The organism is Flavobacterium wongokense, assembly GCF_021608265.1.
GTDB classification, from domain to species: Bacteria; Bacteroidota; Bacteroidia; order Flavobacteriales; family Flavobacteriaceae; genus Flavobacterium; species Flavobacterium wongokense.
Map to the genome: position 1 here is coordinate 1 of NZ_JAKIHP010000002.1, position 57,671 is coordinate 57,671.

Consider the following 57,671-nt stretch of genomic DNA (forward strand, 5'->3'; position numbering starts at 1 on the left):
CTGGGGATTGAGCGGACAGAACGGAGCGAGGATTTACATCTTTGACCGTTATGGCAAACTGCTCAAACAGATCAGTGCCAACGGACCGGGATGGGATGGAACGTTTAACGGACACCTGTTGCCTGCAGATGATTACTGGTTTACGGTTGACTTCATTGAACCAACCACAGCACTGCCGTCAACCTTTAAGGCACACTTTACACTGAAGCGATAAAGAGAGCCACAAAGTGGCAAAGTTTATAAAAAAAGCCCTGACTCAGTCAGGGCTTTTTTATTGATGCCTTTTATATTTTACATAATCCACTATCTATGCTTTATCTATGCTTTATCTATGAAGTATCTATAGAGCAGCTCACGTGTCCTTAGCCCCGATAGGAGCGGCATCCTTTTTTAGGACTGGCCGAAACGAAGTGAAGGCACATCCTAAAAAAGATATAGCGGATAGCGGGACGATTAGTGGAAAGGAAGGCAAGTGGCTGCTTCTAATAAAAAAAATCATTCAAGTACAGGAGAGTTGCTGCGCCCAGCTCTGTTATTCCAAAACTGCAAATGCAATTTGCTACCTTTTAGAGGCAGACATATTAAAATGAGAAAATCAGATCAAGCGAGCTTGTCTGATTTTCTCATTTTAATACGCAAACTGCGCTTGATGTGGAGTCGGGGAGAGTCGAACTCCCGTCCAAACAAGCAACTAAAATGCTTTCTACACGTTTAGTCCCTGATTAGGTTTTCGACATCAGGTTATGCCAAAGACAGCGACCCAATGCTTAGCTCTATGAGTGTCAGAAAGGATTCAGAACATTACCTTTCCTAGGTTTACTTTTACGGTTCCCCAAAACCAGACGCCATAAACCAAGGCTTCTGAGGAGAATCCAGCTTCTCGTCCTTGACGAGACTAGGCAAATCGTACTAAACTTCGGATTAAGCAGCTAAAGCGTAATTATTTTCGCCGTTTATAAGTTCGTGTCTTTGGATTTACGAGCAAAAGGCACAATGCTCGACGTGCTTACAATTCAATTCGACTTGCTGTCAAAACCAGTCGACCCCAAATGGATTTTTGAGTTAACAAAAATTGTTCTGCAAAAGTAATTGATTAAATCAGAATTTACCAAGCAACCAATAAATAATTATAAAAATTATAATCATTGAAAGGCAGCCACCTCCCAATTTTTTTGCCGTGAAACCAGCAATGAGTGTTTTAAAGAATCCGTTCATGATGTTTAGTATTGGTTAGATTTATAAAAAAATTAAGGCTCGACATTTTGATCCTTGTCGTCCAGTTGTAAATCGATCGTTGGTTTCCCGTTATCAAAATTGGCATCGTTTGTAGAAACCTCGTCGTGGTCTTTGTAGCGATGGTCGCGGGTATTATCCCTAATGTTATCGGGATTTCGCTGATTGGAATTTTGATAGTCTTTCTGTCCGTCGTGTTGGTGGCCCGAATTTCCTTTTCCGGAAGCACCGTTGTTAAGTGTTGCCATAATATGATGTTTGTTTTTATTCCGCTGCGCTCCATACAGTTCGGCTCGCCTCGAGTTCCCAAAGTTAGAAATGGAAACACTGTTTTGTATTACGCAATTATGTGAAAATGTTATAAGATATAAATAAAGAAAGCCCTTGAAAAAGGGCTTTTGAAGTTTTTGTAATTGTGTAGCTATCCTAAAGTAAATTCAGGATTATAGATTAATCCAATGACATTGTCCCAAGGATCTTTGAGTGTGGCAAAACAATTTCGCCACCAACATTCTGCGGGTTTTCGAAAGCGGTAGCGCCTAAACTCAAAAAGAAATCAAAGGTTTCCTGAACATTATCCACACCCCAATAACTTACCACAGCATCTGAACGGTTTAACGGAGTTTCTCCTTCGGGGTGCAACCCCAATTCGTAACCACCAATATTGAAACCAACATAAAACGGCTGGTCAAAATAAGGCTGGGTTTGAAATGCCTTTGCGTACCATTCCTTTGCTTTTGGAATGTCGTTGACTTTGTAGATTGTGGTTCGAAGACCATGAATTTGATTTTTCATAGCTTAATATTTACCATTCAATAATTCTCCTCCAATAGCTGACTTAGCTTCAATGCCGAGCTTTTTCATCATTTCGTAAGTGGTGCAGACTGCGGCCGAAGTTACCGGAATTCCGGTTTCTGCCTGAATCAAATCGACGGCTTCCAGTGACGGCATCTGTACGCAGGCTGAGACTACCAGGACGTCAATATCAGTTAGGTCTAAACGCTTATAAATTTCCAAGAGGTTCATAGGGTTTTGAGCGGCAACTTCAAGGTTGTCCGGAATTTCGAGCGCAATGCTTTCCTTGACTTTTATTCCCTGATGTTCTATATAATCGACAACCATGTCGGTTAACGGGCGCATATAAGGTGTTATAATCGAAATTTGTTTGGCACCTAAAACCTTCAAACCATTTATCAATGCTCCGGCTGAAGTGACAATTGGTGTTGGAAAATCATTGGCAACGGTTTCCTGGTGCAGGTTTACTTCCGACACGCAATGATACCCTCGTCCCATACTCATAATCGCAACCAGGCACGCATAACCCATCACATCAACATGTGCATCCGATAACTCCTGTGCGCATTTGAGGCTCATCGCATCCATGGCTTCGAGTTCTTCCTTGGTTACTTTTTTCATCCTCATTCGGCTGCTGTGAAACGTAAAACGTTCGGGCAGGATTGTTTCCCTGGAGCGGAAAATTGCAGGAATTTCGGTTTCCATGGTTACGTTTGATGATGGCACGATTTGGCCTATTCTGTATTTCTTCATTTTGTTGCAATTAGTATTAAGTCAGTTGTGTCTTGTTGGTTGTGAAGGTATTTTTTTCGCTGAATATCGATTATCTTAAAACCATTATTCTCAAGCGTCTCAGTAAGATAATCGGCCTGATGGAAATTTTGATACATGGCATCACCGGTACTTCCTGTTTTAAATCCCGATTTGGAATTATCGTCTTCCATCGTACTTAGGTATAGAACACCATTTGGATTCAGGATATGCTTTGAATCTTCAATAAATTGGATGGCTTCCTTTTTCGAAAGATAGGGTAGTCCAAATCCACACATCACAGCATCAAAAGTGGTGTCCAGATTTTCAATATCCCTAAAATCAAGTAATTGAAAATCGGCAGTTGGGTTGTTTATTTTTCCTAATTCAATCATATTCGGAGCCAAATCGGTTGCCAGGATTTTAAAATCGGGACGCTTTTCCAAAAGGTATTTGGTGATATTCCCCGGTCCACATGCCAATTCTAAAATGCTTGGATTTTCCTTTTTGATGCTTTGGCAAAATGTATCAAATGAATCGTGGTACAACGATACATCCATAAACCTCTCCTGATATGCATGGGCAAGTTTGTTGAAAACGTTAACTGCGATTTTGGTCTGATCCATTTTTATTTTAAATCCCTTACTGTATTTGTTATGGTTCCAATTCCTTCCACGGTTGCTTCGATTACGTCGCCATCATACAGCCATTCCTGAGGGTCACGGCCGGCACCAACACCCGAAGGAGTTCCGGTTGCGATGATGTCGCCGGCTTCCAAAGTGAAAACCGTACTCAAATCCTCAATCAAATCGTTGATGTTGAACAATAGGAATTTTGTATTTGCATTTTGCTTTTCAACGCCGTTTACCTTTAAGGATAAATTCAGGTTGTGTGGATTTTCAATTTCGTCTTTAGTAACCAAAATAGGTCCCATTGGTGCAAAAGTATCCTGTCCTTTGGAAACAATCCATTGCCCTTCACGACGACAGTCACGTGCCGAAACATCATTAATCACGGTGTATCCAAAAACATAATCCATAGCATCGGCTTTGGAAACGTATTTCCCTTTTTTGCCAATCACCACAGCCAATTCGACTTCCCAATCCAACTGCGAAGTTAGTTTGGTGTTTTTAATGATATCGGTATTAGTTGCTGTAACCGTTGTTGGTGGTTTTGAAAAAATGATGGGCTTTTGCGGTAGTTTTCCGGTTGTATCTAAAGTACGAGCGCTTTCGGCAACGTGTTCTGTATAATTCAGGCCAATACCGATAATGTTTTTCCTTGGTTTTGGAATAGGGGCACAGAAGGTAACTTCGCTTATTTCATAAGCGATTTCCTTTAAAAATGCTGGCTCTGTATCGGCAACCATATCATTAAGCTCTTCTACCAATTCATAACCCATGTCAATTAGTTCCAACATCGAAGAAGGCAATGGGAAGTTTGATATTTCCCCAAAATCCTCCATATCGATTACCTGGTTATTGTGGATGAATCCTAAGCGTGGTTCTGAATTTTCAGTAGTGTAAGTAAGTAATTTCATTTTTTATATATGTCAGATTCTGTTTTCTAAAGTTGGTGGCCGTTGTTCTCAGTATATTCCCTTCCCTGGAACAATCCAAGGCTTTCGATTACCGGTAAATCATTAAAGCTGAACAAACAGGCATCTTCGGTATCTGAAGCATTGTGATGTTCGTGCCAAGCCCAGGAAGGAACACAGAAAATATCACGTTCTTTCCAATCAAAGCGTTGCCCGTTGATGATGGAGTAACCACTTCCTTTGGCACATTGATATACAAATGAACCTGTATGTTTGTGCGCTTTTCCTTTGAAGCCGCCAGGCAGTAACTGGATTGACGCTCCCATGGTCTGCATTACATGACCGCCTGTCATTGGGTTGGTGTACTTCATTAGGATTCCGTCAAAAGCATTTGGCTGGTTTACTTTGGCAGCTTCCAATAAAGCCGGATAGACTTTTTTCCAGGAATATTTGAATAAAGGTGAATAGGGTTTATCCCAAACCACATCTGCCGGAACCAATCCATTTCCGTCAAACGATAATGGCAAATGATTTACAGGTGAGATGTGCGCCTGTTTGCCATCATAAACGGCATAATCATTAGCTTCCAAAGCATTGACCAATGGAATATCCAAGCCATCCTGCCAAATACAGGTTTTACCGCCTTCTTCAACACCGTGCTCATGCCAGGTGGAATTGGGAGTAATCACAAAGTCATTGACTTCAAGCATAATTTTATTCCCATCCACTACGGTATAACCTTTATCGCCTTCCATGATAAAACGAAGTGCCGAAGCTTTGTGACGGTGTGCCGAAGTGCTTTCGCCCGGACGTGTAACCTGGATTCCTGTGTACAACCATCCGACTGCCGCCGAAACGTCTTTTCGTTTGTCGTTTACCAGATAAACCACTCTTCGTCCTGCCTGTTCGGGAGTCACCAATTCGGATGACTTCAGAACCAGACTTCGTAAATCTTCATATTTCCATAGCATCGGAACGGAATTGCTTCGTGGTTCCCAAGGTTCAATATCATTGGCAACGGTCCATAAGGCACCAGCTCCAAGGGTTTCGAGTTCTTTATAGTAAGCCAGTAATTCAGGTGAATCCTGAACACGTGCTCTACCAATCTGATCGTCTGAATGGTTCTCGTTCATCTTATTTTTTATTAAATTCTTCGTGATTGTCTATGAATGTAATTTTTCTTGTTGGAGCGGTATTTACCCGCAAATCAAAAATATCAAAGCGGTTGTAATGCCCAAGAATGTCATGCATCTGTTTGGGCTGGATGCATTTTTCCAAATCGATATCAGCATAAACAATCCCTTCATCGTCAATTAAGGGTTCGCCAACTACAGCGCCATTTGGCCCAATGATTCCTGAGAAAGCCGAGTTTTTACGCGTTAGTAATTCTTCAACATTAGGAACATCATCTTTCAAAGCTTCCATGATCTCTTTTGAAATTGTGGAGCAGGAAACGATTGTAAACAGCTTCCCTTCGAATGAATGCGCCGCTGCTCTAATCTTAATCGCTTCAGCCATATTGTAATCGGGTGGAGCTACCGGAAGTGAAATATAATTGGCAATATGGATTAATTCGCCCTGCGACAGCAACGTAAAACGAGCCAAGGTGTTGGTGTTTTCGCCACAGGCCAAAGTTCCGATTGGTCCAATTTCGGTATCGTAAACTTTTAGGGATGAACCATCACCTGAAGTCCACGTTAATTTTTCTGCCCAGGTTGGGACTAATTTTCGGTGTTTTCCAATAAGTTTTCCATTATTGTCAATGATGAGATTGGTATTGTAGATTTCGCCATAACTATCACCGCGTTCGTTGATTCCGATAACAATATGGCAATTATGGTTTTTTGCTGCTTCGTATAATGGTTTCATTGCATCATCATCTACTTTCACCGAAGATTTATACAACTGCTCATACCATTTGCTTCCCTGAACCGGCGTCATAATCCAGTTCCAATAAGGATAACCGGCAACAAATACTTCGGGAAACGCCACGAGATTGGCACCATTTGCAGTAGCTTCCTTTACAAAAGAAACCGCTTTTTCAATTGTTTTTTCAACATTGAGGAAAGCTGGTGATGTTTGTACGGCTGCAGCCTTGAATTTTTTGAATTCCACTTTATTAGAGTTATGAGTTATGATTTATGAACTTAGATATTTTTTCTTTCATATAGTCGTTGAAAGGCTCGGCTTTGATGTTATTCCGGTCTTCGGCAATAGCGACATTTACTAAGGCCACTTCGCCTTCAAGGCAGGTTTTGCCGTTTTCATCCTCAAAGCGGAAACCGCAATTCACCGAAGCTCCGCCGAGGTTGATGACCCAGAGTTTTTTGGTTAAGGTTTCTCCCAAACGCGCTGCTTTTTTGAACTGTACTTTCAAATCTACTGTCGGAATTCCGTTGGTTTCATGGATTTTGGAAAAAGGGCGTTCTAAGGCTTCCTCAAACCAATCTTCGACCAAATCGTTGAGCATTTCGAGGAAACGCGGATAGAAAACAATTCCCGCATAATCAACATGCTTGAAACGGATTTTTTCTGTTTTTACGAAAGGTTGGTTCATGATTATTCTTTTATGAATTTTGATTGGTATTTATTTGCTCCTGAAAATGCCTGTATAAAATACATGCCAATCGATAAGTTTCCAATATCGATCTGATTGATTCTTTCGGTTTGTGTGATAATAATTTTGCCTGTCAAATCTGTGATAATGCATTTATCCATAATAGCATTGTCGGGTGACTCAAATTTGATAATATCCTTACCCGGATTTGGATAGATTGCCAATTGATAAGGGTTAAATTCATTCATTGATAAACTGTCTGCTGATAATTTTGCTACAAACGCATCAGCCCCGCCACCATGAAAACCAGGGAAAGTTGTACTTGTGACAATATTACCGGATAGTATATAACCATTATCATTTGTCTGGTCCAAATAATGGGCATAAGTATAGGCATCGCTTCTGCCTACTGATTTTTGCCAAAGGATATTTCCGTTTTGAGCATTAAGCTTAACTACCCATATATCGCCCATCCCATTAAAATCGGCGACATCGCCGGTAGCTGATGAAACTGAAGTAGAAAAAACGTAATTGCCATCGTTCGCCTGCATAATATTTCCAAATTGAACAGATGCGCCATTATTGCCATAAGTCCTTGCCCATAATACCGTTCCTGCAGCGTCTAATTTTAGTATGCCGTTATATCCATTTCCATTGCTGGGAAAAGGAGCTGTGTGGTTTGCGCTGCCCAGAATTATATACTCACCGCTGGAAGTAGTATTTATTTTGTAGCCTTCGCTACCGCCCTGCATTATTCTTTGCCACTGAATCGTACCTGTACTACTAATTTTAACTACCCACATATTGGTGTAGGTATTTGATGCCTGAAGACCCAACAAGTCTCCATCTGTTGATTTAGAGCCTCCTGTAAAAACATAACCGCCATCGGCCGATAGGGTTATAGATCTTCCATAATCATAATTGGAACCTCCATAGGTTTTTTGCCATTCTATGATTCCGGTGGCACTCAATTTTACAACCCAGGCGTCATTGTAGGTTCCATGTAACCCAGAAACATCAAAATTATTACTTATTGTACTTCCAATTACAATATAACCGCCGTCTGGAGTCTGCTTAATGTCTCTGGCTACTTCATTTAAAGAACCGCCCAGGGCTTTCTGCCATTCAAGATTCCCTGTGCTTGAGATTTTTATGACCCAAAAATCTTCTCTGTAATCATTACTATGAACTCCGGTAACATCGCCATCGTTTGGATAAGTAGCATATCCTGCTATAATATATCCTCCGTCAGTGGTTTGGGCAATACTATATATTTCTTCATCGCCCGTTCCTCCAAAGGTCTTTTGCCACTGTATCGTTCCGTCTGCGGCTAGCTTTACTACCCAAAAATCTTCAATAGTTCCGTGTAACCCCGAGACTTGTCCATCATTGGAAAAAGTATAGGCTCCAACAATATAACCTCCGTCAGAAGTATGCTTTATACATCGTGCTTCATCCGCTTTTGACCCGCCAAAGTATTTTTGCCATTCTAATGTAGGTGCCTGTGCGAAGCAATTAATGGAAAATAATAATAATAGAATTTTTTTCATTGGATTAGATTAGAATTTAGATGTGCTGGCTTTCTTCCAAAAGTACAAAAAATCCTTTGGAACGCTCTCTTCATTCAGCAAACTTCCTTTGACCAATTCGGGATAAATTTCGGAAAATGTCCTAACCTGAGTGCGGTCAATTCGTGTGCTCACGACATCGCGGGTAACATCATCTGGATGTGCCAAACCGGCTGAAGCCATCAAATCCATGGCGCTTTTTACCGTTTCTTTCTGGAAACGTGCTACACGGATGCTTTTTTCTTCGGGAACGAGGCCTTTCATCAAATGGGGATCCTGTGTTGCCACTCCGGTTGGACAGGTATTCGCATGGCATTCCAACGCCTGGATGCAGCCTAAAGCAAACATCATTCCGCGTGCCGAATTGCATAAGTCGGCGCCAATTGATAGGTTTTTGATGATGTCAAAACCTGTGATGACCTTTCCGCTGCAGATGATTTTGATTTGGTCTTTGATTCCGAAACCGTTTAATGCATCATAAACAAACGCCAAAGCTTCACGCAAAGGCATTCCAACGTGGTCTGAATATTCCTGTGGTGCTGCTCCGGTTCCGCCTTCGCCACCGTCGACCGTTATAAAATCCAAATAGGTATTGGTTGCTATCATTGCTTTGCAGATGGACAGGAATTCCGATTTGTTTCCGATGCAGATTTTCATTCCAATAGGTTTTCCGCCTGAGCCTTTGCGCAGTAATTTTACAAAATCCATTAGTTCCAATGGTGTTGTGAATGCGGAATGGGTAGGAGGAGAGACCACGTCTTTCCCTTTTGAAACCAAACGTATTGCTGCGATTTCATCGGTTACTTTTTCTTTGGGTAGGATTCCGCCATGGCCTGGTTTAGCGCCTTGGGAAAATTTGATTTCTATCATTTTTACGTTGGGCAAAATTGCTCTTTCCACAAAGGCGTCATAATTAAATGTCCCATCTTCATTGCGGCAGCTGAAATAACCGGTTCCAATATTCCAAACGACATCGCCACCCTGCAAATGATACGGAGACAATCCGCCTTCGCCGGTATTATGGTAGAATTTTCCCATTTTGGCTCCGTTGTTTAAAGCCAGTATGGCATTTTTGCTCAATGAACCAAAACTCATGGCGCTGATGTTGAACAAACTCGCCTCATAGGGTTTGTCGCATTGCGAAGAACCAATCCGTACGCGTGGATTATCATTTACATTTGAAAAGGAAATAGCCCTAATGCTGTGGTTTATCCATTCATAACCTTCGTCATACACATTGAGCTGCGTCCCGAATGGCATGGTGTCGTTTTCCTTTTTGCTTCGTTGGTAGACCAGGCTTCGCTGTAAACGGTTGAATGGTTTGCCATCGGTATCCGTTTCGACAAAATACTGACGGATTTCAGGGCCTATGGATTCCAACAAATAACGCATCCTGCCCAAAAGCGGGAAGTTCCTGCGGATGCTTTTTTTGGATTGGAACATATCATACAATCCCATGGCAATTAGTGGAATTATAATCAATAATAAGAAACTGAATTTCAAATTGACATACATCAGCATGCCGATTATGGCGAGTGATGTTATTGCAAAAAGGACAAATGCTTTTCTCATGATTTTAATTTGAATCGTTGTATTTTTCCCGTTTCCGTTTTGGGTAAAGCTTCGGTAAAATAAATAACCCTAGGGTATTTATATGGAGCTGCTACTTCCTTGAACCAGTGTTGTATATGGTTTTTCATGTTGTCTGTGGCTTTACCTTTTTCTTTCAGTACAATGTGCGCACAAACGAGCATTCCACGTTCCTCATCAGGTAAGCCGACTACCGCGCATTCCAATATATCTTCGTGTGTTAAAAGTACGCTTTCTACTTCAATCGCAGCGATATTGTAACCCGAAGAAATGATCATATCGTCACCACGGGCGACAAACCAAAAATGACCCTCTTTATCCTGACGGAAAATATCACCGGTAATGTTCCAGCCGTTTTCAACATATTCTTTCTGCTTTTCAATGCGGTTTAAATATTTACAGCCGGTCACACCACGGACAGCCAATCTTCCCGGTTCGTTTGTTGGGACATCATTTCCGTTTTTGTCAATGATTTTGGCTTCGTAACCTGTGACTGCAACTCCGGTTGCGCCAGGTTTCATGTTTTCAGTATTGGATGAAATGAAAATGTGGAGCATTTCTGTCGAACCAATCCCGTCAATAATTTTCAAACCTGTGGCGTCGTACCAATCCTGCCAAACCTTTAACGGTAGGGTTTCTCCGGCTGAGACACATTTGCGTAAGCTGGAAACATCAAACTCCTTTACTTTGGAGGTTATCACGCGCCAGGCTGTTGGTGCAGTAAAGCAAATCGTGATTTTATGCTCCTGGATTGCCTGTAAAAGCATATCCGGTGTTGGTTTTTCTATCAAAAAGGTGGAAGCGCCAAAATACATTGGAAACAAAACCAATCCGCCCAAACCAAAGGTAAAACCTAATGGCGGGCTTCCGGTAAAAATATCTTTTTGTGTTGGTTGTAATGAATAAGGGGGAAATGCTTCGCAAATGTTCAGGATGTCTTTGTGGTAATGCGAGGTCATTTTTGGCAAACCGGTTGTTCCTGAGGTAAAGCCAATTAAAGCAATCGAATCTGATTTTGAATGATAATTGGTAAACGTTTTTGGCTTCGACTGCATTAAGGTTTCCAATTCATCATAAAAAGAAATCCTTTTAATGAACTCCGATTTTACGAGATTCATTTCATCCTGCAATCCTTTTTCACATAAGGCATGAGAGATTTCGGCACAGTCAATTATAGTGGTTAATTCCTTTGAGCGAAGTAAGGGCATTGTGGCTACTACAATTCCGCCGGCCTTTAAAATGGCAAACCAACAGGCAACCATCATCGGATTATTAGCGGAACGAATCAATACGCGGTTTCCCGATTGCAATCCCAAATCATCAACCAAAACATGTGCAAGCTGATTGGCTTTTTCGTATAAATCATTGTAAGTCCATACTGTTTCAAAAGTCCGGATGCAGGGATTACTGCCTCGTCCTTCCTTAATGTGATTATCAAGCAAAGCATCGACACAATTCAGCATTTCAGGATGGGTGAACTGAGGCAAATCCAGAAAAACATAATCGGGCTGTAAGTCAGATGCGGGTAAATGTTCGTGCGCGAAATTGTCGGTGTAATGTTTCATGATTTCTTATTACTCTTCGGTTTCAATGCTTTTTTCATGCCTTCGGTTTGTTTTCTTTCGGATGCCTTTAGCGGATATAAATGGGAGATTCCCATTTTGTATTGATTAGGGATGTCATTGGTTTCAAACTGCTCATAAGCCTGCGCGTTGCGGACAAAATTCGCGTCGAGCAATAATGGCCTGCCCAATGCCACTAAATCGGCTCTTCCGTTTAGGATTATGGTATTGATTTGATCAATGTCCTGGATGTAGCCTGTCGTAATGGTTGGGATATGGACTGTATTGCGTACCAAATCAGAAAAAGGCGTCTGCCACATCCTTCCTGTTTGAGGCTTTTGTCCAGCGACGGTATTTCCTGTGGAAACGTTTATAATGTCGGCACCAGCATTTTTAAAAGCAGCTGCAATCGATAGGACATCATCTTCAGAAATTCCGTTTTCTGCCCAATCTGATGCTGAAATACGGACTGAAATTGGTTTCTCTTTTGGGAAAGCATTTCTCATTTCATTAAAAACGCGCAATGGAAATTTCAATCTGTTTTCGATTCTTCCGCCAAATTCGTCTGTTCGGATATTGGTTAAGGGCGATAAAAAGGAAGCCAGTAAAAATCCATGATGCGCTTGTAATTCAATCATATCGAAACCAGCATCATGGGCATTTTTTGCAGCCTGGACAAACTGGTTTGTGATCAAATCCATATCGGCTAAATCCATTTCTTTTGGAACCGCAAAAATTTCATTAAACGCTATTGGCGAAGCTGAAATCAATTCCCATGGGTTTTGCATCGCTTCGGTTTCCCAAGGTCTTTTTGCTGCTCCTTTTCTTCCGGAATGTCCCAATTGGATTCCGATTTTTGTTTGTGTATTTTTATGGATAAAATCCGTTATAGATTTCCATTTAAGTATTTGTTCCTGAGTGTAAATGCCTGTGCAACCTAAAGTGATTCGGCCTGTTTCGGAAACGGCAGTCATCTCGGCTATAATTAGCCCAACACCACCAGTTGCACGGCTTCCGTAATGTACCAAATGCCAGTCGTTGACCACTCCGTTTTCGGCGGAATATTGCCCCATTGCAGACATAACTATTCGGTTTGATAAAGTCATATTGCGTAAGCTAAATTGTGTAAATGCCGCCGAAGTTGAATTTTGAATTTTAAATTTTGAATTTTGAATTTCCAAAAACTCGTTCAGGACTTTATCCGTAAACGATTTATCACGTAGGCGCAGGTTTTCATAAGTTACTTTTTTGGCTCTAGTCATGCAACCGAAAGCAAACTGATAAAAGGAATGTTGGTTGTTCCGGTCCATGTTTTCAAACCAATCTAATGAAACCAAAGCAGCATGCTGAATCATTTCAACCGTATTCCGGCGTGTTTTGTCATATTGCTCAAAAGCTGCGGGAACATTTGTTGGATTTGCAATTACTGCATCTGACAAACCAATGGCTGAATCCATTGCCAGTTTTGTTCCCGAACCAATGGAGAAATGCGCTGTGGCTTTGGCATCGCCTAATAGAACAATATTGTTGTGATACCATTTTTCGTTGGTTATATGCGGGAATTGGCGCCAATGCGATTTGTTTGAAATCAGTCCGTGGCCATCCAATTCTTCCTTGAATATTCCGGAAATTTTGGCAATGGTATCTTCTTCGTTAGTGACTTCAAATCCGTGTTTCTGCCAGGTTTCGTCGCTGCATTCAAAAATCCAGGTACTCATTCCCGGTTGGTATTGATAGGTGTGGGCCACAATCAATCCGTGAGGAGTAGTTCGAAAAAAATAGGTAAAAGCGTCTAACGGTTTTGTAGAACCCAGCCAGACGAAGCGGTTTTTCTTTAGTGAAATTTTGGTTCCAAAATCGGATGCATATTGATTTCTTATGGTGCTTGCAATTCCGTCACAGGCCACGATGATGTCTGAATCCTTAAACTGACTGACATCTTCAATGTTTTGTTCAAAATGAAGATTGACACCTTCTTCCGTGCATCGTTGCTGGAGTAGCTGCAATAATTTTTTTCGGGAACAGCCACAGAATCCGTTTCCTGCGATGCTTACAGTTTGTCCGTCACGCGCAATGATGATGTCGTCCCAATAGGCAAAATTGCTTCGGATTAGTTCGTACGATTTTAAATCACGCGAAAGGAATTCGCCCAAAGTTTCATCCGAAAACACAACGCCAAATCCGAAACTATCATCGGCCTTGTTGCGTTCGTAGACATCAATCTGGCAATTGGGCATTGCTTTTTTGGTGAGTATTGAAAAGTATAATCCGCCAGGGCCACCGCCAATTACTGATATTCGCATAATTATTTTTTCATAAAATCAAAGGAACCTTTTCTGAGGTTGATTCCAAATTCGATATAGGCTTTAAGGCACGACAGGAAATTGGACCAGCCAAAGGAATTACCGGACAGCCATTTGAGTCCGGCTTCATTGTTCTCCATGCTTTTTTCAGAGATTTTTACCAAGGTAAAATTATCGCCAACGGTAGAAAGTCTTATTTCAACCAAGAGGTCTTTTCCGCTGTTTTCCCAATAGAAGGAAATTAGGCTTTGTTCGGCCTTGACCACTTTTACCGGAACTTCCATGTCAAATTCGGGGAATTTCCAGACAAGGTTTTTGCCTTCTTCCATTCTGCCGGTACTTTGTGAGATGAAATAATTGCACATTTTTTCCGGGTTGGCAATGGCTTCAAAAACTTCGTTGATTGGTTTTGAAATCTGCATTGCAACATTTATTTCTAATACATCCGTTTTCATATTAGTTTCTTTTTACAGAGAAAAGCTCTCCAATTTTTGCATAATGCGATCCTGCCAATCGGGAAACTGGCCTGTAATTTTCGAGATTGATTTTGTAATTGTCCAATAAAACATTTTCATCAAAATGCATCATTACAATACGGCCAATCACTACGCAAGCGCCACCATGTTTGTGTCCTTCCAGGAAATAGTGATGTACCAGTTCGCATTCGAGTGTGATTGGACTTTCCTTTACACGCATGGGTTTTACTTTCTGCGACGCGATGGGAGTGACTCCGGCCAATTCAAATTCGTCTATATCGGAATGAACTGCCTGCGCAGTCATATTCATTTGTTCGACCAACTCTTCGGTAACCATATTCACTACAAATTGTTTGGTAGCCAGTACATTGTTGAGCGTATCCTTGTTGGAATCGTTTCCTCTTCCTGTTGAAAACATTACGTGTGGCGGATCATCGCCAACAGCATTGAAATAGGAGAAAGGGGCAAGATTGTTAATTCCGTTTTCACTGACACTTGAAATCCAGCCAATGGGCCTTGGGATGATTGTGCCTGTTAAGAGTTTGTAAACGGCAGTATGTTCTAATTCGTTTGGGTCAAATTGCATGTTATTCCTTTATTTTGGAGCGCTCCATACAGCTGGGCAGCGCCTCTTGTGTTCGGTACACAAAATAACAAAAAAAAGCCGAATTATTATACTGATTTATTTAGCCCAGATAAAGAAATTCCTTGTCCGTTGGATTAAAGTTTTCCCAGTCAATCGATAATACATAATTGATGGCTTTTCTGAGTGCACCCACAGATGCTGGTTTGCGAATATAAAGATTGGCTCCCATTTTTTTACACAATTCAATATCTGCCGGATTGCTTGAGGTTGTAAAAATCACTACAGGAACATTTTCAATGTTGGCTGATGCTTTGATTTCACGCAGGACATCAAAACCCGACTTGACGGGCATGTTCAGGTCAAGGAAAATAACAGAGGCGCGTGGTGGCGGATTGTGAAGGGATTTTAGTAGTTTATCTCCTTCTTCAAACAGGCAAACGGGTTTGTCTATTTCCAATAGTGCTTCCTTAAAAAAATCCAGGTCATCTACATCGTCATCGGCATAAAAAATCGAAGTTAGTTGCTGTTCTTCCATTATGCAAAATTCGCAGTTAATTGTGGTTATAAGTGGTGAAGATACGCATTAAATAGCCATTAATCGCATTTCGTAAGGTTTAATTTTTGGTTTTCTTTAACAGTTGCTTATTTACCGCCATTTATCGGGATATAAATATTAAATGTGGCACCTTGTCCTAATGCACCTTTTGCGGTTATGACGCCGTTGTGGTTGTCCACAATTTTCTTTACGATGGCCAAACCGATTCCGGTTCCCTGATAGACTTCCTTACCATGTAGGCGTTGAAATACCTCAAAGATTTTATCGCTGTATTGTTGTTCAAATCCGATTCCGTTATCGGAGAAGGTGATGTGGCAGTATTTTGTTTTTGGATCAAGTTTGTCATTATCGGTGTCTTTGCCTTTAACAATTTCCCCTTTAATGGTAATGTGCGGAGGTACATTTTCGCGGGAGAATTTTAAGGAATTGCTCGCCAGGTTGAACATTAACTGATGGAACTGGAAAGGAATGATTTCGGCTTCGCCCAATTTGCCAATTTCAATCGTTCCGTTCTTCAGCTGCAATTCTTCTTTCAGGTCTTCCTTCACCTCCTCAACAATGTCATTAAGATTTGTTTTCTTGAGTTTTACTTCCTGTGTATTGGTGCGCGAATAGGCAAGCAGGTCGTTGATTAAGGTCTGCATCCTTTTGGCAGCATTCTGCATCCGCTTGAATTTATCTTTTGCATTTTCGGATAAATTTTCAGATTCCCTTTCTGCAATCTGATCGGCAAAGGTTTGTATTTTTCGCAGTGGTTCCTGTAAATCATGGCTGGAAATATAAGCAAAGGATTGCAATTCTTTGTTCATCTTTTCGAGTTCACGATTTTTCTGTTCCAAGATTTCGGAATTGAGTTTTATTTTGTCGTCTGCCTCTTTTTTGAATGTGAGGTCGTGTGTCATTTTGGAATAACCGATAATTTCACCTGATTCATTATGGACAGCGGTGATAACCACATTTGCCCAAAATCGGGTGCCATCTTTTCTAACACGCCAACCTTCATGAACATACCTTCCGTATTTTGCAGCATGGTTTAAAACGTATTGTGGAAGGTTTGATTTTTGGTCTTCCGGGGTATAGAAATTTGAAAAACTCTTTCCAACAATTTCGTCAGCTTTATAGCCTTTGATTTTTTCGGCTCCTTTGTTCCAGTTTTCTACAATTCCTTCATTATTCAGATACAATATGGCATAATCCTGGACTTCTTCAACCATCAAATGATAACGTTCTTCACTTTGTTTAAGCGTTTCATTAAGGTTATTAAGCTCTTTGGTTCGTTCGTTAACCTGCTTCTCAAGTTCTTGTGTGAATTCTTTCTGATCCTGGATATCGGTACTTGTTCCAACCCACATCTGGATTTCACCATTCTCACCCTTCTGAGGAATGGCACGGCTCAATTGCCAACGATAGATTCCGTCAAAGCGGCGGAAACGATGCTGGTAAAGAAAGTCCTTGCCTGTAACAATCGATTCCATCCACAATCTTATATTCTCATCCCTGTCATCAGGATGCACGATGTCCAGCCATCCTTTTTCATAAATTTGTTTTAAGGACATGCCTGAATAATCCAAAACGGACTGGTTGAAATAATTCAGGTTTCCTTCAATATCTGCCGTCCAGATGTGCTGTGGCATGGAGTCGGCAAGAAGCCTGAATTTCTGCTCATTTTTTACCAATAGTAATTGGGCGTCTCGTTCCTTTGTGATATCCCGAATGGTTCCGACCATTTTTATAGGTTGGTTTTCTTCATCGTAAAAAACCTTTCCTCTTCCTTCCATCCAATGAATGGATTTGTCATCCCAGATCAAACGGGCTTCGTAATTGAGTATGCCTGTTGCAAGTGCAGTAGCAAGTGCCTTATTACGATTTTCCAGATCGTCAGGATGAAGGTATTTTATCAGCTGCTCATGGGTGAGTTTTTTGTATTCCTTTGAACCGCTGATAATTTCCAGATATCTTTGGGAATATATTGCTTCGTGGGTTTTAAGATTCAACTCCCAGGTTCCTAATTCACTGGCTTCAATAACGATATTGAGCCTTTCCTCATTGCGCTCTATTTTTTTGCGCGACTGTACTTTTTCGGTTACTTCGGTAACTGTAACGATAATCCCCGAAATGCTTCCATCATCTTCTTTCAAAGGGTGGTAAAGGAAATCGAAATAAAAGGTGCCAAGCTGTTCGTTACGCACAAGCGGTATAGGAACCTCATAACCATGATACGCAACGCCTGTTTCCCGTACTCCATCCAATAAATGTTGGACGGTTTCTTTTACTTCGGGTAATGAATCAAACAAGGGTTTATGCAAAAAGGTTTCTTCCTTTCGGTCAACAAGCTGCAGGTAAGCGTCATTAGCCATTTCAACCACATAATCCTTTCCTCTTAAAATGGTAATTCCCACAGGTGCCTGTTTTACGGTATTCCTAAAACGCGCATCGCTTTCTTCGATTTTTTTGCGCGATGCTACTTTTTCTGTGACATCAGTAACCGTCACGATCATTCCGGAAATGGAACCATCATCCTCTTTTAACGGATGGTATACAAAGTCGAAGTTGCAAAACTCCAATCGGTTATTCCTTTTAAGCGGCACGGTTACTTCGTATCCATGAAAAGGTTCACCAGTATCCATAACATGATCCATAAGGCTCAGGGTACTTTCCTTTGCTTCCGGAATAGAGTCAAATAAGGGCAGTCCAACAAATTCACTTTCGTTAAAATCAACAATTTGCATATAGGCATCGTTGACCATTTCTACCACATAATCTTTTCCGCGTAAGATAATGATGCCAACGGGCGCTTGCTTTACCGTGTTTCGGAAACGCGTGTCTCCTTCCTCTATTTTTTGTTTGGCCAGATTTAGTTCGGTTAGGTCAACTCCCGTATTCATTACGCCGTAAATATTCCCCGAAAGGTCATAAAGTGGCGTAAAATCGTAATTGAAATAATAAGTGCCTTTTTTCCCATTGACAATAAGTTCCAATGGCGTGTTTTGGGTATGGAATGCTTTTCCAGTAGAATATACTTCCTTTATCTGTTCAAATACCGATTGCCCTGCAAGTTCAGGAAGGATTTCAGTAAAAGTTTTGCCGATAACGTCGTTTCCTTTTCCCCAAATATCAATAATGGCCTGATTCGCCAATTCCACCCGCATTTCTTCACCTGTATATACCGCTATGGCAAAAGGAGCGTTTTCTACCAGAGCACGTACTTTTTGTTCTGTTTCCTCCAATTTGGTACGATCGATAACCTGTTTGGTGACATCGGCTGCAGAAGCTACAATTCCTGTAATCTCACCATTAGCTTCGCGTAATGGCTCGTATACAAAATTAAGGTAAGTGTTTTCCAGTTTTCCGGTTCGGGGCAACGAAACGAGGCGCTCATTGGCTTCAAATTTTTCTCCCGTCGCATAAACGCTTTCCAGTAATACTTCGAAACCCTGCTCTCTTGCTTCAGGTAATCCTTCAAAAAGAGGTTTATTCAGTACATCAGCTTCGTCCTTACCCCATATCTGAAGCATCAGGTTATTGGCAATCTCAACAACGAAGTCTTTGCCTTTTAAAATACACATCGCCAACGGTGCCTGCCTGATATTATTATAGAATCTTTGGTTGCTTTCACTAAGATGGTTAAGCAAATTTACCTTTTCGGTAGTTTCATTGCAGGTGACAAACACTCCGGCGGGTTTCCCCGATTCGTCATTTACTGGGCTGTAACTGAAGGTCCAGTAAACATCTTCCATCTTCCCATTGCGGTAAATAGGAAGGAGCAAATCTTCAAACCAACTTGCTTCTCCTTTTTCCAGCGCGTTATCAATTAGCGGTTTGATATCTTTCCAGATTTCCTTCCAGAAATCTTCACCGCGCCCTCCCAATATATCGGGATGCTTTCCATTATTGCCAAGGCTTGGGCGATACCCATCGTTATAGAAGCATATCAGTTCCTGCCCCCAAAAAAGGAACATCGGGAATTTTGAATTAAGTAGGATACTGAGTGTTATACGTAAACTCTGTGGCCAGGTCTCAGGATTTCCAAGCGGATTTTTACTCCAGTCCTTTTCACGCATTAGCTGCCCCATTTCACCTCCTCCAGCAAGAAATTGTAAATCAGAATTGGTAATTTTTGGCATCATTAAAAAATTGTTAGGATTACGAAGTTAAGGAAATTATTTTGTTTTAACACAGGTTAATATATTACAGCAGGCGAATATAGGCTTCCATCAGAAGAATATTAGCTGCCATCAGGAGAATATTAACGGAATGTTTATATTTACACTACAAAAAATATTGAATCAACCATGAGCTACTACAAAATACTCAATTTAGAGCATTATTTTAAAATGTATAAAAAGTCAATCCGTGAGCCCAGAAAGTTTTGGGATAAGATTGCAGAAGAAAATTTCACCTGGTATCAAAAATGGGAAAAGGTGTTTGAGGTAAATTTCCAGGAAGCCAGCTTTAAATGGTTTATTGATGCCAAAGTCAATATTACCAAGAATTGCATTGACAGGCATTTGGCAAGAAGAGGCGATAAAACCGCTATCATTTTCGAACCTAACAATCCGAATGAAGACGCAATCCATATAACGTATAACCAACTTTACGATAAAGTTGCCCGCATGGCCAACGTACTTCGTGAGCAAGGTGTGAAAAAAGGGGACAGGGTTTGCATTTACCTCCCAATGATTCCCGAATTGGCAATTGCGACTTTGGCCTGCGCCCGAATTGGTGCTGTGCATTCGGTAGTGTTTGCCGGGTTTTCAGCTACGGCTGTTGGAGCGCGTATCAATGACTGCGAATGTAAAATGGTCATTACCTCTGACGGAAGTTATCGTGGTGATAAGACTATAGATTTAAAGGGAATTGTTGATGAGGCTTTGGAAAAAACTCCTTGTGTTGAAAAAGTATTGGTAGTCAAACGAACCAATACCAATGTTTCGATGAAGGAAGGACGTGACATTTGGCTACAGCCGTTGCTTGATGCTGCGATTCCGAATAATGTTGCCGAGATTATGGATGCTGAAGACCCGTTATTTATTTTGTATACTTCGGGTTCAACAGGTAAGCCAAAAGGAATGGTGCATTCTACAGCGGGTTATATGGTTTATACTGCCTATACTTTTAAGAATGTTTTTGCGTATGAAGAGAATGATATTTTTTGGTGTACAGCCGACATTGGCTGGATAACCGGACACTCTTATATTTTATACGGACCTTTATTAAATGGAGCAACAACTGTAATCTTTGAAGGTGTTCCATCTTACCCAGATTACAGCCGTTTTTGGGAAGTAATCGAAAAGCACAATATCACACAATTTTATACAGCGCCAACAGCAATCAGGGCTTTAGCAAAAGAAAGCCTGGATTATGTGCAGCGTTTTCCATTGAGTTCATTGAAAGTCATTGGCTCAGTGGGAGAACCTATAAACGAAGAGGCATGGCATTGGTATAACGACCATGTAGGAGGAAAGCGATGCCCATTGGTAGATACCTGGTGGCAGACCGAAACTGGTGGAATCATGATTTCGCCTATTCCATTTGTAACGCCAACAAAACCAACGTATGCTTCACTTCCGTTACCCGGAATCCAACCTGTTTTGATGGATGAACTACGCAATGAAATAGAAGGAAACCAGGTTACCGGAAGTTTGTGCATTAAGTTTCCATGGCCGGCTATAGCAAGAACCATTTGGGGAGACCATCAGCGTTATAAGGAAACTTATTTTACAGCATTCCCCGGCAAATATTTTACCGGTGACGGCGCTTTGCGCGATGAAGTGGGTTATTACCGAATTACAGGAAGGGTAGACGATGTCATTATCGTTTCGGGGCATAATTTGGGAACCGCGCCTATTGAGGATTCCATAAATGAACATCCGGCGATTGCTGAAAGTGCCATTGTTGGTTTTCCGCATGATATCAAAGGAAATGCTTTGTATGGTTTTATCATTTTGAAGGAAATAGGAGAGAGCAGGGATAAGGATAATCTGGCCAAGGAAATCAATCAATTAATTTCAGACCAAATCGGCCCAATAGCAAAACTGGATAAAATCCAATTTGTATCGAATCTGCCAAAAACACGGTCAGGTAAGATCATGCGTAGGATTTTAAGAAAGATTGCCGAAGGCGACTTTAGTAATTTTGGGGATACATCAACTTTACTCAATCCCGAAATTGTGGATGAAATCAAAAACGGAAAAATATAAACAAATAAAAAACCCGAATCATTGATTCGGGTTTTTTGCAGCACTAAAAAACTAAGTTTATAGGTTTATCGCAATCGATCCACAGATTTTACGAGATCTTCGTCCTTTTTGATGGCTTTGTTGGCCAAAACCAAAAATACGATAGAAAAAATAGGTAAGAACATCCCAACACCTTTCTCAGAAATAGCTGTTTCTCCAGATGCGGTTAGTGTTCGATACACAAATAATCCTAATAAAATTAAATTCAATATTATATTCAATCTGCCCATGACAAATTGTTGTTGTCTTTTTGTATGTGATAGGATGCTTAAAAAGGTCAAAGTATTACTCAGTCCTAATAGTATAACATATACCATTTCAGCCATAAAATAAAAAGGTTTTCCTGCCGCATCTTTCCATAATGGAAATACGAATGGCAAAACCAAGGTTGTAATAAGGCAAAGAATCAGATAATAAGTTTGTGGTCTAAACATCTTTTTTGAATAATCTGACGCAAAAATAAAGTTTCTTTTTAAAAAAATACTATTGCATGATAAAATTTTATTTGTATTATTGCAGTACAAATCCGCACGAACTTCATCAATCGGATTTTTCCAAGCATTGAATCTACCCTCATTTTCTCTGAATTCCCAATTAAAATCACTTACGATATAAATACTATTTATGTTTGATATTTCTGCCCTTAAAGAAATGAAGCTTGCTGAGCTTCAGGAAATTGCCAAATTAGCCCAAACCATAAAAGTCACGGGCGCCAAAAAAGATACGTTGATTGCCCAGATTTTGGAACACCAAAATAAAACTGCTGAAGCTGACAGCCCAACCCGAGGCGAAGCCGAACTGAGCGAAGCTAAAACATCAACTGAAAAAACAGCAGAAACTAAAGTTAAGCGGGCACGAATTGCTCCTGAAACCAAAAAGCCAGCCGAATCACCACAAAATGATTTGTTTACTTCAGATGTTGTGGCTGAACCAGCTGAAGAGAAACCCGCTTTTCAAAACAAGAATGCAAAGTTCAAAAAACCCTTCGATAAAAAGAAGAACAACGAGCCAACTATAGTTCCTGAAGAATCCGAAGCCACAGAAAGTGATATAATAGAAGCTCCGGTTAGCGAAGAAGAAACCAATTCTACTCCGCAGAACGGCAATCAGGAACAAAAACACAAGCATCAGAATGGCAATGCCAACAATAACAATCCAAATTTTAAAGGAAAAAAACAAAACAATTTCAGGGATTCTGATTTTGAGTTTGACGGAATCATAGAAAGCGAAGGCGTTCTGGAAATGATGCCCGATGGTTATGGATTCCTGCGTTCTTCCGATTATAATTATCTGGCTTCGCCTGATGATATTTACCTATCGACATCCCAAATCCGTTTGTTTGGGTTAAAAACCGGAGATACCGTGAAAGGTGTGGTTCGCCCGCCAAAAGAAGGAGAAAAATTCTTTCCATTGGTAAAAGTATTAAAGATAAACGGACATGACCCGCAAGTGGTTCGTGACCGTGTTTCATTCGAGCATTTAACTCCGATATTCCCTCAGGAAAAATTCAATATAGCCGATAAGCAGGCAAGCGTTTCTACACGAGTAATCGATTTGTTCTCTCCAATCGGAAAAGGGCAACGTGGAATGATTGTGGCGCAGCCAAAAACTGGTAAAACAATGTTGCTAAAAGACATTGCCAACGCCATTGCTGCCAATCATCCTGAAGTTTACCTGATTGTGTTGCTAATTGATGAGCGTCCGGAAGAGGTTACCGACATGCAGCGTTCGGTTCGAGGTGAAGTTATTGCTTCAACATTCGACCGTGAACCATCAGAGCATGTGAAAATTGCCAATATCGTTTTGGAGAAATCAAAACGTTTGGTAGAATGCGGGCACGATGTAGTGGTTTTATTGGATTCGATTACACGTTTGGCAAGAGCTTACAATACGGTTCAGCCTGCATCCGGGAAAGTGCTTTCGGGTGGAGTTGATGCCAACGCACTGCAAAAACCAAAACGTTTCTTTGGAGCGGCACGTAATGTAGAAAACGGTGGTTCATTAAGTATCATTGCAACTGCATTAACAGAAACAGGTTCGAAAATGGACGAAGTTATCTTTGAGGAATTCAAAGGAACCGGTAATATGGAATTGCAGTTGGATAGAAAAATTGCCAACCGTAGAATCTTCCCTGCTATCGATTTGACTTCTTCAAGCACGCGTCGTGACGATTTATTATTGGAACCAAGCACGTTGCAAAGAATGTGGATACTGCGTAAATTCCTTGCCGATATGAATCCGGTTGAATCGATGGATACGATAAACGACAAAATCAAGAAAACCCGAAACAACGAGGAATTCCTCATTTCGATGAATGACTAAAATTGCAAACCCCAACTGAAAGGTTGGGTTTTTTTTTATGCGAAAATGTCATCTTGTCATATTGAGTCAGCCCAAAACTGACAATTTATAACAATTCTTCCGTTGGCATAGTAGTTGCCATTTCCGAAACCGTACAACACAAAAGTACTATTCACTCGTAGAGGAATAATCAAAAAAACAAAACCTAAAAGGAGATAAAAAAATGGGAAAAATAATTGGAATTGACTTAGGAACGACGAATTCCTGCGTAGCCGTAATGGAAGGACAGGAAGCAGTAGTTATCCCTAATTCAGAAGGAAAAAGAACAACACCATCCATCATCGCATTCGTTGAAGGAGGTGAAATTAAAGTTGGTGACCCTGCAAAAAGACAAGCGGTAACAAATCCAACAAAAACAGTTGGTTCTATCAAACGTTTTATGGGGCACACTTTTGCTGAAACTCAGAATGAAGCAAAAAAAATACCTTACAATGTGGTAAAAGGAGACAACAATACACCACGTGTTGATATTGATGGTCGTTTGTATACACCACAGGAATTGTCAGCAATGACACTTCAAAAAATGAAAAAAACAGCTGAAGACTATTTAGGCCAAACAGTTACCGAAGCAGTTATTACTGTTCCGGCATACTTTAATGATGCGCAACGCCAGGCTACAAAAGAAGCTGGTGAAATTGCCGGACTTAAAGTAATGAGAATCATCAACGAGCCAACTGCTGCGGCATTAGCTTACGGATTGGACAAAAAAGGACACGATCAAAAAATCGCAGTATACGATTTAGGTGGAGGTACTTTTGATATTTCCATCCTTGAATTAGGAGACGGGGTTTTCGAAGTATTGTCTACAAATGGTGATACACACTTAGGTGGAGATGACTTTGACCAAACCATCATCGATTGGTTGGCAGACGAATTCAAAGCTGAAGAAGGAATTGACTTGAGATTAGATCCAATGTCATTGCAAAGAATTAAGGAAGCTGCTGAAAAAGCGAAAATCGAATTGTCATCTTCTGCAGAAACAGAAATCAATTTGCCTTACGTTACCGCTACAGCTTCAGGACCAAAACACTTGGTAAAAAAATTAACAAGAGCTAAATTTGAGCAATTGTCTGATGCATTGGTAAAACGTTCAATGGAACCAGTTGCCAAAGCTTTGAAAGATGCAGGTTTATCTACTTCTGATATTGACGAAATCATCTTGGTTGGTGGTTCTACAAGAATGCCAAGAATTGCTGATGAAGTTGAAAAATTCTTTGGTAAAAAAGCATCAAAAGGAGTAAACCCTGATGAGGTTGTAGCGATTGGAGCTGCAATCCAGGGTGGAGTTTTATCAGGAGATGTAAAAGATGTATTGTTGTTAGACGTTACGCCTTTATCACTTGGTATCGAAACTATGGGTAATGTGATGACTAAATTAATTGAGTCCAACACAACCATCCCAACCAAAAAGTCACAAGTATTCTCAACTGCTGCGGATAACCAGCCAAGTGTTGAAATCCACGTATTGCAGGGAGAAAGGACAATGGCTGCGGATAACAAAACCATCGGACGTTTCCACTTAGACGGAATCCCGCCAGCACCAAGAGGTGTTCCTCAAATTGAAGTTACTTTTGATATCGATGCGAATGGTATCATCAAAGTTTCGGCTACAGATAAAGGAACAGGAAAATCGCATGACATCCGTATCGAAGCTTCATCTGGTTTAACAGCTGAAGAAATCGAAAGAATGAAAAAAGATGCTGAGATGAATGCAGATGCAGATAGAATTGCAAGAGAAAAAGCAGAAAAATTGAACGAAGCTGACAGTATGATTTTCCAAACGGAAAGTCAATTGAAGGAAATCGGAGAAAAATTATCTGACGACCATAAAGTGGCTATCGAATCAGCATTGACTGAATTGAAAGCGGCACACCAGGCTCAGGATTTGGATGCTATCCAAAAAGGCCTTGACAGTGTAAACGCAGCATGGAAAACAGCTACTGAAGCAATGTATGCACAAGGCGAAGCTGGTCAGGCACAGGATGCACAGCCACAAGCAGAAAACTCTGGAGATAATACACAAGATGTAGAATTCGAAGAAGTAAAGTAATTTAAAAGGTATTAAATTATTATAGAAACCGGGTAAGCAATTATCCGGTTTTTTATTTAACAGTTGCGGAATAAATTATTTTGTACATTGGCAAACTGTTTAATCGAATTATTACTTGTTATGAAAAAAATATTTTTGTTTTTATGTGTTGGCTTGTTGACTGTTAATGGTTTTGGCCAAAAAAAGAAAGCTGGTGCAAAAAAAACGGCTACAACTGTAGCGGCATTACCTAAACTTGACAACTTACAGGTTGAGGTAAAAAACGGTAAGTTTCAGATTATTGTTAGCGAAAAAGGGAAAACCAATGATATGCTTGTGGTTAAGGATGTTGATGCCGGGTTCGCTCCGAAAGACTGCAAACTAAGTTCGTTTATCGCAAGTGGCGTTAAATTGTATTTGCTTACATGGACAGAATTAAGCGTGACTAAATCAACAAATAAAACAGAAGAGAAAACCACTATCTATTCGGTGATTTATGAATTGACGTCTAAAAAACAAGTGTATTCCAATTACCAGTTGACAAATCACATTACCGAAGTAGTATCTTTGGGTGGTACAGCTGCAACAGAAACCCAGGAAAAGATGAGGCGTGAAGGATTTGAGTTTATACTAAATCCCGACGGTTCTGTAACCCAGAAAGGAAAGAACCAGCAAATGACATTTGTATACGATAAGGACAAAATGGAGTTTAAGAAGAAATAAAAAAATCCTCTCAGCAATGAGAGGATTTTTTTTATGATAATTAGTTTTTCTTTTTTTTCTTTGATGGAACGACATACCCCAGATAAATAAGTTCTTTATCCTTAGAAGTCGCTTCCTTTAAAACAATTTTCTTTTGTTTATTGGATTGACTGGCTTTGAATTCAAAATTATCGTAACCAACATATGTAACAACAATAACGTCGTCAATTTTGGCTTTAATTGTAAATACCCCATCAAAATCAGTTTGCACATGCACATCAGTACCTTTTACGGAAACAGTCGCGCCAGGAAGCTGTCCACTTTTATCTGAAACAATTCCGGAAACCTCAATTTCAGGATTAGTTGCAACTTCTCCTTGTTTGATAGGTGCAGCTGGTTTGCCAACAATCTTTCTGTCTGTTTGTTCCGTTTTTATAGGCTCTCCCTGAGCTGTGGCTTCATGAGTTCCCAATCCAAGAAAACTAATGATTGCTGAGGATGCTGCCATCCAAATGGAATTTTTCCTTTCGGGTTTTATTAAATCACGATTAAGCTGGGTTTCCATGAACCGACCGCAAAGATTTTCATTTTGCTGGAAGGCTGTTACAATTTCCCGGTCGGAAGATTTTGTAAAATCGAAAACTTTCTTTTGACAGGAATTGCAGAATCTACCTTTGTCTTCAGGTGTCATGCCTTCCCAGTTTTCATGGCAGGGCTTCGGTATGGAGATGTTGATTTTGGTCATGGTAATAGTCGTTTCTTGTAAAGAGGTTTATTTTGACCAAAAGGTTGGAAGCGAATGAAAAAATTATTCGCTTACTTTAATCTCAAACGTTTTATCCCAGTTTTTACCGGTCACAAAAATCGTGTTCGTTTTTTTGTTGTAAGCGATTCCGTTTAAGACATCTGCAGCTTTATTGGTTATTTTGGCTTTTAATGCAGTCAAATCCAATACACCTTCAACAGCTCCGGTTTGTGGGTTGATTATCGCAATGGCATCTTTCTGCCAAATGTTGCCATAGATTTTTCCGTTAATCCATTCGAGTTCATTAACGGCTTGTATCTTACTGTCGTTAGTGTAAACATTTACATAATCAACCAGTTTTTGTGTTTCGGGATCCATGGTCCAGATTTTCTCCGTTCCGTCGGATTGATAAATGTTTTTACCATCGTTTGTCATTCCCCAACCTTCAATTGGCTTGTCAAATTTAAAGTCCTTGATTTTCTTCAACGTATTGGCATCATAAACAAAACCGGTAGCACTTTGCCAGGTTAGCTGGTAGATTTTTCCATTAATAACTGTTATCCCTTCTCCAAAATACTGCTGGTCGATGTCCACTTTCTTGTAAGCCTTGCCGGTTTTATAATCGATTTTGGCAAAATAGGATTTCCCGTTCTGCCCGGTGCTTTCCATCAAAGTGTCACGGAAGAATTCAAAACCTTCCGTAAAGGCATTGATATCGTGGTCATACGTATTGACGATGGTATATTTGAATAATTTTGGTACAATCCCCGAAGCAACTTCAACCCTGGTTTTGGTAGAAACGGTATCGCCTTCAAAATAAACCAAAGCTTTTACATTTTGATACCCCAATTTTTTTCCAGATAAATCCAAAGTAAATTTGCCGTTACCCTTTACCGAAGAAATTCTCTTGTCATTTACAAAATAGGCAATGCTGTCGATTGTTTTGTTTTTATTGTTGACCAAAGTAAAATCTACCTTGTCGGTAGCCTGGTACATTGGTTTTAAATTGTTTTCATCAAAGCTGAAGTATTTTTCTCTTTCGCTTTGGCTGTCCTGGCAGCTCACAATAATTAGTGCTAATAAAATGGTAATTAATGGGTTACGAAGTTTCATTTTTTGTAATTAATTTTTCACTCACAAATATATTTATATTGCTCTTAAATTCTTGCAAAAAAATAAAAAGATTGTATCTTTGCACCGGCAAGTCCTACACGACCAGCTCCTACAAAATCCTCCAGGATGGGAACATAGCAAAGGTATGTGGTTGTAGCGGTGCGATGTAGGTCGCTTGCCATTTTTTCAAAAACACGTCCCGAAGTTCTCGGGATTTTTTATTTTTACAGCATATGGTTTTATCATGGCAAATAGTACGATTTCAACTCAAGGAAACCTTTGCCATTGCCTATGGAAATTACAACCATCGGGAAGCCTTGATCATTACCCTTGAAAAAAATGGTTTTAAAGGTTATGGCGAATGTACTTCAATTGATTACTACCACATCAGCCTTTCCGATTTTGAGCAGATTTTGACTAAGATTAAAACGAAGATTGAAAGTAAAAAAATACTTCATCCCGCTGATTTTTATGGTTTTCTTTTAGAATTGGATTTGCCAAGCTTCCTTCGTTCGGCTTTGGATTGCGCCTATTGGGATTTGTTTGGCAAACTGGAAAGGAAGAGTTTTTTAGAATTAAACAATATCAATTATAAAAGTCTTCCGGATTCCTCAATTACGATTAGCGTGGATACGGTTCAAAATCAAATCAGGAAAATCAATCAGTCTAAGTGGTCGAAATTCAAAGTCAAGTGCAACCATTTTGACAAAAATGACATTTCCACATTATTGGAATTGGATAAAAACCTGGCATTGGATTCCAATGGAAGTTTCACAAAGGAGAACTGCCTTTGGCTGCAGGAAAATGAATTGGTTTCAAAATTCGCCTATCTCGAACAGCCAATGAAACCCGGAGTTGATAATTATGAAATTTTAAATTCTGATCAATCTGCCAATTGGATGGCAGATGAGGATTGCCAGGATGTTTCTGTTTTAAAGGATTTGAATCAGCATTATAGGAGTGTTAACATTAAACTGGTCAAATGTGGTGGATTGACTCCGGCCATAGAAATGATTGTTGTTGCCAAAGAGCTGGGTTATAAAATTATGATTGGCTGCATGACTGAATCAACTATTGGGATTTCAGCCGGAGCTGTATTGGCGCCGTTTTGCAATTTTGCCGATTTGGATGGAGCCAATTTGATTGCGAATGACATTGCCAAAGGAAGCGAAATCGTCAATGGTAAAATCCATTTGAGTCAAAATCATGGTTTGGGCATCAAAATAAACTAATTACCTTTATCATTAAATATAAAAACATGAGCAAAGTAGTATTAATAACAGGCGGTTCTTCGGGTATTGGAAAAGCGATTGGAGAATATTTATTCCACAAAGGTTTTACCGTTTATGGAACCAGCCGAAACCCGGAGAAGGTTGCCAATTCGATATTCCCTTTAATCGCTTTGGATGTGCGAAGTGTTGAGAGCATTCAGCAAGCGGTTGAAAAAGTAATTTCGATTTCTAAGCGGATTGATGTTGTGATTAATAATGCCGGAGTTGGAATTACCGGACCAATTGAGGAAACCCCAACTGATGAGATGCGGAATAATTTTGAGACTAATTTTTTCGGTCCAATTGAAGTCATCAAGGCGGCTTTGCCACAAATGCGCGAACAAAAATCGGGTTTAATAATTAACATTACTTCGATAGCAGGGTATATGGGTCTGCCGTATCGTGGAATTTATTCGGCCTCAAAAGGCGCATTGGAATTGGTTACCGAAGCAATAAGCATTGAGGTAAAACCATTCGGAATCAACGTTGTCAATATCGCACCGGGAGAATTTGCCACTGAAATTGCTTCGCGTCGTTACCATGCGCCCATTAATGAAGACTCGGTTTATAAAACGGCTTATGAAAATACGTTGGGAATGATGAATTCGCACATGCATAGTGGCGACAATCCAGATGATTTGGCTGCAGTGGTTTTTCAGATCATTAATAACAAGAATCCAAAACTACATTATAAGGAAGGTGCATTCATGCAGAAATTCTCGATTGTTTTAAAACGGATTCTGCCCGACAGGATTTACGAAAGCATGCTGATGAATCATTATAAGCTCGAAAAGTAGCAAAGTTGCAGAGTCGCAAAGTAGCAAAGTAAAAAAACTCTGGAACTTTGCGACTTTGCCACTTTGAAACTTAAAAATATTGTACTTTTGCACCGAGTTTGCGTTAGGGATAGAGGCAGGCACCCTGTGCAGCCGAAAGCCCGACCCGTTTGAAGAACGGGGAACGCCCACATTTTGAACACAACTTTTTTAAAATAAATTTTATGAAATTTTTTATTGACACTGCCAATTTAAATGAAATTAAGGAAGCTCAGGACATGGGTGTTCTTGACGGAGTAACAACAAATCCTTCGTTGATGGCAAAAGAAGGAATCACTGGGAAAAACAACATTTTGAAACACTATGTTGACATTTGCAACATTGTAGATGGAGACGTAAGTGCCGAAGTTATTGCCATTGATTATGACGGAATGATTAAGGAAGGTGAGGAGTTGGCCGATTTGCATCCGCAGATTGTGGTAAAGCTGCCAATGACCAAAGAGGGTGTAAAAGCCTGTAAATATTTCTCTGATAAAGGAGTGAAAACGAATGTGACTTTGGTATTCTCTGCAGGCCAGGCCATTTTGGCTGCAAAAGCGGGCGCAACTTATGTTTCGCCGTTCTTAGGAAGGCTGGATGATATTTCAACTGATGGTTTGGCCTTGATTCAGGAGATCCGTGAAATTTATGATAATTATGCCTTTGAAACAGAAATCCTTGCGGCTTCAATCCGTCACACGATGCACGTTGTAAATTGCGCCAAAATTGGAGCTGATGTAATGACCGGACCATTATCCTCTATCACAGGATTGTTGAAACACCCTTTAACAGACCTTGGTTTGGCTCAGTTCTTAGCAGATTATGCTAAAGGAAACAAATAATAGATTTAATCTAAAATGAAAAAGGCTTTCAATTTTGAAAGCCTTTTTTTATGTCCGTTACCTAAACTTATTTTAGGTTGTTTTCAAACTGTGAGTCAAAGATGTTGACGAAGGCATTTTTGATTAGGCCTTTATCGCCAAGGATAATCGTTCTATGGATTTTGTTGATTGCCCATTTGTTTTTGAGGTTTTCAAAATCGGAACAATGTAGTTCGGTAATGCCGTCAAATTTATATTTCTGGAGTGTTTTAATCCAATCTTCACCGCTGTCATTAATGTTTACGGCCACAAAATTGTATTGTGGGTATTTCGATTTTAATTCCATTACCTTTTTATGGACCGCTTCAAAATGGGATTTGGCATTTACCGTCCAGAAGAAAAATATGGTGTTTGGCTTGGTAACATTTGTTGAAGATACTGTAGTTCCTGTTGCATCAACCAAACTCACTTCAGGAAGTTCATAACCCACTTTCAGCATCTGTATGGCATTGCAGATGGTTGTAATCTCGTTCTTTTTACTCTTATCGGTTGAAAGCCTTTTATAGGTTTGTAAGAACTTATTGTTATTGGCCATATTTTGGTCTTCAAGCAAATAAGTGAAAGCAATGTTGTTGAGTATATTGTTCTTAACCGTTTTATCTTTAATCAAAGTATCGGCAATGGTCATTTTGTTGATGTTGGTCTTCAGTGCCAAATCGGTTTCAGAAAAATGGTTGTGGTAGTTGATGGTTCCCATATTGTTCAGCATGTGTGATAAATACATCACATACGGAGCATAACTGGAAAGTTCTACATTATTGAAATCAATCTTTTTGCGGTAGTCGTAATAATCGCCCGGAAGTTTTTCAATCATATCTTCACCGGTCCTTATTTTATGAACGAGTGGATACAATTCCTTTTTCGAATAATAGTTAAAATCCAAGGAAGCTTTTGCAAAAACATCAAAGTCTTCGCTCCATTTTATTTCTGCTTTTCTAGTATTATAAAAACGGGTTTCTTTGGCATAGGTTGAATCTATTTCCTTTGAAAAGTCTTCGAAATTGTCATCAAAAAATTCGAACATTTTGTATTTGTCCTTCTCATTTTTCAGAAACATTTCCATCAGGAAATTGTTCTTTTCTTCGCCACGCCCACAAAAAACAACAGATTCGTCAAAATCCTTGGAGTTCACACGCACCATAATACTGTCGTTTTTATCAAAGTAAACATATTGGTATTCTGGTTCGTGCTTAAAGCTGTAAAGTCCCGGTGCCAGCGAATCAAACTGAATGAAGAAACGGTTGTTTTTGTCCAGCTTGAGAGTGTCAATCACTTCATTATCCTTGCAGAAAAGTACGTAAGGATTGTTGGGATTAACAATTTCCCCTCCAAAATAAGCAACATACTCGCAGCCTTTGAATTCGTTTTTACACGAACTAAAAAGTACGATTATGGGAATAAGGAAACCTAAAACTTTTATATTGTGAATCTTGTGCATTAATTTGAGACTAGTAAACAAAATTAATCTGATACTTTTGATTTTACTGTTAATCTATAGTTAAAGTTAAACTGCGGTAAATATGCTGTTTTCTCATTAATTACACAACATTTTTTTAACTAAAATATGCTTTATTTTAACTACTTTTGCACCGAAATTTAATAAACACAATTCATGTTAACTGTAAATAATTTATCAGTCCAGTTTGGTAAAAGAATATTATTCGATGAAGTAAATACGACCTTTACACAAGGAAACTGCTATGGTGTGATTGGTGCTAATGGCGCAGGGAAATCAACTTTTTTGAAAATCCTGGCTGGCGATATTGATCCAACATCAGGAAGGGTTTTCCTGGAACCTGGAAAACGTATGTCGGTTTTAAATCAAAATCACAACATGTTTGATGAGCATACGGTTCTGGAAACAGTGATGATGGGTAATAAGGTTTTGTTTGCCGTAAAATCGGAAATGGATGCTTTGTATGCCGATTATGATGATGCCAATGCGGATAGGATAGGGGAATTGCAGGTGCAGTTTGAGGAAATGAATGGTTGGAATGCCGAATCCGATGCAGGTGCAATGTTATCAAACCTAGGAATTGGTTCCGATATGCATTATACCCTGATGGGAGAAATGGAAGGAAAGCTTAAGGTTCGTGTGCTTTTGGCGCAGGCGCTTTTTGGTAACCCTGATGTTTTGGTAATGGATGAGCCTACGAACGACCTGGATTTTGAAACGATTTCCTGGTTGGAGAATTTCCTGGCGAATTATGAAAATACCGTAATCGTAGTTTCGCACGACCGTCACTTTTTGGACGCAGTTTGTACGCATATTTCTGATATCGATTTTTCCAAAATCAATCATTACTCAGGAAACTACACATTTTGGTATGAATCAAGCCAATTAGCCGCAAGACAGAAAGCCCAGCAAAACAAAAAAGCTGAGGAAAAGAAAGCCGAACTTGAAGAATTCATCCGTCGTTTTAGTGCCAACGTTGCTAAATCGAAACAGGCTACTTCGCGTAAAAAAATGATTGACAAATTGAATTTAGAGGAAATCAAGCCTTCGAGCCGTAGATATCCTGCCATTATATTTGATGTTGAAAGGGAAGCAGGAGACCAAATCCTTCATGTGCAAAATTTGGCAGCCTCTGTTGATGGAGAAGTATTGTTCAAAAATGTCGATCTGAATATGGCGAAAGGCGATAAGGTTGTTGTCTTTTCTAAGGATTCGCGTGCTACGACAGCTTTCTACGAAATCCTTAACGGAAATCAAAAAGCGGATGCTGGAACCTTTGATTGGGGAATTACCACTACACAATCCTATTTGCCAAATGATAACAGTTCGTTTTTTACCGATGGCAACCTAAATCTTGTAGATTGGTTACGCCAGTTTGTAAAAACGGAAGAAGAGCGTGACGAAGTATATGTTCGTGGTTTCCTTGGGAAAATGATTTTCTCTGGTGAAGAAGCTTTGAAAAAGTGTACCGTTTTATCTGGAGGAGAAAAAGTGCGTTGCATGCTGTCGCGAATGATGATGATACGTGCCAATGTCTTAATGCTTGACGAACCAACAAACCACTTGGATTTGGAATCGATTACAGCGTTCAACAATTCATTAAAGAATTTTAAAGGTTCGGTATTGTTTACGACGCATGACCATGAGTTTGCGCAAACTGTTGCCAACAGGGTTCTGGAAATTACTCCAAATGGTGTGATTGACCGTTACATGACATTTGACGAATATCTTGAAGACGAAAAGGTCCAGGAATTGAGAAAGAAAATGTATAATTAACAAAAAAAAACTCCCGCTATTTGGCGGGAGTTTTTATTAAGGATTTATAAGTTCTACTTCGTATTTACCGGGTTTCAGGATTTCGAAGGTAAAGTAACATTGGACAATGTTTCCACTTTTGTTGACTGTAAAACTGACTTCACAATTAACCGGTAAGTTGTAATTGGTTATTGATAAACTTTTACCCTGAGGCATCATCTGTCCCGAAGTGGGAACGATCTTGAAACTGCTGGGAACGTATTTCATTCCTCCTTTTATTACCGAAAAAGTAATGCCTTCTGAATTATCGTCTACTTTTTTAATGGAATAACTTTCAATTCCGGATATGTTTGAAACAATATAAAGCTCTGCAGGGTCTGTGATGCCGACATAATCACCATTTACCCAATAGCCTTTTTGTGTCATTGCATTCCCGGCTAAAGAAAAATTAAAAACCCCCTTGCCATTTTTCAGTCCTTTGCTGAAATACCCCGAAAAAGTATTCCCGTTTTTATAGGTGTATTTTCCTTTGCCATCGGGTAAGCCATTTTTGAATTCACCGCTGTAAGTATCCTCACCCTTTGCGGTTCCCTTTCCATGGGCAAGGCCGTTTTTAATATCGCCTTTATAGCTTTTTGAAATTTCACTCATTAAAACACTTGTGGAATCTATTTGTTGAGCGAATAGTTGTGTTGTCGTAAGCAATACAATGCTCATTAACAACCAGTATTTTTTAGCCATTATTTTAATCCTTTTGAATTTGTTTCAAAAATAGCAAAATCCATGACTATATTCCTAAATATAAAAAAACTCCCAAGTGTAAGCTCGGGAGTCATGATTTTAAATAATTAGTTTTTGAGAAGTTTAATATTTTGTAATTTTTCGCCTGCAGTAATCTTTATCAGATAAGTTCCTTTAACCAATTGTGACACATTTAATTGATGTTGATTTGCTGGTGAAGTCAGTGTTTCCGAATTAATCAATCTTCCCTGTATATCGAACAATTCAATATTTTGAATTGGAGTTTGGTTTGTTTCTATGGTTACAAAATCATTTGCCGGATTTGGATAGAGTTTGGCTGAGTCGGCATTTAGGGTTATTTCCTCATTATCCAGCGTCCTGCAATTATTGACTGAGCTTGGAAAAAGCACATAATCAGCGGTGTTGCCAATTCCCAGAAGAAAACCAAAATTAAGTCCCCATGACCAATTAGCACCAGCAGTTGTCATGGCGAAAGTATTGTGTGAGCCCACGGCAACGCTCATCCAATTGGTACCCGAACCTACCTGGATTGGAGATAATACGCCAACAAAATTATCCCTAGTTCCATTCCCAATTTGCCCGGCATTGTTCAAACCCCATTCCCAAATGGTTCCATCAGACCTCAGGGCTACATTATGACCAACTCCTGTTGCAACTTTAGTAAAAGTACCCGCAATTGCAATTTGAGTCCATGTATTTTTATCTACTGTTGTACCGTCTCCCAATTGTCCAATTGTATTTACACCGGTTGACCATAAAGTGCCATCTGTTTTTACGGCAATGCTGTGGGCATTACCACCTGAAATTTGTGCCCAGTTGGTACCTGTTCCAATCTGTGTTGGGACAATTTTATCAACATTGGTACCATCTCCTAAACTTCCATAGGCATTAAATCCCCATCCCCATAAAGAGCCATTGGTTTTGATGCCAAAGGAATGATAATAGCCTTGGTAGATATTCTGCCAGTCGTTGGCAGTTCCAATCTGCGTAGGAACCAGTCGGTCGATTAAGGTTCCGTCACCGATATTCCCATCGGCATTTTGTCCCCATCCCCAAAGCGTTCCGTTTGTTTTTATAGCCATTGAATGAAATCTTCCTGTAGTAACCATTCTCCAATCGCTGTCTGTTCCTATCTGTGTTGGAACTGTAATCTCGTTTCGAGTGCCATTGCCTAAAAAACCAAGATGGTTTTCTCCCCAGGCCCATAATGTACCGTCACTTTTTATAGCTAATGTCCAATAATCGCCCACGGCTACCTGTGCCCAGTCTGAATCGGTTCCAACCTGTATCGGATTAGTACTCGCTGTTGTTGTTCCGTTTCCTAGCTGATGGTTGGAGTTTCCTCCCCATATCCATAAGGTATGGTCAGCCCGTAATGCAACGCTATGAATCCTGCCGCCTTTCATTTCCATCCAGCAAGGTTGTGCAATGCCGAATTGGGTTAAAAAAAGAAAGGCAAATGTTAAGTAGGTGAAGTTTGTTTTCATGATGTTTTTTGTTTATAACTACTAGTAACAAAAACTTAAAAAGGTTGCTCTGACTATGACAAAAAAAAACTCCCAAGTGTGAAACTTGGGAGTTTTAAAGGAATTGTTTATGTATTATTCTTTGATGACCTTGGCATACATCACTTCATTTCCGGTGAATATTTTCACGATGTAATTTCCGGTTTTCAAAGCGCTTAGGTTTATTGTATTATTGGATACGCCACTTGTAATAATAACTCTTCCACTTACATCATAGATTTCCGCTTTTGTAATTTCAATTGTAGTTTCAAAATGCAGATTGTCCTTTACAGGGTTTGGGTAGGCAACCAGTTTAGGATGTATAGCTGAGTCATCCATTCCTAAATTCTGTATGGTCGTTACGAATGTATTGGTAACGACGGGAGCATTATAATCAAAGTAAATATTGGCTGAGTTGCTAAAGGTAGTTCCGTTTGTTAAAGTTGATTTCAGCTTTATTTTGAAAACAATATACCCATACCTCAATTCGCTTGGCGTGCCCGGAAGCATAATGTTTTCAAAGAAGAATTCCACTTTATTGTTCTCGGTAACGGTCATTCTAAAAGGATGGCTTGCATCAATTGCCTGAATGCTGTTAACGTCAAACTTGGCCGTATTGATAACATCCTTAACAACTACATTGATGGCTTCTGCGCTTCCGGTATTTTCAAAGCGTATCATATAGTTTACATAATCCCCAATTTTAATAGTGCCAACCGAACTTCCTTCCAAGCAGGTTTTATCATTTGGATCATGTGAATTCCGAACTACCTGATTTAGGTTAAAAACATTATCGTTTGGAGTTTCATCGGCTAAGACAGGATTAATCGTAGCTGCGTAATGAAGCGGGCTTCCATCGTCTAATGGAGGAGTTTCCGTTGGAGTATTCAGGTTCATTTCTACAACTATCTGTTTTGTTTCAAATCGGTTTAAATTGAAATCCCAATTCAGCATTCCCGTTGACTGGCTTGTTGGAGCTACAGATGAGGCAACCAAATCCATCACAGCATCATCGTATTGGAAGGCAAGATTGCCAGACAGCACTGTGGTACCTTTGTTTTTGTAGATGATTTTATATTTGGCATTGAGTCCGGGACGCGCAACATTGATTGGAATAATTGTCACATCCAAATCGTTGTGGGTTCCATTTGGCACAATGCAGATATCCTGGGTTTGAATATTGTCGTAAGTTGTAAAGCTGGAAGCGAAAGGTGTTGGAACAACAAAATATCCCGGATTTTCAAAAACAGGAACCGAGGTGTAATTTCCAAGCCCTAAATATTGTAAATAATCACCGGTAGCGTTAGAGGCAGTGTAACTGTTTACTAGCCCGGCCGTAGATTTTATGTTCATATTTGGGACAATAACATCGTTGTTATCGCAACCATTTGCATCACCGTCAAACCGTACTTTTCCAATAAGGCTGTTGAAACTTCCTTCTGGTGCCAACGTCTCGCAATAATTTGTCACAACAGTATTGGCAGGAAGATCCCAATTAGACATTCCGTTAGGGAAAATCGCATTGTCATAATCAGTATTGTCAATGCAGAGCGTTAAGCCGTTGCCATCATTGTAAATGTCGCCATCATTGTCTTCGACACCATTTTTAATGGATAAATATCTTAGTTTCGGATAGGTGATGTCAATCTGAGGTAAAGCAGTACAACCGCTTAAGTCAATTGACAAATCATTGACAGGAAATGTCGGTTGGGTTATAGTAGTAAAATTGGTGAGTTCAAAGTGATTAAAATTTGGCAGATGACCAAAATCCAAAGTATTAAAAAAGCTGTCGTAAGCTATGAAATTAGTAAAAAACTGACTCGTTATTGGAAAAGGATTTACGATTCTACAGTATTGTAATTTTACTTTTTTCAGTTTGCTGCTTTGGTCGATGTTATTTAACGTAATGCCTTGATTTGACCATTCAGAGTCTGAAGAATTAAATATATAACCATTAAAGTCAATCTCTTCCAAATTATTTGCAGGCGCAAGATTAATATTGATATTCAAAAAATTAATGAATTGAGGAAGCTGGCTAAGGATACCTATTTTTTTTAGGTTTACGTTTTGTGAAAAATCCAAATTACCCGTTGGTAGTTCCTGAAAGCTCACTTCTGATAAATTGGGATTATTACCAAAATTTATTGTGAACTGCATTCCGGGATTATCATCTCCATCAAATGAAATGTCGTGGGTTGTAAATTTCTCCAAATGGGTTAGGGGCGAAAGGTCTAAATTTAGTATCGGATTATAATTCCTTAAAAAATTCAGTTCCTTCAGGTTAGGGAAATCTGTTGGATTGAATATCTGGCAGGTAGGACAACCCGTAGACGGATTTGCAGGATCGGTAGAAGCAAAAGTCAGCGATTCTAAATTGTGGAAATTCCCTATAGGCAAACCACCGAAAAATTGACCGATTACCAATGTTTTTATGTTTTGCGGATAAACAGGAGCATCCAACGGATTGTAATCGGTGAATGTCATTACGGCTGCATCTCCATTTGAAGTAAAATTGGTGCCTAGATATAGACGGTTTACCTGCATGTGGTATTTAAGGGCGGAATAAGGAAAGTTAATCCCAAATTTATTTATGGTTATATCCTGAAGCGCAAGTCTTTTTAAATAATTGATACTTAGGAAAACAGGAGTCATTCCCCTAAAAGTTTTTAATGTTGCCGTAGGCGAATCATAAGTAAGTGTTGAAGTCCCGGTACTTAATAATAGGGTTTCCAAATTTGCCTTTGTTCCAAGATTAAGGCTTCCTATAGCTATATCTATATAATTAATAAGATTCAATCCGGTTAAATCTGCTACTCCCGATAAAGGATTACCGGTGCAGACCAGTTTTGTCAGATTTGTAAAGCTATTAATTCCAACCAGGCTGGCAATGCCTGAGGATGAAATATTAAGTTCACTTACCTGCTGCGCTTCGGTTTCCTGTATTTCACCATCGGCATTGGCATCGACTGCAAAATAACTTCCGCCCAGGTTTTTTGCGGTAGTATTGCTCGCGGAAGAGTTTACAATTTTGGTTTTAAAATTGGCGTTTCCGAAAGTTACATTCTGTGCAGATAAAATGTTGCCTGCAATAACAGAAAGAAAGAGTATTTTTAATTTCATAAATACTATGTTTTGATGTTTTGACAGTTGTATACCAATAAGATATAGGTGATAAATGTAATAAAAATTTTATTCAGAAACATTTTACTTTTGAACATAATTTTTAGCATCAGTTGACACACTCAATAAAAAATACTACTTTTACAACCCAAACAACACTATCATGAGTCAAAAAGTATTGCTCACTTCAAAAGAAGTCAATATCATACTCCATCGTTTGGCTTGTCAGTTAATCGAAAACCACCTCGATTTTTCCAATTCAGTACTTATCGGAATCCAGCCAAGAGGTGTTTCACTCGCACAACGATTGAAGACTATTTTAGAAACCGATTACAAGATCAAGAACATACCACTCGGATTTTTGGATATCACATTTTTCCGTGATGATTTCCGTCGTGGCGAAAAGCAACTGGAAGCCAATAAAACGCAAATCGATTTTTTGGTAGAAGATAAAAAAGTCGTCTTTATTGATGACGTACTTTTTACAGGAAGAAGCATTCGTGCAGCATTAACCGCAATACAGTCTTTCGGAAGGCCTTCAGAAATAGAATTGTTGGTACTCATAGACAGGAGATTCAGCCGTCATCTGCCAATCCAGCCCGATTACAGAGGCCGTCAGGTAGACGTGATAAATGATGAAAATGTAAAAGTCTGCTGGAAGGAAAAAGACGGAGAAGATGCAGTATACCTGATGTAATATAATAATTTAGATTGAACAGACACACAACAATAACAACACAACAACAATGTCCGAACTATCAGTCAACCATTTATTAGGCATAAAATATCTGAACAAAAAAGATATTGATTTGATTTTTGAAACGGCAGACCATTTCAAGGAAGTGATCAATCGTCCCATCAAAAAAGTGCCTTCGCTGCGCGACATTACCATTGCCAATATTTTTTTTGAAAACAGTACACGAACCAAACTCTCATTCGAACTGGCACAAAAAAGGCTTTCCGCTGATGTAATTAGTTTTTCAACGGCGCAGTCTTCGGTAAAAAAAGGGGAAACGCTGATTGATACTGTAAACAATATCCTTTCGATGAAAGTGGATATGGTTGTGATGCGCCATGCCAATCCCGGAGCGGCTTATTTTCTGTCACAAAATGTAAAGGCAAGCATCATTAACGCTGGCGACGGGGCACACGAACACCCAACGCAGGCACTTTTGGACAGTTATTCCATAAGGGAAAGACTGGGCAAAGTAGGAGGAAAGAAGGTGGTAATTGTAGGTGATATTTTGCACTCGAGAGTGGCTTTGTCCAACATTTATGCACTACAGATGCAGGGCGCAGAAGTAAAAGTCTGCGGGCCAAAAACACTAATCCCGAAATACATTGAAAGCCTTGGTGTAACGGTTGAACCCAATTTGAGAAAAGCCCTGGAATGGTGCGATGTAGCGAATATGTTACGTGTTCAGAACGAGCGGATGGATGTGAATTATTTCCCTTCCACACGAGAATATGCCCAACAATATGGTGTAGACAAGCAACTTTTGGATTCCTTGGGCAAGGAAATTGTCATCATGCATCCCGGACCAATAAACAGAGGTGTAGAAATCACTTCAGATGTAGCTGATTCTAAACAATCGGTCATCTTAGACCAGGTTGAAAACGGCGTAGCCATAAGAATGGCGGTCATTTATCTTTTGGCTTCTAAAATACAGTAATAAAAAAGTCCCGAATTATTCGGGACTTTTCTTTTATTCAGTTTTGATACTTCTAAGTTGTTTTAGCTTTTCTTTCCAGGTAGCCAATTCTTCTTTTTGTTTCTCAATGTTTTTCATTACTTCCTTTACCATTGGATTATCTGATTTTGCATTGGCAAAAAATTGAATGTTGTTCTCCAACTGGAAAAGATTTCCTTGTACTTCATCAATCTTACGCATGATGAATACTTTTTCGTTGTCTAATTTTCGGGTGTTATCAGCGCCAGAAAGGTTATCAATTCTGTTGGCATAACGCGCCATTTCATTATCCTTCTTGCTTGAGCTCAGTTTTTCGAACAGGAAATCAAGGATTTTATTGAATTTGCCTTCAATATGTCGGCGTGCGAATGGCACTTTTCCAAAGCCTTTCCAGGTTTCGATGTGGGCTTTTATCGCATCCAAATCGGTTTTATGATCGCCAACCAATTCGAAACCTTTGATGGTTTCAAGATATGCTTTCTTGCTTTCAAAAGCCTGTAATTCTTCTTCGTTAACTTCAGATTTCTGCTCTTTCAGCTTTTCAAAATATTCGTTGCAGGCAGCCCTGAATTCCGCCCAAAGTTTGTCTGAAAACTTTCTTGGAACATGTCCAATGGTTTTCCACTCTTCCTGGATTTGCTTGAATATTGGAGTAGTTGCTGCATAATCGGTACTTTCCTTTAGTTCATTTGCTTTGGCAACCAAAGCCTGTTTTTTGGAAAGGTTATCGTTCTGGTCTTTTTTGATGTCTTTATAGAAAGAGTTTTTCAATACATTGAAACTTCTCACTGCATTTTTGAAGTCGTTCCAGGTTTGGTCTGTAACTTCAGCCGGAACTTTCCCTGCGCTGAAGAACTGATTGCGCAAAGCCTCCACTTTTTCAATCTGGCCTAACCAGGCTGCATGGGAGTTTACTTTTTCCTGAGCCAAAACCTCGATTTGGGCAATGATTTCTTTTTTCTTGTCTAAATTTCCTTTTTCAACTTCGCGAAGCTGTTCAAACAAACCTTCGCGTTTGTCGTGCATCTGCTTGGTCAGTTCACTGAATTTGTTCCAAATTTCCTCACGGTTTTCTCTCGAAACCGGACCGATATCCTCTTTCCAGATGCGGTGTAAATCCTGTAATTCACGGAATGCTTTGTTAACGTCTTCCTCTTTTACCAATTCTTCAACGCGCTCAATGATCTTAAGCTTCTGAACCAAATTGTGTTTGAAATCCAAATCACGGATTTCACGGTCCAAATGCAATACATCATAGAAATTCTCTAAATGGAAATGGTAGTTATTCCAAACGTGGTTGTATTTGTCTTTTGGAATTGGTCCAGCCACTTTCCAACGGTCACGGATATCATTGAATTTCTTCAAAGTAACCGGAATGCTGTCTTGGCTGTGTATTAGGTTTTTCAATTCCTCTACAATTGCCAACCTGTTTTCTAAGTTAGATTTAAGGCTGTTTTGTAGGCTTTGGAAATGATTATTTTTCTTGTCTCTGTATTGAGAGTATAATTGGTCAAATTTTGCTTTTAAAGGGAAATGATAATGAAAATCCTCGGTAGTTTCCGGATTTTCAGCATGGAATTCCTCTTTCTTTTCATCAATGAAATGATGGTATTTTGATAAGAATGATTTTTTTAATTCTTCAACGTGGTCCTTAACTGACATCATTTTTTCGACAGCAACCAATACGGCTAATTCGTCAACCAATTGCTCCATTGACAAGGTATCGTAATCCAGCATAGGAATGTCGTGACGCTCTTTTAAAGTTTCGTCTTCGCTTTCCTCAGCGTTTACCTCTTCAATGGCACTGATCACCGATTGGCTGTCAGATTCAATCATTGGAGAATCATCTTCCGCCTGTTCGTCAGTTAATTCAATAACTTCTTCTTCAGCTTCAGGTTCAGCTACAACAGCTTCGACAGTTTCTTCAACAAGCGCTTCTTTTTCGGCAGCAACTTCAAGTTCGTCTTCTGTAAGTGACTCAGTTAAAACAGCTACTTTCTCTTCAGTAGCTTCTTCAACCGGAGCTTCAGCTTCAATTTCCGTCGCAGTTTCCTCCACAGTTTCTTCTGCAACTTCCTCAACAGGAACTTCTACTTCTGCAGTTGCTTCTTCGGCTTCTACTACAGCTTCGTTTTCCTCCTGGACTTCAACAGGAATTTCTTGATTTTCAGCCGTTGTCACTTCTTGTGATTCATTAGCCACGTTTCCATCTGCATCTTGCAGGTTATCATTCTTTTCTTCTAACATTTTGTAAAATGTTTTAAGGGTTACACAATATGAGGGCGAAAGATAAGAAACACGCTCTAAAATTCAAAGTAAAACAACGCTTTATGTACTATATTTGGGGTATTTCGGCTACTTTTTCGATTAAAAACAAAAAAACGCTGTTGAATTTCAACAGCGTTTAGGGTATAATTGGAATTATTAAATCTAGTTTATCAATACTTTTTTGGTAACTGAATTAGTAGCAGAGGATAATTTTACAAAATAAAATCCTTTTGGCAGGTTACTAATTGTGTAGTTGTTATTTTCAAAAGTTGGGTTTTTTATTTGTTGTAAAACCTGGCCGTTGATGGTAATGATATCAATTTGATCAAGCGCGATGCCTGTAGAAATATTTACCACATCTCTGGATGGATTTGGGTAAATTGAAACCGTTGCCAAAGAATCAAAATCTGAAACTGCTAAAGGCAATCCCCAAATGGTAGTTGCCCATTCCGGATGGTCAATGAATGGATTCCTGTTGCCCTGACGTGCATAGATTGCGTCATTTCGTTCAATTTCCCTAGCACTAACAGGGTCTTGAGTGTTCCATGTCAGTAGGATATTTAAAAATGTTTGCGAAAAGGTATGGCCACTTGTACCATCAAAAATAACTTTTGCTTCAGAAGAAGTCGTAGTGAAGAATCCCACTAACTGGTCTTCATATCTTGTTGCAAAATAAAATATAACTCGTGCAATGTCACCTTTAAATGCATCCAAAGGTTCAAAAACCTTTGATGAATAACCGGCAGAATATCCAGAGTTGACGTTGTTGCCTAATTTGGAACCATTTTGTGTGGCACATGGCGTGTTTGTTGCGCCAGCATTACATGGATTTGTAGTTGCCGCTACCACGCCGTAAGGATGGTCATCTCTCCAACCGTTAACTTTTCCATCAGTAGGAAGTACCGAGTGCGCATCTGAATACATAGGCTGAACACCATTTCCAAAATAACTTTGAGGTATTACATGCTCACGGTTGTAGCAACCGCCTTCAGCGCTGTAAGAACCACATTGATTGGTATTGATAACAAAATTATAAGGATCTGCACCTGTTGGATTTTCAGAATAAAGATCTATAAGCGTATCATCATTTTCATACTGATGATCCCTGTCTGAAGTTTCATAAGTAGTCCACAAACCGGCATATCCTCTGTCGTTATGATCTTTAATGATATTGAATAATTGGGTTTTTAAGGTGTAACCAGTTCCTGTAGCTGTGTTGTAATATCCCGGCGGAATTGAATTGGTTGACAACGTTACCGCTGATTTGTCCTGGGCAATTCCAATAACGGTAAAACTTAAAAATAATAAGGTTAAGATTTTTTTCATTTGTGTTTTTATATTTCTTTTTTTCTTTCTAACAGCGCCATATAAAACCCGTCGAAACCAGTTTCCTGGGCCAGGATTTTGGTTTCCTTAACAAAGGTAAAGCTTTTTCCAGCTTCAGTTGTTAAAAAACGCTTAATTTGTTCCTGATTTTCAGACGGTAAGACCGAACAGGTTGCATAAACCAATTTTCCTCCGGGCTTTACTATTTTGGAATAATTTTCCAAAACTTCTGCCTGTACCTTTTTGATATTATCTATAAATTCAGGCTGTAATTTCCATTTGGCGTCCGGATTTCTTTTTAATACACCCAAACCGCTGCATGGTGCGTCAATTAAAACCCTATCGGCTTTTTCGTGGAGTTTTTTGATGACTTTGGTTGTATCGATTATTCGGTATTCTATATTGAAAGCGCCGTTTCTTTTAGCCCTTAATTTCAATTGTTTCAATTTGCTTTCGTACAAATCCATTGCTATCAATTGCCCTTTGTTCTGCATTAGTGATGCCATGTGCAATGTTTTGCCACCAGCACCAGCGCAGGTATCTACAACCCTCATTCCGGGTTGAACATCAAGGAAAGCTGCAACCAATTGAGAGGAAGCGTCCTGAACTTCGAACAATCCTTCCTTGAAGGCATCAGTTAAAAATACATTGGCTCTTTCTTTTAACACCAAAGCATCTGGCTGGTCTGCCAAAAATTCGGTTTCAATATTTAAATCCATCAAAATAGCGCGAAGCACTTCTTTTGTGGTTTTTAAGGTGTTTACACGAAGGATCACTTTCGCAGGTTGGTTTTGAGCCGCAATCTCTTTGGTCCAAACCTCTTCACCTAATTCCTTAGCGCCTAATTCATCCATCCAATCCGGAATAGACTCACGCATTTTCCTAATTTTGGAAAGTTCGTCAAATCTTCCTTTGATTTTTCGTGCCGGTGTTCCTTCCAATTGTCTCCAATCGGGAATCGGATAACCCCGCAATACTGCCCAAACTGCAAACATGCGCCACAAATCATCTCTATTGAAAGGTTCTTTTACTTCGGCGATTTCGGCATATAATCTTTTCCAACGAACAATTTCGTAGATAGTTTCGGCAACGAATTTTCGGTCGGAACTTCCCCAACGTTTGTCTTTTTTCAAGGCACGGGCAACTACTTTATCGGCATATTCCCCTTCATTGAAGATTGCATTTAAAGAGTCGATTGTTGTATAAACTAGATTTCGGTGTAATCGCATGTTGTAAAAAAATGAGCGCGCAAAGATATTGCTTTTTTATTGGCTATTTGTTAATTTTTAAAGTTTTAAAAATCAAATAATCTGATATTCAAATCCATTAACGAATGCGACACATTTCAAATTTCTCAGGAGCGTGGAGTACCATTGGGAATTGCTCTACTTTTACAGAGCTGCTATCCAATCCAAATCCTTTCTCTTCAGACAAACTCATTTTTTTGAGTAAGAAATAACTGTTCATTACAATTTTCTCAAAGAAAGTTAAATCGCTGTCATTAGAAAGGAATTTCTCCGAAAGGACAAATTTAAAGTCACCAATAATGTTGTTTTTGTTCAGCGATTCATAACGGCTGGTAACGTCAACTTCACCATTCTGAACCATATCGCGGATTACTTCCTTGAACATCAGGTTGATTTTTGTAGGTTCCCTAAAGCCTAAATTGAAGTCAACGCGGTATAAATCGTCCCTTACAATTTCGGTAACACGATATTCCCTTTTATAAGGTTCGCTAAGGATATTTACATGGACAAACCAATACATATCGGCACGCTTTGGTCTTTTCTGAAGAATGGAATACATTACTTTTTCTTCGATTTCATCCGTACGTGTCGAGTTGGTCATATAAATCAAATGTGTAGCATATTTCGGAATAGACAAATCCACGCTTAACTCAGCCAGTACTTTTTTGTAGCTTTCAATTTTAACAATTTTGGTGTAGGCCTTGCTGATTTTCTTAGCCAGGAACCAAACCGTCATGATACCAATCAATACACATGCTATCATTAATGTTACATAACCTCCATGCGGGAATTTATCAAGATTAGCTATAAGGAAACTTATTTCAATACACAGATAAAGCGCAATAACAGGAACAATAATGAACATGGAAACTCTTTTCATTATCAGATAATAATTCAAAAGAATAGTAGTCATAATCATGCATAAAACGATTGCCAAGCCGTAAGCAGCCTCCATATTTCCTGATTCTTCAAAGTGAAGCACAATTCCAACACATCCAATGAACAGTAGCCAGTTTATTGATGGAATGTATAATTGTCCTTTTAAGTCGGTTGGGTATTTGATTTTAACCTTTGGCCAGAAGTTTAGCCTCATCGCTTCATTGATAAGGGTAAAAGAACCGCTGATCAATGCCTGCGAAGCAATTACTGCAGCCATGGTTGCAATGATGATTCCGATAGGTTGGAACCAACTTTCCATTATTAAATAAAAAGGGTTGGCGTTGGAATTATTTCCACTTAAATGGTATAAAGTATCGCCTTTATGTTTTATCAGATAAGCTCCTTGACCAAAGTAGTTCAATACCAATGTTGCTTTTACAAAAATCCAGCTGATACGGATGTTTTTCCTTCCACAGTGCCCCATATCTGAATACAAGGCTTCAGCTCCGGTTGTACATAAAAATACGAAACCTAAAACATAAAACCCGTCAGGGTGGATTTTTAATAAATGATAGGCATAGTAAGGATTCAATGCATGGAATACTTCAAGATTGGAACCGATTTGGATGATACCCAGAATACCAAGCATGCTAAACCAGATAAGCATCATAGGGGCAAAAAACTTGCCCACCAACTTAGTTCCAAATTGTTGGATGGTAAATAATATGAAAAGGATTCCAATAACGATTGGGACAGTATTGATACTTGGATAAAACGTCCGGATTCCTTCTACAGCGGAAGATACAGAAATAGGAGGAGTGATGATTCCGTCTGCTAAAAGTGCACTACCGCCAATAATTGCAGGAACGATCAGCCATTGGATTTTGGTTCGTTTGACTAAAGCATACAAGGCAAAAATTCCACCTTCACCATGATTGTCAGCACTCAGTGTAATGATTACATATTTCAAAGTCGTTTGAAGCGTCAGTGTCCAAAAAATACAGGATAGTCCTCCCAGGATTATATCTTCGTCAATAACATGCTTTAATCCGATTATGGCTTTCATTACATATAACGGAGAAGTTCCGATATCGCCATAAATAATTCCTAACGTAATAAGTAAACCTGCAACACTAAGATTGCTATGGAGTTTTTGATTATGGGCACCCATTGTAAGTTGTTAAAAAAACGGATACAAATGTACTACATTTTTAAATTAATTATTTTTTTAAGGACTTAATTTTGGCTTATAAAAAAAGCACCACATTTCTGTAGTGCTTTTCTTCAACAATTTAAACTATAACTATTCAACTTAACTTTAACCTCTTCTATTTCCGTTTCCTCTCGAATTTCCTCCGCCACCACCTCTTGGTTGCGAATTTTCTCTTTGTTGGGAATATTCTCTTGGGGCAGAACTTCTTGGGGATTCATTCCTTTGTGCACTTCTTGGAGATTCACTTCTCGGACTTTCATATCCACGTGAATTTCCTTGTGGCGCATTACTTCTTGGTGATTCAGTACTTCTGGTATTTCCATAAGTTCTTGGAGTTTCAGAACTTCCAGACCCATATGTTCTTGGTGATTCAGTGCTTCCAGTACTGCCATAAGTTCTTGGAGATTCACCATTTCGGGTGTTTCCATATGTTCTAGGCGTTGATTCGCTGGTAACTTCTCTTCCGTTTTGTACACTTACACTTCTTGGAGACTCAACACCTCTTGTGCTGCCTTGGGTTCTTGGGGTTGAACCGCCTTTCACTTCATTTGAACCAACACCTCTTACACCTCTTGGAGAATCATACCCTGTATTATTTCGGGTGTTATTATTTGCAACAGTGCCTCTTGTATTTGAAACCTGTGGTTTTCTGTTTTGAACCAATTCCCTTCGGTTTGTGTAACCCGTATTTCTTTGTGCAAATGAACGGCCTGGATATTGTCTTTCGTATGCATTTCCTCTTCTTCCATTATAATAATTGTTGTAGGCAACGCTACAATTCCTGTAATTTACATAATTATAATGATGATGATGATTTATATAAATACCTATGTGATTATGATATGTGTAAACAGGGAAAGGAGACCAGGCAACATAAAAGCTTGGGTAATATCCCCAATACCATGAAGAATAATATGGCCTGTAACTGCTTACCCAAAAAGTGGTATAAATTACAGGAGTATAGGCGTATACTGGCTCATAGATATAATTATTACCATACATGTAAACATCTCCTACAACCTGAACCTGAACTTTATTGTATCGGTCTCTTTCAACTTCAACCGTTGCAATATCCTGAAAAGTATCAAGGCCAAGGACAGATTGAATTATGATTAAGTGCGCACTTCCTTCAACTGTCTCAATAACACGTAAATAATCAACACGATTATCACCATTCAAGTCCAGATTCGAAATCTGAGCATTTGGATCATTCAATCTTCTTTCAAAATCAGCTAAGTCACGCGAATCACCAAAAATTGATGCTACAGCACGCAGATCCAAGTTGTCACTAATATCCGAATTGGTTGCAGTAACAGTAGTCCTGTCCTGTGCAAAGACACTTGTAACACTCCATAAGAAAAGTATCGTCAAGGATAAAATTTTAGTTTTCATAATTATAAGTATTTAGTATTTGGATAATTTTTTAATCGAACATCCAATTACTGTGCCACAACTTTTTTTTAATGCATTTTAATCCAATCTTAACTTAGTTAAAGTTTATACATTTGCTTATCCTTCAATTGTTTCCAATGAAAAATATATTCCTGGCTCTTATTGTTTTTAATCTTTTTGCAAACTGCAAATCGGGTTCGGTTTCTGAAAATGAACCTTTTAAATCGGTTTCGGTTGATACAATCTTAAATGATAAAATAAGCATTAGGGCTATTCTAATTGATAAGGATAAGATTTGGTATGCAGCGGATAAAAGCCGGATGGGGTATTACGATTTTAAAACGCTTACGCATTTGCAAAAGACAATTGCCAATACGGATGAAAAACTAGAGTTCAGGTCAATTGCACAAAATACAAAATCAATTTTCATCGCCAATATTGGAAATCCGGCCAACGTTTTTAAGGTAAACAAATCTGATATGAGCTTTCAGAAAGTTTATATGGAAAACAACGAAAAGGCATTTTATGATGCGATGAATTTCTGGAATGAAAAAAAAGGCATAGCTATTGGAGATCCAACCGAAAATTGTCTTTCGGTATTGATAACAAGGGACGCAGGTAAAACATGGAAGAAAACTTCTTGTCTAGCTTTGCCAAAAGTTGAAAATGGTGAAGCCGCATTTGCTGCAAGCAATACTAATATCTGCATCAAAGGAAACAAAACCTGGGTAGTTTCCGGAGGTAAGAGAGCAAGGGTTTTTTATTCTCCCGATAAAGGGAATACTTGGGAAGTTTTTGAAACACCTATTGTGCAAGGGCAGGAGATGACAGGAATTTTTACTGCAAATTTTTATAATGGAAAACTTGGAATAATCGCTGGTGGAAATTATGAAATCCCGGAACTGAATTCCAGAAACAAGGCGATATCCTTTGATGGAGGAAAAACATGGGGATTGATTGCAGAGAAATCAGGGTTTGGATATGCATCATGCATTCAGTATGTTCCTAAATCCAAAGGTAAGCAGTTGGTTTCTGTAGGACTCACAGGCTTATATTATTCATCTGATGGCGGATTTAAATGGAAACAGCTTTTAAATGATAAAACACTTTATACGATTCGATTCCTTGATGAAAATACTGCCTTTGCTGCCGGAAAGGATAAAATCATCAAAATTGAATTCAAAAAATAAAGAGAGCATTGCTCTCTTTACCTACCTAATTTCCTATCACGATACTGTTGCAGTAACTTGCGATTGAAATTTTCTTCTGCTTTTTTAAGTTTAAGAATTTTTAGTGGTGATATGACACCTTTCAGGCTGGCTACAAATTTCTTTCTTGCCTGGTATAATTCATCTTCACTGCTTTCCATTTGAGCCAGCAAACTTGCTGCTTCCTTATCTGATAATTTATCAAATGAATCATCATCCATTCTGTCTAAATAACCTTTTATCCTTTGTTTTTTAATTTCCTGCTGTTTGTCTTCATATGCATTGAACAACGGCCAGAACTTTGTAGCTTCATCAGGAGTCAATGCCAATTCGTTGGTAATGAAAGCTACCTTTAGCGATTTAATCTGTTCTTTCTTTTTGCGGAATGGTCCGTCCTGAGCGATTGCATTTATAGAAATGAAAACTATAAGTAGCGGAAGTATATTTTTGATTTTCATAATGTTAGTTTATTATGTATTCTTCTAAATTTGAATTTGATTTTAGTGCTTCTTCGATTTCCCTGTCGTCAACATTGAGTTCCATTTTCATTTTATCAATGTCTTCCTGTTCCAATAAATCTACAATTTCATCCTGGGATATTGTAGACTGATATGCTATATAATTTTCAAGGATTTGAGTATCTACTTCTTCCTTTTGTGTTGAATAGTTATTGAATAATGGAATTGAAAGCATTATCATAAGAATCGCTGCTGTTGCAAAATACCAGTTTTTTTTTCTATTGAATATCGAAATGACTTTCGGCTCTTCTTTTGGCAGTCTTAATAAGACCTTTTCCTGAAATGTATCAAAATAACCTTCAGGTATTGTAAATCCTGAAGTAATTTTTGGTTCATTATCTAGTTTGAAATCTTTCATGGGCGTTTGACAAAATTAAGGTTAAATGGTTTAATTGCCTTTGACAAATTCTTCAATTTTCTTTACAGCATGATGATAGGATGCTTTTAAAGCACCAACAGACGTTCCTAAAATCTCCGACATGTGTTCGTATTTTATTTCTTCGTAATATTTCATTTTAAAAACCAATTGTTGCTTTTGAGGCAAGCTGGCTATGGCTTTTTGCAACTTGATTTGGATTTCACTTCCGTCAAAATAAACATCAGCTTTTAGATTATCTACCAGTTTGGTCTGCAATGCTTCGCTGGTTGTTCCGTTTTTTTTAGCTTTCTGATTGATAAATGTTATGGCTTCGTTGGTTGCAATTCGATACATCCAGGAAAATAATTTGCTTTCCCCTTTGAAATCCTTCAGATACTGAAATACTTTTATAAAAGTATTTTGCAATACATCATCTGCATCGTCGTGGTTTAAAACAATGTTGCGGATATGGCTGTATAGTGGGCGTTGATAATTGAGCAGGAGTTTTTGAAACGCAGCATTCTGCGTTTTCGGATTTAATAATTCCTGAATGAATTCCTTTTCGTCCTGCAAAGTGAAAATTTATCGGTTGGAATAAAGATAGCGTAAAAGGTTTAAACCAATTAAAAATTAATCTCGTCACCAGCCTTAGGTTCTGCAGGTGGTTTAGTATCTGTGTTTTCTGGTAAGACGACATTGGCAGGAAGTTCCACAGCTTTTGGAAATACCGGAATGTAAATCTCGGTTATCCATTTTGATGGTTGCTTTACATCGTCGATGGTTTTTACATAAACTTCAGAATAATTACCTGCAAAATTTTGTTTTAAACCATTGTCGGCAATATATTTTTGTGCTTTTGCCCAGGCTTCCTTACTGTGTGAATAATCTCCTGTCAGGGTTGTTTTCAAACACGTAAACGCAATAATTTCTCCCGAAGTAACATCGCCTTCTGAGATGGAAATAAGTTGGCCGACAGGAACACAAACCGAAATAGTAGCAAAGTCATTGGCAACGTCATATTTATCATAACTTACAAATGGTTTTCCTGTTGATGCAATTTTATTCTTTTTGAAAAAATGTATCATTCGTGCCATCATGATTTTGGTGTTTTTCGGAACGCTTTTAATATGGCAGGAAACGGTTTGTTTCAAACAAAAACCGGATGGACGTTGTACAATTCCGTTCACTTTGATGGAATAGGTTTTCATTTCATAGTGAAGCGTTTTATCTAAATTACGCAGGCTTTTTTCATACACATCACCTACAATTGAAGTCACGCCGCCTTTAAAGAAACTCGATATCTTGGTCATAATATCCATTTTTCCTTTGGTGTGAATGGTTACTTTTGTTCCACCGATGGTATCCTTAAATTTCCATGAAATTGCAGCTGTCGTTCCATTATAATCTGCTTTTTGAGCGATACTGTCATTTTCCTTTACAAAAACGGTTTTGATTACACCTTCATCTGAACCATTATCCCAGGAACTTCTAGCACCATAACCAATCGTTTTTGCTCCATAATCGAATTTGAGTCCATTGTCTTTCTGCATCCACGAGCCAAAGGTTTCCCAGTTTTTATAATCATTCACATAATCAAAAACGGTTGTTCTTGATGTTTTGATAACACTGCTCCGTGTTACTTCAAAATCTCCTTTTTGAGTCGCCACATATACTGTAATCCCGACCAGTGCCAAAAGAATAAGCAAGAAGATGTATTTTAAAATTCTCATGAGGCGCCATTTTTAAAGTGACACAAAGTTATGAATTAAATGGTAGTAAATTGATTATATTTGTTTGTATTCAAAATTCTGATTGATGAAAACAAAAAGTGAGCTACGCGGTATTTTATTCAGGCATTTAGACGGAATCGTTACAGTTCCGGTTGCCTATTCATTGCACAAAAAAGGTGTGCTTGAGTATATTTTACAACACGAAAAAGTCTCACTCAACGATGTCACAGAAAAGTTTAAAGCTAATGAAGGTTATCTCAATGTAGCACTTCGTGTTTTGGCATCACAAGGTTGGTTGAAACAGCACATTGACAATCAAAAGGATGTTATAAGTTTTGAAGTAACCGATAAGAGCAAAACTGCTTTTGGATTGATTCCGCTATACAAGGATGCTTTTGAGTTGATGCAGTTTACCGAAAATTTTCATCCACGTAAGTTTGAAGTCGAACCTTTTGAAATGCTCAATCAATTGTTTGCCAAATATAAATCCAATTTCGGAATCCAGTTTTCCAATGATGAAAGCATTAGTGCGGTACAGGAGCAGATTTTATTTCATATTGAAGGTGTTTTGGTCGGCCCAACAATTGTAATGCTTGGAATGACGGGAATGTTCCACAAGTATTTTATGGAAACCTCTTTTCGCCCTGAAGAATTTCACAAGAAACCCGAATGTTTCAAGGAAATCCTTGACTTCCTAACACATCTGGATTGGTTTACCAAGAAAAATGACAACTATCAATTTACAGAAACCGGTTTGTTTTATGCCAAAAGAGCCGCAGCTTATGGTGTTACGGTTTCCTATATTCCAACAATGCGCAAAATGGACGAACTGCTTTTTGGCAATGCTTCCATACTCCGAAACGTGGGCGAACACGAAAAGGAACAACACGTAGACCGTGAAATGAATGTGTGGGGAAGTGGAGGCGCACATGCCGAATATTTTAAGATTGTTGACCAAATCATCATCGAACTGTTTAACAGGCCAATTGCAGAACAACCAATAGGAATACTGGATATGGGTTGTGGCAATGGTGCCTTTTTGGAACATATCTTTGATGTCATCGAACGCCAGACTTCGAGAGGAAAAATGCTCGATGAACATCCATTGTTCCTTGTTGGTGTTGATTACAATGAAGCTGCCCTTAAGGTCACACGAGCCAATTTGATCAAAGCTGATATTTGGGCAAAAGTAATTTGGGGTGATATTGGAAGGCCAAAATTATTGGCGGAAACGCTTCAGGAGGATTACAATATCGATTTGAAGGAACTGCTCAACGTCAGGACTTTTTTAGACCATAACCGAATCTGGGAAACTCCAACAACAAAAACGCCAAACCGCGTTAGCACTTCAACCGGAGCTTTTGCGCATCGCGGTCAGCGGATTAACAACAATGAGGTCGAAGACAATTTGTTGGAACATCTGAAAAAATGGTCGCCATTTGTAGAGAAATTTGGATTGCTGATCATAGAATTGCATACCATTGCACCCGAATTAACCGCAGCGAACATTGGAAGGACAGCTGCTACAGCTTATGATGCCACGCATGGATTCTCCGATCAGTATATTGTAGAAATTGACGTATTGCACAAAATCGCGGCCGAAGCAGGACTGTTTTCAGACGATAAGGTCTTTACCAAATTTCCGAATGCTGATACTGCAACGGTTAGCGTGAATCTGTTGAAAGGAAAATAGTTTAGTGTTTTGTCAAAATCTTGATGACAAACAATAAGGCGACAAAAAGCAGAAATCCTATCAGGATTTTATAACTTCCTTTATAAACCTTTTGGTGAAGCGCTTTGTCTTTGCCATAAGCGAAGTACGTTAGGATGACAAAAGCAACAAAAAACAGCGCGGCAAAAGTCCATTGACCAGTTGTGAACATTTATTTCAAATTTTCAACAAATTTACTCAAATGGATTGTAAAGTTGTATTTTGCATCAACAATAAATTTCAATACAAATGCAAAAACAAATCAACGCAGTAAAAGAATTCCACACGGCTTTTGGCCTTGGAGTAAGCAACGAAATGAAAGCGGATTTAGGCGAATCAAAAAATATGTTGCGCTTTAACCTGATGAAGGAAGAAAACGAGGAATACCTTGAAGCTGTTCAAAATAATGACCTTGTAGAAATAGCCGATGCACTTGGTGACATGCTTTATATTTTATGCGGAACCATTTTGGAACACGGGCTGCAATACAAAATCGAAGAGGTATTTGACGAAATTCAACGCAGCAATATGAGCAAGCTGGGCGAAAACGGCCAGCCTATCTATCGCGAAGACGGAAAAGTCATGAAAGGTCCTAATTATTTCAAACCCTGTTTTGAAGAAATATTGAGGTAATAGTTACCCTTTCGCGATTTTATTATTCTGTAAAAGATGCCTTCTTAAAAAGCCACCAAATACTAAAAATGAAATTCCAATGATCCATCTATGCGGATATAAAGATGAGGATGAATTTGTTAAGGCAATTACAAGGACTATAAAATTGATGATTGTAAGTGTCAGTAATAAAATAAAAATTGTTTTTCTCATAAGTTGATGGTGTTAAAATCCTTTTTTCCAAACTTTATCGGAAGCATCCAGATATTCCTGCAAAGCTGCAGAACCATACCAAGGGTAGAGTTCAGCTTTCAGGAATTTTTCCTTTATGGCAGGATCGCTTTCCAATAATTTCTCGGCTTTTTCAACAGTTTTTACATTCAGGATAAATAATCCACGCATGTCTTTATCGTTTTTGCCAAATGGACCTGCAACGACCAACTGTTTTAAATCGGCGAGCCTTTTGATATTTGCCAAATGCCCGGCAAAGCATTTGCTTTTGAACTCCTTATCTTCAGATTTGTTTTCGCCACTTTTGAGAATGACAAAAATATAATTCTTCATGCCATAATCATCGGCACCAACCTTAGCTGCTAAGGCTTCGTCATATTTTGGATTGGTGGTTTGCCCCAACATGCAGCTGGTAACAAACAGGAATAGAATGCTAAAATACTTCATATATACTTCAATATAAATTATGCTTTCAACGAACTCATATCAATTACAAACCTGTAGCGGACATCGCTTTTTAACATTCTTTCGTATGCTTCATTGATATCCTGCATTTTGATAATCTCTATCTCGGAAACAATATTGTGTTTGCCACAAAAATCCAGCATTTCCTGGGTTTCTGCAATTCCTCCAATTAAGGATGCTGCTACGGCTTTTCTTCCCATAATCATTGGAACCGTATTTAGGATTGGATCTAATCCGCCCAAATATCCGACAAGGACCAAGGTTCCACTTATTGCCAAAGTTGCCACATAAGGATTGATATCATGTACATAAGGAACAGTATCAATGATCACGTCAAATTTCCCCTGAACTGAAGTCATTTGTGTATCGTCAGTGGTAATGACTACGTAATCGGCACCTAAATCTTTAGCATCTTTTGTTTTGTCGGGACTTCTTGAAAACAAGGTTACTTCGGCACCCAGTCCTTTGGCTAACTTAATTGCCATATGTCCTAATCCCCCTAAGCCTACGACCGCTACTTTTGAATTGGGACCAACGTTCCAATGCTTTAAAGGG

Annotated in this window: 49 protein-coding genes and 2 other RNA genes (1 of these 51 running past the window's edge); 15 read left to right on the plus strand and 36 right to left on the minus strand. The window is 39.1% G+C overall.

All coding sequences use genetic code 11. The features are described from left to right. Positions 1–214: T9SS type B sorting domain-containing protein (locus L1S31_RS05970; RefSeq protein WP_236463536.1), on the plus strand; the 214-nt coding region annotated here is incomplete at its 5' end. A gap of 435 nt (positions 215–649) precedes the next feature. Here the strand turns inward: L1S31_RS05970 and ssrA are convergent. From ssrA to L1S31_RS06055, 17 genes are all read right to left on the minus strand, one after another. Further along, positions 650–1,047: a transfer-messenger RNA gene (ssrA, locus tag L1S31_RS05975) on the minus strand. A gap of 200 nt (positions 1,048–1,247) precedes the next feature. Continuing rightward, positions 1,248–1,481, minus strand: a complete 234-nt coding sequence (locus L1S31_RS05980; RefSeq protein ID WP_236463537.1) for a hypothetical protein — start codon at positions 1,479–1,481, stop codon at positions 1,248–1,250. Between the two features lie 202 nt (positions 1,482–1,683). Next, positions 1,684–2,028 (minus strand): VOC family protein, encoded by a 345-nt coding sequence (locus tag L1S31_RS05985; RefSeq protein ID WP_236463539.1) that lies wholly within the window; start codon positions 2,026–2,028, stop codon positions 1,684–1,686. A 3-nt stretch (positions 2,029–2,031) separates the two neighbouring features. Next, the gene (locus tag L1S31_RS05990) at positions 2,032–2,781 is read right to left on the minus strand and encodes a maleate cis-trans isomerase family protein (RefSeq protein ID WP_305039054.1); all 750 of its coding nucleotides are present in this window, start codon (positions 2,779–2,781) and stop codon (positions 2,032–2,034) included. Further along, positions 2,778–3,404, minus strand: coding sequence for a class I SAM-dependent methyltransferase (locus tag L1S31_RS05995; RefSeq protein WP_236463541.1), 627 nt, complete (start codon positions 3,402–3,404; stop codon positions 2,778–2,780). Before L1S31_RS05995 ends, L1S31_RS05990 begins: the two co-directional genes overlap by 4 nt. Before the next feature lie 2 nt (positions 3,405–3,406). Continuing rightward, on the minus strand, positions 3,407–4,318 hold the full coding sequence (locus L1S31_RS06000) for a fumarylacetoacetate hydrolase family protein (protein ID WP_236463543.1): 912 nt from the start codon (positions 4,316–4,318) through the stop codon (positions 3,407–3,409). Between the two features lie 26 nt (positions 4,319–4,344). Next, positions 4,345–5,448, minus strand: coding sequence for a cupin domain-containing protein (locus tag L1S31_RS06005; protein ID WP_236463545.1), 1,104 nt, complete (start codon positions 5,446–5,448; stop codon positions 4,345–4,347). A gap of 1 nt (position 5,449) precedes the next feature. Continuing rightward, positions 5,450–6,430 carry a carbon-nitrogen hydrolase family protein gene (locus tag L1S31_RS06010; RefSeq protein WP_236463547.1) on the minus strand — a complete coding sequence of 327 codons (981 nt, stop codon included), beginning with the start codon at positions 6,428–6,430 and terminating at the stop codon, positions 5,450–5,452. 10 nt (positions 6,431–6,440) lie between these two features. After that, complete coding sequence (locus tag L1S31_RS06015) at positions 6,441–6,872, minus strand: acyl-CoA thioesterase (protein WP_236463549.1); 432 nt, start codon at positions 6,870–6,872, stop codon at positions 6,441–6,443. 2 nt (positions 6,873–6,874) lie between these two features. Next, a complete protein-coding gene (locus L1S31_RS06020) occupies positions 6,875–8,422 on the minus strand; it encodes a T9SS type A sorting domain-containing protein (protein WP_236463551.1) in 1,548 nt (515 codons plus the stop codon). A gap of 9 nt (positions 8,423–8,431) precedes the next feature. Continuing rightward, positions 8,432–10,012 carry an FMN-binding glutamate synthase family protein gene (locus L1S31_RS06025; protein ID WP_236463554.1) on the minus strand — a complete coding sequence of 527 codons (1,581 nt, stop codon included), beginning with the start codon at positions 10,010–10,012 and terminating at the stop codon, positions 8,432–8,434. Continuing rightward, positions 10,009–11,595 carry an AMP-binding protein gene (locus L1S31_RS06030; protein WP_236463556.1) on the minus strand — a complete coding sequence of 529 codons (1,587 nt, stop codon included), beginning with the start codon at positions 11,593–11,595 and terminating at the stop codon, positions 10,009–10,011. The genes L1S31_RS06025 and L1S31_RS06030 overlap by 4 nt, the downstream gene beginning before the upstream one ends. Continuing rightward, on the minus strand, positions 11,592–13,895 hold the full coding sequence (locus L1S31_RS06035; protein ID WP_236463557.1) for an oxidoreductase: 2,304 nt from the start codon (positions 13,893–13,895) through the stop codon (positions 11,592–11,594). Before L1S31_RS06035 ends, L1S31_RS06030 begins: the two co-directional genes overlap by 4 nt. A gap of 2 nt (positions 13,896–13,897) precedes the next feature. After that, entirely contained in the window at positions 13,898–14,350 is a 453-nt protein-coding gene (locus L1S31_RS06040; protein WP_236463559.1) for an SRPBCC domain-containing protein, read from the minus strand. Position 14,351: 1 nt separating this feature from the next. Next, complete coding sequence (locus L1S31_RS06045; protein WP_236463562.1) at positions 14,352–14,957, minus strand: flavin reductase family protein; 606 nt, start codon at positions 14,955–14,957, stop codon at positions 14,352–14,354. Positions 14,958–15,057: 100 nt separating this feature from the next. Further along, on the minus strand, positions 15,058–15,492 hold the full coding sequence (locus L1S31_RS06050) for a response regulator (RefSeq protein WP_236463563.1): 435 nt from the start codon (positions 15,490–15,492) through the stop codon (positions 15,058–15,060). 107 nt (positions 15,493–15,599) lie between these two features. Beyond that, complete coding sequence (locus L1S31_RS06055; RefSeq protein ID WP_236463565.1) at positions 15,600–19,640, minus strand: PAS domain-containing protein; 4,041 nt, start codon at positions 19,638–19,640, stop codon at positions 15,600–15,602. A 165-nt stretch (positions 19,641–19,805) separates the two neighbouring features. On the opposite strand from L1S31_RS06055, the gene acs reads away from it, so the two are divergent. Then, entirely contained in the window at positions 19,806–21,713 is a 1,908-nt protein-coding gene (gene acs / locus L1S31_RS06060) for an acetate--CoA ligase (protein WP_236463567.1), read from the plus strand. 65 nt (positions 21,714–21,778) lie between these two features. Here acs and L1S31_RS06065 read toward each other — a convergent pair whose 3' ends face one another. Then, positions 21,779–22,186: a DUF4293 family protein gene (locus L1S31_RS06065; protein ID WP_236463569.1), complete on the minus strand. Its 408-nt coding sequence runs from the start codon at positions 22,184–22,186 to the stop codon at positions 21,779–21,781. Positions 22,187–22,376: 190 nt separating this feature from the next. On the opposite strand from L1S31_RS06065, the gene rho reads away from it, so the two are divergent. From rho to L1S31_RS06080, 3 genes are all read left to right on the plus strand, one after another. Next, positions 22,377–24,074 (plus strand): transcription termination factor Rho, encoded by a 1,698-nt coding sequence (gene rho, locus L1S31_RS06070; protein WP_236463571.1) that lies wholly within the window; start codon positions 22,377–22,379, stop codon positions 24,072–24,074. Positions 24,075–24,276: 202 nt separating this feature from the next. Next, complete coding sequence (gene dnaK / locus L1S31_RS06075; protein ID WP_236463573.1) at positions 24,277–26,163, plus strand: molecular chaperone DnaK; 1,887 nt, start codon at positions 24,277–24,279, stop codon at positions 26,161–26,163. A 120-nt stretch (positions 26,164–26,283) separates the two neighbouring features. Further along, entirely contained in the window at positions 26,284–26,865 is a 582-nt protein-coding gene (locus L1S31_RS06080; protein WP_236463575.1) for a hypothetical protein, read from the plus strand. Positions 26,866–26,905: 40 nt separating this feature from the next. Here the strand turns inward: L1S31_RS06080 and L1S31_RS06085 are convergent, their stop codons facing one another. Further along, entirely contained in the window at positions 26,906–27,589 is a 684-nt protein-coding gene (locus L1S31_RS06085; protein WP_236463577.1) for a carboxypeptidase-like regulatory domain-containing protein, read from the minus strand. Between the two features lie 63 nt (positions 27,590–27,652). Next, the gene (locus L1S31_RS06090; protein ID WP_236463579.1) at positions 27,653–28,702 is read right to left on the minus strand and encodes a glutaminyl-peptide cyclotransferase; all 1,050 of its coding nucleotides are present in this window, start codon (positions 28,700–28,702) and stop codon (positions 27,653–27,655) included. A gap of 85 nt (positions 28,703–28,787) precedes the next feature. Between L1S31_RS06090 and ffs the strand changes: the two genes are divergently transcribed. The 4 genes from ffs (at position 28,788) to fsa (ending at position 31,630) form a co-directional block, all read left to right on the plus strand. Next, an RNA gene (ffs, locus tag L1S31_RS06095) (signal recognition particle sRNA small type) lies at positions 28,788–28,885 on the plus strand. Positions 28,886–28,935: 50 nt separating this feature from the next. Further along, a complete protein-coding gene (locus L1S31_RS06100) occupies positions 28,936–29,934 on the plus strand; it encodes an enolase C-terminal domain-like protein (protein WP_236463581.1) in 999 nt (332 codons plus the stop codon). A gap of 26 nt (positions 29,935–29,960) precedes the next feature. Further along, entirely contained in the window at positions 29,961–30,770 is an 810-nt protein-coding gene (locus L1S31_RS06105) for an SDR family oxidoreductase (RefSeq protein WP_236463583.1), read from the plus strand. Between the two features lie 203 nt (positions 30,771–30,973). Further along, positions 30,974–31,630, plus strand: coding sequence for a fructose-6-phosphate aldolase (gene fsa, locus L1S31_RS06110; protein ID WP_236463585.1), 657 nt, complete (start codon positions 30,974–30,976; stop codon positions 31,628–31,630). 67 nt (positions 31,631–31,697) lie between these two features. Here the strand turns inward: fsa and L1S31_RS06115 are convergent, their stop codons facing one another. Then, complete coding sequence (locus tag L1S31_RS06115; RefSeq protein ID WP_236463587.1) at positions 31,698–33,107, minus strand: TlpA family protein disulfide reductase; 1,410 nt, start codon at positions 33,105–33,107, stop codon at positions 31,698–31,700. Between the two features lie 174 nt (positions 33,108–33,281). Between L1S31_RS06115 and L1S31_RS06120 the strand changes: the two genes are divergently transcribed. Further along, positions 33,282–34,901: an ABC-F family ATP-binding cassette domain-containing protein gene (locus L1S31_RS06120; protein ID WP_236463588.1), complete on the plus strand. Its 1,620-nt coding sequence runs from the start codon at positions 33,282–33,284 to the stop codon at positions 34,899–34,901. 36 nt (positions 34,902–34,937) lie between these two features. Here the strand turns inward: L1S31_RS06120 and L1S31_RS06125 are convergent, their stop codons facing one another. The 3 genes from L1S31_RS06125 to L1S31_RS06135 form a co-directional block, all read right to left on the minus strand. After that, positions 34,938–35,531 (minus strand): MORN repeat-containing protein, encoded by a 594-nt coding sequence (locus L1S31_RS06125; protein WP_236463591.1) that lies wholly within the window; start codon positions 35,529–35,531, stop codon positions 34,938–34,940. Positions 35,532–35,728: 197 nt separating this feature from the next. After that, positions 35,729–37,129, minus strand: a complete 1,401-nt coding sequence (locus L1S31_RS06130; RefSeq protein WP_236463593.1) for a T9SS type A sorting domain-containing protein — start codon at positions 37,127–37,129, stop codon at positions 35,729–35,731. 114 nt (positions 37,130–37,243) lie between these two features. Then, complete coding sequence (locus L1S31_RS06135) at positions 37,244–40,267, minus strand: T9SS type A sorting domain-containing protein (protein ID WP_236463595.1); 3,024 nt, start codon at positions 40,265–40,267, stop codon at positions 37,244–37,246. A 163-nt stretch (positions 40,268–40,430) separates the two neighbouring features. On the opposite strand from L1S31_RS06135, the gene pyrR reads away from it, so the two are divergent. Then, positions 40,431–40,964, plus strand: a complete 534-nt coding sequence (gene pyrR / locus L1S31_RS06140) for a bifunctional pyr operon transcriptional regulator/uracil phosphoribosyltransferase PyrR (RefSeq protein WP_236463597.1) — start codon at positions 40,431–40,433, stop codon at positions 40,962–40,964. A 49-nt stretch (positions 40,965–41,013) separates the two neighbouring features. Further along, positions 41,014–41,940, plus strand: coding sequence for an aspartate carbamoyltransferase catalytic subunit (locus L1S31_RS06145; RefSeq protein WP_236463599.1), 927 nt, complete (start codon positions 41,014–41,016; stop codon positions 41,938–41,940). A gap of 33 nt (positions 41,941–41,973) precedes the next feature. On the opposite strand, the gene L1S31_RS06150 is transcribed toward L1S31_RS06145, so the two are convergent. The 5 genes from L1S31_RS06150 to L1S31_RS06170 form a co-directional block, all read right to left on the minus strand. Next, positions 41,974–44,205 carry a DUF349 domain-containing protein gene (locus tag L1S31_RS06150; RefSeq protein WP_370637869.1) on the minus strand — a complete coding sequence of 744 codons (2,232 nt, stop codon included), beginning with the start codon at positions 44,203–44,205 and terminating at the stop codon, positions 41,974–41,976. Between the two features lie 183 nt (positions 44,206–44,388). Next, positions 44,389–45,552, minus strand: a complete 1,164-nt coding sequence (locus tag L1S31_RS06155; RefSeq protein WP_236463601.1) for an endonuclease — start codon at positions 45,550–45,552, stop codon at positions 44,389–44,391. 8 nt (positions 45,553–45,560) lie between these two features. Continuing rightward, a complete protein-coding gene (locus L1S31_RS06160) occupies positions 45,561–46,781 on the minus strand; it encodes an RsmB/NOP family class I SAM-dependent RNA methyltransferase (protein WP_236463603.1) in 1,221 nt (406 codons plus the stop codon). A 97-nt stretch (positions 46,782–46,878) separates the two neighbouring features. Then, positions 46,879–48,849 (minus strand): KUP/HAK/KT family potassium transporter, encoded by a 1,971-nt coding sequence (locus L1S31_RS06165; RefSeq protein WP_236463606.1) that lies wholly within the window; start codon positions 48,847–48,849, stop codon positions 46,879–46,881. 147 nt (positions 48,850–48,996) lie between these two features. Then, positions 48,997–50,283, minus strand: a complete 1,287-nt coding sequence (locus L1S31_RS06170) for a dermokine domain-containing protein (protein WP_236463608.1) — start codon at positions 50,281–50,283, stop codon at positions 48,997–48,999. Between the two features lie 137 nt (positions 50,284–50,420). Here L1S31_RS06170 and L1S31_RS06175 point away from each other — a divergent pair, with 137 nt between their 5' ends. Further along, positions 50,421–51,473, plus strand: coding sequence for a sialidase family protein (locus L1S31_RS06175; RefSeq protein WP_236463610.1), 1,053 nt, complete (start codon positions 50,421–50,423; stop codon positions 51,471–51,473). A 17-nt stretch (positions 51,474–51,490) separates the two neighbouring features. Here L1S31_RS06175 and L1S31_RS06180 read toward each other — a convergent pair whose 3' ends face one another. Genes L1S31_RS06180 through L1S31_RS06195 form a run of 4 tightly spaced genes read right to left on the minus strand, consistent with a single transcriptional unit; the run spans position 51,491 to position 54,097 of the window. Further along, on the minus strand, positions 51,491–51,949 hold the full coding sequence (locus L1S31_RS06180; protein WP_236463611.1) for a sensor of ECF-type sigma factor: 459 nt from the start codon (positions 51,947–51,949) through the stop codon (positions 51,491–51,493). Between the two features lie 4 nt (positions 51,950–51,953). Next, positions 51,954–52,367, minus strand: a complete 414-nt coding sequence (locus L1S31_RS06185; protein ID WP_236463613.1) for a hypothetical protein — start codon at positions 52,365–52,367, stop codon at positions 51,954–51,956. A 30-nt stretch (positions 52,368–52,397) separates the two neighbouring features. Beyond that, positions 52,398–52,940: an RNA polymerase sigma factor gene (locus L1S31_RS06190; protein WP_236463615.1), complete on the minus strand. Its 543-nt coding sequence runs from the start codon at positions 52,938–52,940 to the stop codon at positions 52,398–52,400. A 50-nt stretch (positions 52,941–52,990) separates the two neighbouring features. Beyond that, positions 52,991–54,097, minus strand: coding sequence for an SRPBCC family protein (locus L1S31_RS06195; protein WP_236463617.1), 1,107 nt, complete (start codon positions 54,095–54,097; stop codon positions 52,991–52,993). A gap of 85 nt (positions 54,098–54,182) precedes the next feature. On the opposite strand from L1S31_RS06195, the gene L1S31_RS06200 reads away from it, so the two are divergent. Further along, positions 54,183–55,790, plus strand: a complete 1,608-nt coding sequence (locus tag L1S31_RS06200) for a class I SAM-dependent methyltransferase (protein WP_236463619.1) — start codon at positions 54,183–54,185, stop codon at positions 55,788–55,790. A 1-nt stretch (position 55,791) separates the two neighbouring features. Here L1S31_RS06200 and L1S31_RS06205 read toward each other — a convergent pair whose 3' ends face one another. Continuing rightward, positions 55,792–55,980, minus strand: coding sequence for a hypothetical protein (locus L1S31_RS06205; protein ID WP_236463621.1), 189 nt, complete (start codon positions 55,978–55,980; stop codon positions 55,792–55,794). A gap of 77 nt (positions 55,981–56,057) precedes the next feature. Here L1S31_RS06205 and L1S31_RS06210 point away from each other — a divergent pair, with 77 nt between their 5' ends. Next, entirely contained in the window at positions 56,058–56,441 is a 384-nt protein-coding gene (locus tag L1S31_RS06210) for a pyrophosphohydrolase domain-containing protein (protein WP_236463623.1), read from the plus strand. A 204-nt stretch (positions 56,442–56,645) separates the two neighbouring features. On the opposite strand, the gene L1S31_RS06215 is transcribed toward L1S31_RS06210, so the two are convergent. Together L1S31_RS06215 and L1S31_RS06220 are read right to left on the minus strand one after the other, a co-directional pair. Next, complete coding sequence (locus tag L1S31_RS06215) at positions 56,646–57,098, minus strand: YciI family protein (protein ID WP_236463625.1); 453 nt, start codon at positions 57,096–57,098, stop codon at positions 56,646–56,648. A gap of 17 nt (positions 57,099–57,115) precedes the next feature. Beyond that, positions 57,116–57,671, minus strand: the 3' portion of a protein-coding gene (locus L1S31_RS06220; protein WP_236463627.1) for an NAD(P)-dependent alcohol dehydrogenase. It continues 503 nt past the right edge of the window; the window shows 556 of its 1,059 coding nt (coding positions 504–1,059); its start codon lies off the right edge, out of view — the gene reads right to left on this strand; its stop codon occupies positions 57,116–57,118.

What these genes read in the sequence shown, in the direction of transcription:
- L1S31_RS05980 (WP_236463537.1), bottom strand. Translation starts at nt 1,481, where the DNA reads ATGGCAACACTTAACAACGGTGCTTCCGGAAAAGGAAATTCGGGCCAC.
- L1S31_RS05985 (WP_236463539.1), bottom strand. Translation starts at nt 2,028, where the DNA reads ATGAAAAATCAAATTCATGGTCTTCGAACCACAATCTACAAAGTCAAC.
- L1S31_RS05990 (WP_305039054.1), bottom strand. Translation starts at nt 2,781, where the DNA reads ATGAAGAAATACAGAATAGGCCAAATCGTGCCATCATCAAACGTAACC.
- L1S31_RS05995 (WP_236463541.1), bottom strand. Translation starts at nt 3,404, where the DNA reads ATGGATCAGACCAAAATCGCAGTTAACGTTTTCAACAAACTTGCCCAT.
- L1S31_RS06000 (WP_236463543.1), bottom strand. Translation starts at nt 4,318, where the DNA reads ATGAAATTACTTACTTACACTACTGAAAATTCAGAACCACGCTTAGGA.
- L1S31_RS06005 (WP_236463545.1), bottom strand. Translation starts at nt 5,448, where the DNA reads ATGAACGAGAACCATTCAGACGATCAGATTGGTAGAGCACGTGTTCAG.
- L1S31_RS06015 (WP_236463549.1), bottom strand. Translation starts at nt 6,872, where the DNA reads ATGAACCAACCTTTCGTAAAAACAGAAAAAATCCGTTTCAAGCATGTT.
- L1S31_RS06020 (WP_236463551.1), bottom strand. Translation starts at nt 8,422, where the DNA reads ATGAAAAAAATTCTATTATTATTATTTTCCATTAATTGCTTCGCACAG.
- L1S31_RS06025 (WP_236463554.1), bottom strand. Translation starts at nt 10,012, where the DNA reads ATGAGAAAAGCATTTGTCCTTTTTGCAATAACATCACTCGCCATAATC.
- L1S31_RS06030 (WP_236463556.1), bottom strand. Translation starts at nt 11,595, where the DNA reads ATGAAACATTACACCGACAATTTCGCGCACGAACATTTACCCGCATCT.
- L1S31_RS06035 (WP_236463557.1), bottom strand. Translation starts at nt 13,895, where the DNA reads ATGCGAATATCAGTAATTGGCGGTGGCCCTGGCGGATTATACTTTTCA.
- L1S31_RS06040 (WP_236463559.1), bottom strand. Translation starts at nt 14,350, where the DNA reads ATGAAAACGGATGTATTAGAAATAAATGTTGCAATGCAGATTTCAAAA.
- L1S31_RS06045 (WP_236463562.1), bottom strand. Translation starts at nt 14,957, where the DNA reads ATGCAATTTGACCCAAACGAATTAGAACATACTGCCGTTTACAAACTC.
- L1S31_RS06050 (WP_236463563.1), bottom strand. Translation starts at nt 15,492, where the DNA reads ATGGAAGAACAGCAACTAACTTCGATTTTTTATGCCGATGACGATGTA.
- L1S31_RS06055 (WP_236463565.1), bottom strand. Translation starts at nt 19,640, where the DNA reads ATGATGCCAAAAATTACCAATTCTGATTTACAATTTCTTGCTGGAGGA.
- acs (WP_236463567.1), top strand. Translation starts at nt 19,806, where the DNA reads ATGAGCTACTACAAAATACTCAATTTAGAGCATTATTTTAAAATGTAT.
- L1S31_RS06065 (WP_236463569.1), bottom strand. Translation starts at nt 22,186, where the DNA reads ATGTTTAGACCACAAACTTATTATCTGATTCTTTGCCTTATTACAACC.
- rho (WP_236463571.1), top strand. Translation starts at nt 22,377, where the DNA reads ATGTTTGATATTTCTGCCCTTAAAGAAATGAAGCTTGCTGAGCTTCAG.
- dnaK (WP_236463573.1), top strand. Translation starts at nt 24,277, where the DNA reads ATGGGAAAAATAATTGGAATTGACTTAGGAACGACGAATTCCTGCGTA.
- L1S31_RS06080 (WP_236463575.1), top strand. Translation starts at nt 26,284, where the DNA reads ATGAAAAAAATATTTTTGTTTTTATGTGTTGGCTTGTTGACTGTTAAT.
- L1S31_RS06085 (WP_236463577.1), bottom strand. Translation starts at nt 27,589, where the DNA reads ATGACCAAAATCAACATCTCCATACCGAAGCCCTGCCATGAAAACTGG.
- L1S31_RS06090 (WP_236463579.1), bottom strand. Translation starts at nt 28,702, where the DNA reads ATGAAACTTCGTAACCCATTAATTACCATTTTATTAGCACTAATTATT.
- L1S31_RS06100 (WP_236463581.1), top strand. Translation starts at nt 28,936, where the DNA reads ATGGTTTTATCATGGCAAATAGTACGATTTCAACTCAAGGAAACCTTT.
- L1S31_RS06105 (WP_236463583.1), top strand. Translation starts at nt 29,961, where the DNA reads ATGAGCAAAGTAGTATTAATAACAGGCGGTTCTTCGGGTATTGGAAAA.
- fsa (WP_236463585.1), top strand. Translation starts at nt 30,974, where the DNA reads ATGAAATTTTTTATTGACACTGCCAATTTAAATGAAATTAAGGAAGCT.
- L1S31_RS06115 (WP_236463587.1), bottom strand. Translation starts at nt 33,107, where the DNA reads ATGCACAAGATTCACAATATAAAAGTTTTAGGTTTCCTTATTCCCATA.
- L1S31_RS06120 (WP_236463588.1), top strand. Translation starts at nt 33,282, where the DNA reads ATGTTAACTGTAAATAATTTATCAGTCCAGTTTGGTAAAAGAATATTA.
- L1S31_RS06125 (WP_236463591.1), bottom strand. Translation starts at nt 35,531, where the DNA reads ATGAGTGAAATTTCAAAAAGCTATAAAGGCGATATTAAAAACGGCCTT.
- L1S31_RS06130 (WP_236463593.1), bottom strand. Translation starts at nt 37,129, where the DNA reads ATGAAAACAAACTTCACCTACTTAACATTTGCCTTTCTTTTTTTAACC.
- L1S31_RS06135 (WP_236463595.1), bottom strand. Translation starts at nt 40,267, where the DNA reads ATGAAATTAAAAATACTCTTTCTTTCTGTTATTGCAGGCAACATTTTA.
- pyrR (WP_236463597.1), top strand. Translation starts at nt 40,431, where the DNA reads ATGAGTCAAAAAGTATTGCTCACTTCAAAAGAAGTCAATATCATACTC.
- L1S31_RS06145 (WP_236463599.1), top strand. Translation starts at nt 41,014, where the DNA reads ATGTCCGAACTATCAGTCAACCATTTATTAGGCATAAAATATCTGAAC.
- L1S31_RS06150 (WP_370637869.1), bottom strand. Translation starts at nt 44,205, where the DNA reads ATGTTAGAAGAAAAGAATGATAACCTGCAAGATGCAGATGGAAACGTG.
- L1S31_RS06155 (WP_236463601.1), bottom strand. Translation starts at nt 45,552, where the DNA reads ATGAAAAAAATCTTAACCTTATTATTTTTAAGTTTTACCGTTATTGGA.
- L1S31_RS06160 (WP_236463603.1), bottom strand. Translation starts at nt 46,781, where the DNA reads ATGCGATTACACCGAAATCTAGTTTATACAACAATCGACTCTTTAAAT.
- L1S31_RS06165 (WP_236463606.1), bottom strand. Translation starts at nt 48,849, where the DNA reads ATGGGTGCCCATAATCAAAAACTCCATAGCAATCTTAGTGTTGCAGGT.
- L1S31_RS06170 (WP_236463608.1), bottom strand. Translation starts at nt 50,283, where the DNA reads ATGAAAACTAAAATTTTATCCTTGACGATACTTTTCTTATGGAGTGTT.
- L1S31_RS06175 (WP_236463610.1), top strand. Translation starts at nt 50,421, where the DNA reads ATGAAAAATATATTCCTGGCTCTTATTGTTTTTAATCTTTTTGCAAAC.
- L1S31_RS06180 (WP_236463611.1), bottom strand. Translation starts at nt 51,949, where the DNA reads ATGAAAATCAAAAATATACTTCCGCTACTTATAGTTTTCATTTCTATA.
- L1S31_RS06185 (WP_236463613.1), bottom strand. Translation starts at nt 52,367, where the DNA reads ATGAAAGATTTCAAACTAGATAATGAACCAAAAATTACTTCAGGATTT.
- L1S31_RS06195 (WP_236463617.1), bottom strand. Translation starts at nt 54,097, where the DNA reads ATGAGAATTTTAAAATACATCTTCTTGCTTATTCTTTTGGCACTGGTC.
- L1S31_RS06200 (WP_236463619.1), top strand. Translation starts at nt 54,183, where the DNA reads ATGAAAACAAAAAGTGAGCTACGCGGTATTTTATTCAGGCATTTAGAC.
- L1S31_RS06205 (WP_236463621.1), bottom strand. Translation starts at nt 55,980, where the DNA reads ATGTTCACAACTGGTCAATGGACTTTTGCCGCGCTGTTTTTTGTTGCT.
- L1S31_RS06210 (WP_236463623.1), top strand. Translation starts at nt 56,058, where the DNA reads ATGCAAAAACAAATCAACGCAGTAAAAGAATTCCACACGGCTTTTGGC.
- L1S31_RS06215 (WP_236463625.1), bottom strand. Translation starts at nt 57,098, where the DNA reads ATGAAGTATTTTAGCATTCTATTCCTGTTTGTTACCAGCTGCATGTTG.